General features: G+C 72.1%; 43 protein-coding genes and 2 pseudogenes (2 of these 45 cut by a window edge). 30 read left to right on the top strand and 15 right to left on the bottom strand.

The genetic code is table 11. The features are described 5' to 3' along the window. From ACIO6U_RS19880 to ACIO6U_RS19965, 18 genes and pseudogenes are all read left to right on the top strand, one after another. Positions 1–172 carry the 3' portion of a carbohydrate ABC transporter permease gene (locus ACIO6U_RS19880; RefSeq protein ID WP_401720734.1) on the top strand. 746 nt of this gene lie to the left of the window's left edge, so the window shows 172 of its 918 coding nt (coding positions 747–918); the start codon falls outside the window, past its left edge; the stop codon is at positions 170–172. Then, a complete protein-coding gene (locus ACIO6U_RS19885; protein WP_391164217.1) occupies positions 162–1,097 on the top strand; it encodes an ABC transporter permease subunit in 936 nt (311 codons plus the stop codon). The genes ACIO6U_RS19880 and ACIO6U_RS19885 overlap by 11 nt, the downstream gene beginning before the upstream one ends. A gap of 142 nt (positions 1,098–1,239) precedes the next feature. Next, on the top strand, positions 1,240–2,748 hold the full coding sequence (locus ACIO6U_RS19890; RefSeq protein ID WP_401720738.1) for an alpha-N-arabinofuranosidase: 1,509 nt from the start codon (positions 1,240–1,242) through the stop codon (positions 2,746–2,748). Positions 2,749–3,169: 421 nt separating this feature from the next. Further along, positions 3,170–7,261, top strand: a complete 4,092-nt coding sequence (locus tag ACIO6U_RS19895; RefSeq protein WP_401720740.1) for a discoidin domain-containing protein — start codon at positions 3,170–3,172, stop codon at positions 7,259–7,261. Between the two features lie 93 nt (positions 7,262–7,354). Beyond that, on the top strand, positions 7,355–8,164 hold the full coding sequence (locus tag ACIO6U_RS19900) for a phosphatase (protein WP_401720743.1): 810 nt from the start codon (positions 7,355–7,357) through the stop codon (positions 8,162–8,164). 215 nt (positions 8,165–8,379) lie between these two features. Continuing rightward, the gene (gene msrA, locus ACIO6U_RS19905; protein ID WP_355343668.1) at positions 8,380–8,892 is read left to right on the top strand and encodes a peptide-methionine (S)-S-oxide reductase MsrA; all 513 of its coding nucleotides are present in this window, start codon (positions 8,380–8,382) and stop codon (positions 8,890–8,892) included. Positions 8,893–9,086: 194 nt separating this feature from the next. Continuing rightward, a complete protein-coding gene (locus ACIO6U_RS19910; protein ID WP_401720746.1) occupies positions 9,087–10,376 on the top strand; it encodes an SGNH/GDSL hydrolase family protein in 1,290 nt (429 codons plus the stop codon). A 301-nt stretch (positions 10,377–10,677) separates the two neighbouring features. Further along, complete coding sequence (locus tag ACIO6U_RS19915; protein WP_401720749.1) at positions 10,678–13,071, top strand: polysaccharide lyase 8 family protein; 2,394 nt, start codon at positions 10,678–10,680, stop codon at positions 13,069–13,071. A 63-nt stretch (positions 13,072–13,134) separates the two neighbouring features. Continuing rightward, on the top strand, positions 13,135–14,676 hold the full coding sequence (locus ACIO6U_RS19920; RefSeq protein ID WP_401720752.1) for a glycoside hydrolase family 88 protein: 1,542 nt from the start codon (positions 13,135–13,137) through the stop codon (positions 14,674–14,676). A 143-nt stretch (positions 14,677–14,819) separates the two neighbouring features. Next, the gene (locus ACIO6U_RS19925) at positions 14,820–16,055 is read left to right on the top strand and encodes an epoxide hydrolase family protein (protein WP_401720755.1); all 1,236 of its coding nucleotides are present in this window, start codon (positions 14,820–14,822) and stop codon (positions 16,053–16,055) included. Between the two features lie 124 nt (positions 16,056–16,179). Next, on the top strand, positions 16,180–17,028 hold the full coding sequence (locus ACIO6U_RS19930) for an oxidoreductase (RefSeq protein WP_401720947.1): 849 nt from the start codon (positions 16,180–16,182) through the stop codon (positions 17,026–17,028). After that, positions 17,028–17,642: a TetR/AcrR family transcriptional regulator gene (locus ACIO6U_RS19935; RefSeq protein WP_401720757.1), complete on the top strand. Its 615-nt coding sequence runs from the start codon at positions 17,028–17,030 to the stop codon at positions 17,640–17,642. The genes ACIO6U_RS19930 and ACIO6U_RS19935 overlap by 1 nt, the downstream gene beginning before the upstream one ends. A 239-nt stretch (positions 17,643–17,881) precedes the next feature. Then, a pseudogene (locus ACIO6U_RS19940) lies at positions 17,882–18,061 on the top strand (aldo/keto reductase); the annotation flags it as partial. 323 nt (positions 18,062–18,384) lie between these two features. Then, positions 18,385–18,471, top strand: a pseudogene (locus ACIO6U_RS19945) (Gfo/Idh/MocA family oxidoreductase); the annotation flags it as partial. A 164-nt stretch (positions 18,472–18,635) separates the two neighbouring features. Next, on the top strand, positions 18,636–19,400 hold the full coding sequence (locus tag ACIO6U_RS19950) for a Gfo/Idh/MocA family oxidoreductase (RefSeq protein ID WP_401720760.1): 765 nt from the start codon (positions 18,636–18,638) through the stop codon (positions 19,398–19,400). Between the two features lie 25 nt (positions 19,401–19,425). Further along, on the top strand, positions 19,426–20,466 hold the full coding sequence (locus ACIO6U_RS19955) for a LacI family DNA-binding transcriptional regulator (RefSeq protein ID WP_401720763.1): 1,041 nt from the start codon (positions 19,426–19,428) through the stop codon (positions 20,464–20,466). Between the two features lie 137 nt (positions 20,467–20,603). Beyond that, positions 20,604–23,711, top strand: coding sequence for an alpha-mannosidase (locus ACIO6U_RS19960; RefSeq protein ID WP_401720765.1), 3,108 nt, complete (start codon positions 20,604–20,606; stop codon positions 23,709–23,711). 105 nt (positions 23,712–23,816) lie between these two features. After that, positions 23,817–24,578 carry a MerR family transcriptional regulator gene (locus ACIO6U_RS19965; RefSeq protein WP_401720768.1) on the top strand — a complete coding sequence of 254 codons (762 nt, stop codon included), beginning with the start codon at positions 23,817–23,819 and terminating at the stop codon, positions 24,576–24,578. 49 nt (positions 24,579–24,627) lie between these two features. Here ACIO6U_RS19965 and ACIO6U_RS19970 read toward each other — a convergent pair whose 3' ends face one another. Then, the gene (locus ACIO6U_RS19970; RefSeq protein WP_401720771.1) at positions 24,628–25,884 is read right to left on the bottom strand and encodes an RNA polymerase sigma factor; all 1,257 of its coding nucleotides are present in this window, start codon (positions 25,882–25,884) and stop codon (positions 24,628–24,630) included. Then, entirely contained in the window at positions 25,881–26,252 is a 372-nt protein-coding gene (locus ACIO6U_RS19975; RefSeq protein ID WP_355343632.1) for a YciI family protein, read from the bottom strand. The genes ACIO6U_RS19970 and ACIO6U_RS19975 overlap by 4 nt, the downstream gene beginning before the upstream one ends. 286 nt (positions 26,253–26,538) lie before the next feature. Between ACIO6U_RS19975 and ACIO6U_RS19980 the strand changes: the two genes are divergently transcribed. The 4 genes from ACIO6U_RS19980 (at position 26,539) to ACIO6U_RS19995 (ending at position 30,764) form a co-directional block, all read left to right on the top strand. Beyond that, positions 26,539–26,955 carry a hypothetical protein gene (locus ACIO6U_RS19980; protein WP_401720772.1) on the top strand — a complete coding sequence of 139 codons (417 nt, stop codon included), beginning with the start codon at positions 26,539–26,541 and terminating at the stop codon, positions 26,953–26,955. Between the two features lie 179 nt (positions 26,956–27,134). Then, entirely contained in the window at positions 27,135–28,298 is a 1,164-nt protein-coding gene (locus tag ACIO6U_RS19985) for a glycoside hydrolase family 88 protein (RefSeq protein ID WP_401720774.1), read from the top strand. A 221-nt stretch (positions 28,299–28,519) separates the two neighbouring features. Continuing rightward, positions 28,520–29,758, top strand: a complete 1,239-nt coding sequence (locus ACIO6U_RS19990; RefSeq protein WP_401720776.1) for an alginate lyase family protein — start codon at positions 28,520–28,522, stop codon at positions 29,756–29,758. A 208-nt stretch (positions 29,759–29,966) separates the two neighbouring features. Next, the gene (locus tag ACIO6U_RS19995; RefSeq protein WP_391051863.1) at positions 29,967–30,764 is read left to right on the top strand and encodes an alpha/beta fold hydrolase; all 798 of its coding nucleotides are present in this window, start codon (positions 29,967–29,969) and stop codon (positions 30,762–30,764) included. Here the strand turns inward: ACIO6U_RS19995 and ACIO6U_RS20000 are convergent. Then, positions 30,737–31,360 (bottom strand): thaumatin family protein, encoded by a 624-nt coding sequence (locus ACIO6U_RS20000; RefSeq protein ID WP_355343620.1) that lies wholly within the window; start codon positions 31,358–31,360, stop codon positions 30,737–30,739. The genes ACIO6U_RS19995 and ACIO6U_RS20000 overlap by 28 nt on opposite strands. On the opposite strand from ACIO6U_RS20000, the gene ACIO6U_RS20005 reads away from it, so the two are divergent. Beyond that, entirely contained in the window at positions 31,344–31,643 is a 300-nt protein-coding gene (locus ACIO6U_RS20005; protein WP_401720779.1) for a hypothetical protein, read from the top strand. The genes ACIO6U_RS20000 and ACIO6U_RS20005 overlap by 17 nt on opposite strands. 567 nt (positions 31,644–32,210) lie before the next feature. Here the strand turns inward: ACIO6U_RS20005 and ACIO6U_RS20010 are convergent. Beyond that, a complete protein-coding gene (locus ACIO6U_RS20010; RefSeq protein WP_355343684.1) occupies positions 32,211–33,191 on the bottom strand; it encodes a helix-turn-helix domain-containing protein in 981 nt (326 codons plus the stop codon). Between the two features lie 172 nt (positions 33,192–33,363). After that, on the bottom strand, positions 33,364–33,960 hold the full coding sequence (locus ACIO6U_RS20015) for an HD domain-containing protein (RefSeq protein ID WP_401720782.1): 597 nt from the start codon (positions 33,958–33,960) through the stop codon (positions 33,364–33,366). A gap of 125 nt (positions 33,961–34,085) precedes the next feature. On the opposite strand from ACIO6U_RS20015, the gene ACIO6U_RS20020 reads away from it, so the two are divergent. Next, positions 34,086–36,461, top strand: coding sequence for an FUSC family protein (locus ACIO6U_RS20020; protein ID WP_401720785.1), 2,376 nt, complete (start codon positions 34,086–34,088; stop codon positions 36,459–36,461). On the opposite strand, the gene ACIO6U_RS20025 is transcribed toward ACIO6U_RS20020, so the two are convergent. Further along, positions 36,442–37,665, bottom strand: coding sequence for a cytochrome P450 (locus tag ACIO6U_RS20025; protein WP_401720788.1), 1,224 nt, complete (start codon positions 37,663–37,665; stop codon positions 36,442–36,444). The two genes, ACIO6U_RS20020 and ACIO6U_RS20025, sit on opposite strands and share 20 nt — an antisense overlap. A 124-nt stretch (positions 37,666–37,789) precedes the next feature. Here ACIO6U_RS20025 and ACIO6U_RS20030 point away from each other — a divergent pair, with 124 nt between their 5' ends. After that, a complete protein-coding gene (locus ACIO6U_RS20030; RefSeq protein WP_401720791.1) occupies positions 37,790–38,329 on the top strand; it encodes a hypothetical protein in 540 nt (179 codons plus the stop codon). A 31-nt stretch (positions 38,330–38,360) separates the two neighbouring features. On the opposite strand, the gene ACIO6U_RS20035 is transcribed toward ACIO6U_RS20030, so the two are convergent. Next, positions 38,361–38,663, bottom strand: a complete 303-nt coding sequence (locus tag ACIO6U_RS20035) for a DUF1330 domain-containing protein (RefSeq protein ID WP_391164326.1) — start codon at positions 38,661–38,663, stop codon at positions 38,361–38,363. A 171-nt stretch (positions 38,664–38,834) separates the two neighbouring features. Further along, a complete protein-coding gene (locus ACIO6U_RS20040; RefSeq protein ID WP_401720794.1) occupies positions 38,835–42,095 on the bottom strand; it encodes a family 78 glycoside hydrolase catalytic domain in 3,261 nt (1,086 codons plus the stop codon). A gap of 451 nt (positions 42,096–42,546) precedes the next feature. Between ACIO6U_RS20040 and ACIO6U_RS20045 the strand changes: the two genes are divergently transcribed. Together ACIO6U_RS20045 and ACIO6U_RS20050 are read left to right on the top strand one after the other, a co-directional pair. Then, complete coding sequence (locus tag ACIO6U_RS20045) at positions 42,547–46,836, top strand: glycoside hydrolase family 3 C-terminal domain-containing protein (protein ID WP_401720796.1); 4,290 nt, start codon at positions 42,547–42,549, stop codon at positions 46,834–46,836. A gap of 159 nt (positions 46,837–46,995) precedes the next feature. Continuing rightward, positions 46,996–48,222 carry an FG-GAP-like repeat-containing protein gene (locus tag ACIO6U_RS20050; RefSeq protein ID WP_401720799.1) on the top strand — a complete coding sequence of 409 codons (1,227 nt, stop codon included), beginning with the start codon at positions 46,996–46,998 and terminating at the stop codon, positions 48,220–48,222. 123 nt (positions 48,223–48,345) lie between these two features. On the opposite strand, the gene ACIO6U_RS20055 is transcribed toward ACIO6U_RS20050, so the two are convergent. The 3 genes from ACIO6U_RS20055 to ACIO6U_RS20065 form a co-directional block, all read right to left on the bottom strand. Next, positions 48,346–49,299, bottom strand: coding sequence for a GNAT family N-acetyltransferase (locus ACIO6U_RS20055; RefSeq protein ID WP_391051837.1), 954 nt, complete (start codon positions 49,297–49,299; stop codon positions 48,346–48,348). A 126-nt stretch (positions 49,300–49,425) separates the two neighbouring features. Further along, positions 49,426–50,043 carry a hypothetical protein gene (locus tag ACIO6U_RS20060; protein ID WP_401720802.1) on the bottom strand — a complete coding sequence of 206 codons (618 nt, stop codon included), beginning with the start codon at positions 50,041–50,043 and terminating at the stop codon, positions 49,426–49,428. A gap of 232 nt (positions 50,044–50,275) precedes the next feature. Then, the gene (locus ACIO6U_RS20065; protein WP_401720805.1) at positions 50,276–50,716 is read right to left on the bottom strand and encodes a protein-tyrosine phosphatase family protein; all 441 of its coding nucleotides are present in this window, start codon (positions 50,714–50,716) and stop codon (positions 50,276–50,278) included. A 90-nt stretch (positions 50,717–50,806) separates the two neighbouring features. Between ACIO6U_RS20065 and ACIO6U_RS20070 the strand changes: the two genes are divergently transcribed. Beyond that, positions 50,807–51,205, top strand: coding sequence for a hypothetical protein (locus tag ACIO6U_RS20070; protein WP_401720808.1), 399 nt, complete (start codon positions 50,807–50,809; stop codon positions 51,203–51,205). Here the strand turns inward: ACIO6U_RS20070 and ACIO6U_RS20075 are convergent. Continuing rightward, positions 51,172–51,804 carry a PepSY domain-containing protein gene (locus tag ACIO6U_RS20075; RefSeq protein WP_401720811.1) on the bottom strand — a complete coding sequence of 211 codons (633 nt, stop codon included), beginning with the start codon at positions 51,802–51,804 and terminating at the stop codon, positions 51,172–51,174. The genes ACIO6U_RS20070 and ACIO6U_RS20075 overlap by 34 nt on opposite strands. A 135-nt stretch (positions 51,805–51,939) precedes the next feature. On the opposite strand from ACIO6U_RS20075, the gene ACIO6U_RS20080 reads away from it, so the two are divergent. Next, the gene (locus tag ACIO6U_RS20080) at positions 51,940–52,602 is read left to right on the top strand and encodes a response regulator transcription factor (RefSeq protein WP_401720814.1); all 663 of its coding nucleotides are present in this window, start codon (positions 51,940–51,942) and stop codon (positions 52,600–52,602) included. After that, entirely contained in the window at positions 52,599–54,203 is a 1,605-nt protein-coding gene (locus ACIO6U_RS20085; RefSeq protein WP_391164320.1) for an ATP-binding protein, read from the top strand. Before ACIO6U_RS20080 ends, ACIO6U_RS20085 begins: the two co-directional genes overlap by 4 nt. Before the next feature lie 16 nt (positions 54,204–54,219). Here ACIO6U_RS20085 and ACIO6U_RS20090 read toward each other — a convergent pair whose 3' ends face one another. From ACIO6U_RS20090 to ACIO6U_RS20100, 3 genes are all read right to left on the bottom strand, one after another. Continuing rightward, entirely contained in the window at positions 54,220–55,197 is a 978-nt protein-coding gene (locus ACIO6U_RS20090; RefSeq protein WP_401720817.1) for an aldo/keto reductase, read from the bottom strand. A gap of 238 nt (positions 55,198–55,435) precedes the next feature. Further along, positions 55,436–56,122 (bottom strand): response regulator, encoded by a 687-nt coding sequence (locus ACIO6U_RS20095; protein WP_391051816.1) that lies wholly within the window; start codon positions 56,120–56,122, stop codon positions 55,436–55,438. Then, positions 56,119–57,671 carry the 3' portion of an ATP-binding protein gene (locus ACIO6U_RS20100; RefSeq protein WP_401720820.1) on the bottom strand. 277 nt of this gene lie beyond the right edge of the window, so only the last 1,553 of its 1,830 coding nucleotides appear in the window; the start codon falls outside the window, past its right edge; it ends in the stop codon at positions 56,119–56,121. The genes ACIO6U_RS20095 and ACIO6U_RS20100 overlap by 4 nt, the downstream gene beginning before the upstream one ends.

The following is a 57,671-nucleotide window of genomic DNA, read 5'->3' on the forward strand; positions in this document are numbered from 1 at the left end:
CAGCGGCGGGCCGATCTTCCACACGGAATCCGTCGTGATGTACCTGTACCAGAAGGGTTTCGTGGAATTCCAGATGGGCTACGCCAGCGCCGTCGCCTGGATTCTCTTCGTGATCATCCTGGCGATCTCCGCACTCCAACTGCGTCTGTCGAGGTTCCGCGATGCCGACTGACACACTCCGGCCGCGCCCCGCCAAGGGCGGCGCGAGCCCGTACGGGAACGGCCCCCGGCCGACCGGGCCGGTACGCCTGTGGCCCGCGGCCAAGGTCGCCGTCCGGTACGGCGCCAGGTGCGGCACGGTCCTGTCCTGGGCGGCCGTCACCGTCGGCGCGGTCGCGATGATCATCCCGTTCGTCTGGATGCTCGGCGTCGCCTTCAGGACCAACGCCGACCTGTACGCCGACCCCGCCCGGCTGATCCCGCGGGACTGGACCCTGCACGGCGTCCGCGCGGTGCTCGGCCAACTCCCGTTCGGCAAGCTCGTGCTCAACACGTTCGTCTTCGCGGGCGGCACGACCGTGCTCCTGCTGCTGTTCGACTCGATGACCGCGTTCGCGCTGGCCAGGCTGCGCTTCCGGGGCAAGAACGTGGTGTTCCTGCTGATCCTGGCCACGCTGATGGTGCCTTTCCAGGTCACCCTCGTACCGGTCTTCCTGACCCTGTTCCACCTCGGCTGGCTCAATTCGTACCAGGGCCTGATCATTCCCCGCGCGACCAGCGCGCTGGGCATCTTCCTGCTCCGCCAGTTCTTCATGCAGTTGCCGCGCGAACTGGACGACGCGGCCAGGATCGACGGGGCCAACGACTTCACGGTCTACTGGCGGATCATCCTGCCCAACGCCAAACCGGCCCTCGCCTCGCTGTTCATCATCCAGTTCGCCGCGCTGTGGAACGACTTCCTGTGGCCGCTTGTCGTGACGAACAACGTCGACATGCAGACGCTGCCCGCGGCCCTGACGCTGTTCTCCAGTCAGTCGGGTGTGGACCACGCCGCGCTCATGGCGGGCGCCGCGATCTCCCTGAGTCCCCTGGCCATCGCCTTCCTCGTCCTCCAGCGCTTCTTCGTGCAGGGCGTCGCGACCACGGGAATCAAATAGCGCCGCCCGGCCGATTCCCCGCCGCCTTTCCGCGCCCGCGGCCGCCCCGCCATCCCCCCGCCACGCCGTACCGCTCCTTCCGCCCGCCCTATTTCCGCCATGCCCATTTCGCTGAGACATCACAGAGAAACCGGAGACCGGAGTGCTCACCTGCACCGCGACCATCGACCCCGCCTTCGTCATCGCCCCGGTTCCGCCGCGCCTGTTCGGCTCCTTCGTCGAACACATGGGCCGCTGCGTCTACGGAGGCATATACGAACCCGGCCACCCCGAGTCGGACGCCGACGGCCTGCGGCTCGACGTCATCAAGCTCACCCGTGAACTCGGCGTGAGCGCCGTCCGCTACCCCGGCGGCAACTTCGTGTCCGGCTACCGCTGGGAGGACGGCGTCGGCCCCCGCGACGAGCGCCAGGTCGCCCTCGACCTGGCCTGGCGCTCGCTCGAACCCAACACCTTCGGGCTCAACGAGTTCATGGCCTGGGCCAGACAGACCGACGTCGAACCGATCATGGCCGTCAACCTCGGCACCCGCGGCGTCGAGGACGCCTGCAATCTGCTCGAATACGCCAACTTCCCCGGCGGCACCCGCTACTCCGACCTGCGCATCGCCCACGGCGTCCGCGAACCGCACCGCATCAAGACCTGGTGCCTGGGCAACGAGATGGACGGCCCCTGGCAGGTCGGCCAGAAGACCGGCACCGAGTACGGCCGCCTGGCCGCCGAGACCGGGAAGGCCATGCGCCGGATCGACCCGTCCGTCGAGCTCGTCGCCTGCGGAAGCTCCAACGAACGGATGCCGACCTTCGGCTCCTGGGAGGCCGACGTCCTGGACGAGGCGTACGACGTGGTCGACTACATCTCGCTGCACGCGTACTTCGAGCAGCACGGCGACGACCGCGTGGGCTTCCTCGCCTCCGCGCAGGTCATGGACACCTTCATCGAGGGGGTCGTCGCCACCTGCGACCACATCGCCGCCAAGAAGCGCTCCCGCCGCAAGCTCCAGCTCTCCTTCGACGAGTGGAATCTCTGGTACGAGAGCCGGTTCGAGGGCCAGGACAACCTCGAATGGGCCCGGGCGCCCCGGCTGATCGAGGACGAGTACACCGTCGAGGACGCCGTCGTCCTCGGCAACCTCCTGATGAGCCTGCTCCGGCACAGCGACCGGGTGACCATCGCCTGCCTCGCGCAGCTCGTCAACGTCATCGCGCCCATCCGCACCGAACCCGACACCGGGGCCTGGCGGCAGACCATCTTCTACCCCTTCGCCCTCACCGCCCGGCACGCCCGCGGCGACGTCCTGCGCGTCGAGCCGGACTCACCCGTCCTGCACTCCACGACGCTCGGTGATGTCGCCGCCGTCGACGTCACCGCCACCCGCGACCCCGAGACCGGCGAGACGACGATCTTCGCCGTCAACCGGGACGACACCCAGGCGGCCACCTTGCGGCTGCGGATGGCCGGCGCCGAGCACGACGTGGTCGAACACGTCGTCCTCGGCGGCCAGGACCTGCTCGCCACGAATTCCAGGACGGCCCCCGGCCGCGTCGAACCGCGCTCCAGCACCCGGCACTTCGTGGACGCCAATGGTCTGTCCGCCGAGCTTCCGCCGGTCTCCTGGACGATGATCCGGACGGCGCCGATCACGAGCTGATCCACCGGACCCCCTGCCTCCTGCCCCGCGGCGCCCGTACCCCGGAGCCGTTTCGACCCGTAGGCCGGATATGCCGCACGCGGTCCGACCGGGCGGCGCCGCCCGGCCGGACCGCGCGCGGGGGAGGGGCGGCGGCTCACGCGAATCCGCACGAAGGCGTGCCGTTCGCGGGCGGCCGGTACGCACGGGCGGCGCCGCCCCTCCGGGGGCGGAAAGGCCAGCTGACGTCGCGTGTCGGCATCGCTCGACAACGGTCCCTCGCTCGCCGCTCACCCCCTTTTCCATCCGTGTCGGAGATTCGGACATCGCGGCAGGTCTTGACAGAAGCCGGTAGGGATTACAGCCTATGGCAACGTTGTCATCCGAGTTGAGAGCCGGGTCGATCGTTCCGTCGGCTCACGTGGGATTGGACTTTTTGGACATGTCGGATCAGCCGCACCTTTCCCGGCGAAGGATCGTCGCCACCGGCTCCACCCTCCTGGCGGGCTTCGGCCTGGGCACCGCCTTTCCCACGGCTGCCTCCGCTACCACCCCGGCCCCCGCCGCCGGGCCCGCGGCGCCGTCGGGGACCGCCGCCGCGCGGGCCGAACTCGCCGCCTACCGCCCGATCACCGTGTCGTCCACGGACTACGCCCCCACGCCCGGCGAATTCGCGGTCGACGGGATCGGCACCGTCGGCGTACGCGGCACCGGCTGGCGGGCCGCGGCGGGCGACCCGCAGTGGATCTGTGTCGACCTCCAGGCGGACTGCGAGGTCGACTCCGTGAAACTGACCTTCGAGGCCACGGTCAACGACCCGGTCTTCACCCCCTCCGACAGCGGCAATCCGCGCGACAGCACCACAGGGCAGGAGATCCTGTCGAGCTGCGCGGTGGACTTCGTCATCGAGACCTCGCGCGACCAGCACGCCTGGACCACCGTGTACCGGACCACCTCGGGCACCGGCGGCGTCGTGGACATCGCGCTGGACCGCAAGGTCACCGCGCGCTGGGTGCGGCTGACCGTGCGCAAGCGCTCCAACGCCAACCCGCTGGGCCTCAACGGCTTCGCGGTGTACGGCACTTCGCGCGCCCACCGCCCCGCCGCCACCGGCTGGACCGACTGGGGCACCCATCACCACCACGCCCCCGCGCTGAAGACCGCCGCCGACGGCACCGTGCCGCTGGAGTCCGGCTGGACGCTCACCATGGACGACTGGGCGGGCGGCGAGGGCGCCGACCTGTCCCGCCCGTCGGTGGACACCAGCCGCTGGCTGCCCGCGACCGTGCCCGGCACGGTCCTGGCCTCACTGGTCGAACAGGGCCATCTGCCCGACCCCGTGTCCGGCCTGAACAACCTGCACATCCCCGAGGCGCTGTCCCGCCACTCGTGGTGGTACCGGCGCGGCTTCGAGCTGCCCCGTAACCTGACGACCGGCTCGGGCCGCCACATCTGGCTGGAGTTCGACGGCGTCAACCACACCGCGGACATCTGGTTGAACGGCAAGCGGGTCGGCGGCCTGACCTACCCCTTCGCCCGCTCCGCCCACGACGTGACGGCGCTGCTCACCGCCCGCGGCGAACAGGCCCTCGCCGTGAAGATCACCCCGATGCCGTTCCCGGGCAGCCCCGGCGACAAGGGGGCGGCCGGACTGGCCTTCGTGGACGCGGGCGCCACCATGATGAACCGCAACTCGCCCACCTACCTGGCCTCTTCCGGCTGGGACTGGATGCCCGCCGTACGCGACCGCGTCTCCGGGATCTGGAACCACGTAAGGCTGCGCTCCACCGGCCACGCCGTCATCGGCGACCCCCGCGTCGACACCGTCCTGCCCGACCTGCCCGACACCCGCAGCGCGGAGGTGACGATCGTCGTCCCCGTGCGCAACGCCGACACCACCGAGCGGCGCGTCACCGTCACCGCCGCCTTCGACGACGTCAAGGTGACCCAGACGGTCACCGTGCCCGCAGGCGGCGGCAAGGACGTCACCTTCACCCCGTCCGTGTACGGCAAACTGCGGCTGCGCAACTCCAAGCTGTGGTGGCCCAACGGTTACGGCGAGGCCGCCCTGCACGACCTGACGCTGACCGCGACCGTCGACGGCCGCACCAGCGACCGGCGCACCACCCGGTTCGGCATCCGGCAGTTCGGCTACGAATTCGCCGTGCCGCTGCCCTTCACCGCCGGCGGCGACGCGTACACGCAGTCCGTCGACCTCGGGGCGCGGACCGCGCGGTACGTACGGGTGCGCTGCCTGACCCGCGCCACCGCCTGGGGTTCGTCGTTGTGGAGCCTGTCGGTGGTCAACAGCGCCGCGCCCGGCACCGACCTCGCGCTGCGCAAGACGGCCACGGCCTCGTCGGTCGACGAGGACGACCACCAGCCGGGCAACGTCACCGACGGCGACCAGGGCACCCGCTGGTCCTCGTCCTTCGAGGACGACCAGTGGGTCCAGGTCGACCTCGGCGCCCAAGTCGCCTTCGACCGCGTCGACCTGACGTGGGAACAGGCGTACGCGCGCACGTACGTCGTCCAGGTCTCGGCCGACGGCTCGGCCTGGACCGACGCGAAGTCCGTCGACAACTCCGCGGTCCCGCTGCCCTTCAACGGCGGCGACGCCAGCCTCCAGACCGAGGACTTCAGCGCGGTGACCGCCCGCTACGTCCGGATCAACGGCGGTGCCCGCGCGACCAGTTGGGGCAACTCGCTGTGGACGCTCTCCGTGGTCGACAGCGCCAGGCCCGGCACCGACCTCGCGCTCCACAAGACCGCGAGCGCCTCCTCCGAGGACTCCGGCAGCCCGGCGTCCCACGCCACCGACGGCGACCCCAACTCCCGCTGGTCGTCGGAGTATCTGGACAACCAGTGGATCCAGGTCGACCTCGGCTCGGCCCAGAGCTTCGACCGCGTCGTCATCGTGTGGGAAGCGGCCTACCCGAAGACGTACACGATCCAGGTGTCCGCCGACGCGAAGACCTGGACGGACGTGAAGTCCGTCGACAACACGCCCGAACCACTGAAGATCAGCGTCAACGGCGTCCGGGTCTTCTGCCGCGGCGGCAACTGGGGCTGGGACGAACTGCTGCGCCGGATGCCCGCCGCGCGGATGGACGCCGCCGTGCGGATGCACCGCGACATGAACTTCACGATGATCCGCAACTGGGTGGCCAGCAGCAACCGCGAGGAGTTCTTCGCCAGTTGCGACGAGCACGGCCTGCTGGTGTGGAACGACTTCCCCAACGCGTGGGGCATGGACCCGCCGGACCACCAGGCGTACAACGACCTGGCGCGCGACACCGTACGGCGCTACCGCGTCCACCCCAGCGTCGTCGTGTGGTGCGGGGCCAACGAGGGCAATCCGCCCGCCGCGATCGACACCGGCATGCGCGACGCCGTCACCTCCGAGGCGCCCGGCGTGATGTACCAGAACAACTCCGCGGGCGGCATCATCACCGGCGGCGGCCCCTACGGATGGGTGGAGCCCGCCCGTTACTACGCGCCGTCCACGTACGGCAGCGGCAGCTTCGGCTTCCACACCGAGATCGGCATGCCGGTGGTGTCCACGGCCGCCAGCATGCGCAATCTCGTCGGCGACGAGCCGGAGTGGCCGGTCGGCGCGGCCTGGTACTACCACGACTGGAGCACACGCGGGAATCAGGCGCCGCAGAACTACCAGGCCGCCATCGAGGCCCGCCTCGACACCGCCACCGGCCTCGACGACTTCGCGCGCAAGGCGCAGTTCGTCAACTACGAGAACACCCGCGCCATGTTCGAGGCGTGGAACGCCAACCTGTGGAAGGACGCCAGCGGCCTGATGCTGTGGATGTCCCACCCGGCGTGGCACAGCACGGTGTGGCAGACCTACGACTACGACTTCGACGTCAACGGCACCTATTACGGGGCCCGCAAGGCGTGCGAGGCGCTGCACGTCCAGGCCGACCCCGACAAGTGGCAGGTCATCGCCGTCAACCACACCCCGCACACGGTCACCGGCGCCCGGGTGACGGCCAACTACTACGACCTCGACGGCCGCCGGCTCGTCCCGGAACAGCGCAAGTTGGTGAACATCGCGCCGTCGTCGTCGGTCACCGCCTTCACCGCCGACCGGATGGACACCCTGCCGTCCTTTCACCTGCTCCGGCTCCGCCTGGAGGACCCGCTCGGCCGCGTGCTGTCCGAGAACACCTACTGGCGCTACCGCGACACCAAGGACATGCGGGCCCTGAACAAGGCCAAGCAGACCCGCCTGTCCACCGACCTCGGCCGCGTCTCCCACTCCGGCGCCCGCCGCAACCTCACCGCCACCGTCCGCAACCGCGGCTCCGCCGTCGCCGCCATGGTCCGGCTGTCGCTCCTCGACGACCACACCGGCGAGCGCGTCCTGCCCACCCTCTACAGCGACAACTACCTCTGGCTGCTGCCCGGCGAGTCCCGCACCCTCACCCTGACCTTCCCCGCCGCCGCCCTCCCCTCCTCCCGCCCCGCCCTGCGCGCCGAGTCCTACACCACCCCCACCACCCTCACCCGCCCCTGACCCCGGGACGCGAGGCGGGCGGCGGCGGGGGAATCCGCAGGTCAGTCCTACCCCCGCCGTCGGCGGACGGCGGGGGACACGGAGAATGGGGGCATGGATTCGGTGGATATACGTTTTTCGCGTGACGAGCTGATCGACCATCTGCGACGGACCCGCATCGCCGGGGACGTCGCCACCCCGCGGCAGGGGAATCTGCGCCACTACAGCGAGCTGGCGAAGGGGAACCGGCGCTTCTGGCTGGGGCTGGAGCTGGGGGAGCGGTGGACCGAGGAGACGGTGCTGGCCGTGATGGCCGAGCGCGTCGGCGTGGTGGCCGACCCCGGACACCTCCAGGGTCAGGACACCATCGACGCGCGGCTCACCGTGGAAGGACTCGACCGGATGGCGGCCGTCCTGCGGGAGGCGGCCCGGCAGCGGTGGCGGGTGCTGGTCGCCACCGGGCACCCCGGCGGGCTGCTCGATGTGCACCAGGCCATCGCGCGGGCGCTGCGCGCGGCCGGGGCCACTGTCGTCGCCATTCCCAAGGGCCTGTCCACCACCGAGGGCGACGACGACTCCTACGGCGACGTCCGTCAGTTCGGCGGCGTCGCCGTGCTGGAGGACGGTGCCACCCTGTGGCACACCCACGCGCCGCAGCCGATGTCGGCCATTCTCGACGCGCTGACCGCCGCGGGCGAGCCGCTGCCCGACCTGGTGGTGGCCGACCACGGCTGGGCGGGCCGCGCGGGCCAGCGCGGGATCAGGACCGTCGCCTTCGCCGACTGCAACGATCCGGCGCTCTTCCTCGGCGAGGCGGAGGGCACCATCGCGGTGACCGTCCCGCTCGACGACCACGTGGTGGACCCGCAGGCGTACGAGCCGATGACCGCCTATCTGCTGTCGGAGGCCGGGCTCACCGCCTGAGGCCCGCGCGAGCCCGTACGACGCGCCGGTACGACCGCGACCCGCCCCGTACGACCCCGCGGAACGCAGCCGCGTCGCCCCGGCGGGACCCACCGGCCGCCCACGGCCAGTAGGCTTCCCGTGGGTGCCCGAAGCACCGCAGAGACCGCCGCGGACGCCCCGGAACACGGGGCGTCCGCCGTGTGTTACCGCCAAGGAACACGAGGAGGACTGAGATGACCGCTCAGACACAGAAGGCCGTCCTCGCCGGCGGATGCTTCTGGGGCATGCAGGACCTGATCCGACGCCTGCCCGGCGTGACGGACACCCGGGTCGGATACGCGGGCGGCGACGTGCCGAACCCCACGTACCGCAACCACGGCACCCACGCCGAGTCGATCGAGATCACCTACGACCCGGAGCGGACCGACTACCGGGCGCTGCTGGAGTTCTTCTTCCAGATCCACGACCCGAGCACGAAGAACCGCCAGGGCAACGACATGGGCCTCAGCTACCGGTCGGCCATCTTCTACGAGGACGACGAGCAAAAGCGCGTCGCCGAGGACACGATCGCCGACGTCGACGCCTCCGGCCTGTGGCCCGGCAAGGTCGTCACCGAGGTGTCGCCCGCCGGTACCTTCTGGGAGGCCGAGCCCGAGCACCAGGACTACCTGGAGCGCTACCCCGACGGCTACACCTGCCACTACGTACGCCCCGGCTGGCGCCTGCCCGCCCGTACCAAGGACTGACGCCCGGCACGCCCAGCAAACTCAGCACGCCCGGCACGCCCGGCACCGCTGGTTACGGCATCCGGCCTTTCCCCGCCGGCCGTCCGACGCCCCATTGATAGCGTCGGACCGTGGCGCATACAGTGCGCGCGGCGACTGGTATCCGGGGAGGCCAGATGTCGGGTTCATCGTCGGGCGGGACGCCGAGGCGTGGCATGGGGCGCAGGGCTCTGTTGCTCGCGGGTGCCGCCTCCGCGGCGGCGTCCGGCGCCGGATCCCTGGCCTCCGCGGAGCCCGCACACGCGCGCCCCCGCGGCCCGGGGGCCGAGTGGGTCGGCAGTTGGGCCGGGTCGCCGAACGCCGCGCCGACGGCCGCCGTCGTCCACCTGGAGAACCAGACGGTCCGCCATGTGCTGCGTCTGAGCCTCGGCGGCTCCGCGCTCCGGTTACGGCTGACGAACGAATTCGGTGAGAGCGCCGCGTCCATCGGCGAGGTACGGGTCGCCCGCCGCGCGGGAACGCGGGGCACGGCGATCGTCCCGGCCACCGACCGCCGGGTGACGTTCGGCGGCAGCGGTTCCGTCCTGATCCCGGCCGGAGCTCCGGCCGTCAGCGATCCCGTCGACCTGGCCCTGCCCGGCGGCGCCGACCTGGTCGTGAGCCTCTACCTGCCCGAGCGTACGGCCGCCACCAGCCTGCACGCGTACGCCCTCCAGAAGAACGCCGTGGCCGCGGGCAACGTCACCGGCGCGACGCCGGTCACGCCGACCGCCGAGCCGCAGGCGGTGTACCTCGTCTCCGGTGTCAGCGTCCGGGCCGGACGGCAGGCGTCCGCGATCGTCGCGCTCGGGGACTCGATCACCGACGGCGGCAAGAGCACCGTCGGCGCCGATCTGCGCTGGCCTGACCAGCTCGCCGCGCGGCTGCGGTCGTCCCGCCCGGCCGCCGACCGCGCGGTGGTGAACGCGGGCATCTCCGGCAACCGCCTGCTGCACGACCCCAATCCGCCCGCGGGCAGCCCGGCCGAGGCATACGCGCTCAACTTCGGACCGAGCGCCCTGCGCCGCTTCGACCGCGACGTGCTCGCCCAGCCCGCGGCGGCGTACGTCATCACCCTGATCGGCGTGAACGACCTCGGCCATCCGGGCACCGTGGCGCCGTTGTCCGAGACGGTGACGGCCGAGCAACTGATCGCCGGGCACGAGCAGTTGGCGGCGCGCGCGCACGCCGCGGGCCTGATCGCCATCGGCGGCACGATCATGCCCTTCAAGGACGACACCTTCGGCTTCTGGAGCCAGGCCAACGGCGAGAAGCGGAACGCCGTCAACGATTGGATCCGCACCAGCGGTGTGTACGACGCCGTGATCGACTTCGCCCGCGTCACCGCCGACCCGGCCGACCCGGACAAGCTGGCCGCCGCGTACAGCAGCGGCGACGGCCTGCACCCCAACGACGCGGGCCACACCGCGATGGCCGCCGCCGTTCCGCTCGACCTGTTCCGCTGAGCCGTCCCCGTACGGCTCGGCGGCCACGGCGCGCGGCGGCAGGACGTGCCCGGCCTCGGCCCTGAGCGACCCGTGCCCGGCACTCCGGCACGGCCGCCCCGGCACGCCACCGAGCCGTCCTGGGCGGGTCGCTGACCGGCCGTCGGACGCGCGGCGGTCGGCGCCGAGCCCCGTACTAATACGTATTATCCCTTGACTTCCGGGAATCCGGAAGCCACGATCCCTCACGGCGCCGAGCGTCTCCCGATCGGCCGCGCCGCTCCCGTGGCCGATGTCCTCCCCCCAACCGTGAGGGTGCTCCATGTCCGTTGACCACTCGTCCCGCGGCCTCACCCGTCGCTCCGCCCTGCTGGCCGGTGCCGCGCTGGCCCCCGCGTGGTTCCTCGGCACCGCAGGCGCCGCGCCCAGCCGCGCCGCCGCGGCGACGGCCTCGGACTTCGCGACGGTCCGCACCCAGTGGGGCACCACGCTGATCGGCAGCTACGACGCCTCCGACCAGGTGATCTCCGCCTACGCGCAGGCGATGGCCGACACGGCGAACGGCCTGTGGTCGACGCTGAACACCGCCAACTCCCGCACCTACCTGTGGGCGGACCTGAACAGCTCCACCGTCTCGGCCGTCCAGCGCGACGTGATCGGACGGCTGCGCCAACTCGCCCTCGCCTACGCCTCGCCGGGCTCGTCGCTGGCGGGCAACGCGACGCTCCTGGCGGACCTCACATCCGCGCTCGACTGGTTCCTCGCCCACAAGTACGGCGTCACCGCGCGGTACGACAACTGGTGGGACTTCGAGATCGGCATACCGCTGGCCCTCAACGACACCTGCGTCGCCCTGTACGACCACCTCTCGGCGAGCCAGATCTCCACCGCGATGGCCGCGATCACCCGCTACGCGCCCGACCCGACCAAGGTCAACGGCGGGACGGCCACCGGCGCCAACCTCAACTGGAACTGCGCCATCGCGACCGTGCGCGGCGCGCTGAGCCAGGACGCGACCGTCATCGACAGCGCCATGGCGGCGATCGCACACCTCTTCCCGTACAGCACCAGCGGCGACGGCTTCTACCCCGACGGCGGCTTCATCCAGCACGCGGTCTACGCCTACAACGGCTCCTACGGGGTGTCGCTGCTCCAGTACCTGACCTACCTGCTGGTCACCGTGCAGGGCACCCCGTGGGCGGCGACAACGGACCAGGTGCAGCGCGTCTTCACCTGGACGCAGGCGAACTACCGGCCGTGGATCTACCGCGGGGCGTTCATGGACATGGTGCGCGGACGCGCGCTCTCCCGCTTCTACGAGACCGACCACCGTATCGGCCGCCTCACCACCGCCACCCTGCTCCAACTCGCCCGCGTCTTCCCGGCCGACCAGGCGCTCACCGTCCGGTCGCAGGCCAAGGGCTGGATCGGCGCGGACACCTACCAGGACTTCTTCGCCTTCGACGCGGCCCCGCTCGAACAGGTGCGGATCTCGTCCATCGCGCTCGGCCGCGCCGTCGTCGCCGACAGCGCCATCCCGGCGGCGGCGGAGTCCACCATCTCCGTCGTGTCGACCTCGATGGCGCGGATCGTGCACCGGCGGCCCACGTTCGCCTTCGGCATCGCGATGGACAGCACGCGGATCAAGCCGTACGAATCCGCGAACAACGAGAACCTCCAGGGCTGGTACACCGGCGAGGGCGCCACGTACCTGTATCTGCCCACGCAGCCCGGTCACTGGGTGAACGGGTACTGGCCGGCCGCGGACAAGTACCGGCTGCCCGGGGTCACGCTCGACACCAAGACCCTCGCGCCCGGCGCGAACCGCGGCTCGACCAACACCTGGGCGGGCGGCGCGCTGCTGGACGGGAACGTGGCCGCCGGTATGGGGCTGTCGTTCGCCGTCCAGACCCTCAAGGGCCACAAGTCGTGGTTCTGCGTCGACGACGTCGTCATCTGCCTGGGCGCGGGGATCACCAGCGACGACGGCCATACGATCGAGTCGGTCATCGAGAACCGCAACACCGGCCCCAACGGGCAGGCGAACATCCACGTCGATGGCAACGTTGTCCTGTCCACGCCGAGCAACACGCCGACGGTGGTACAGCCGCGGTCGATCTTCGTGGACAACCTCGGCGGCTATGTCTTCCCGGTCGGCGGCCACGTCACCCTCCTGCGCCAGGACCGCACCGGCCAGTGGACCGACATGGACCACCGCGGCGTCTACGACGACACCGCCGCGTACACCCGCAGGTTCGTCACCATGTGGGTCGACCACGGCGTGAGCCCGACCGCGGGCAGCTACCGCTACATCCAACTGCCCGCCGCCACCTCGGCCCAGACCTCGGCGTTCGCCGCGTCGAACGACGTGACCGTCGCCTCGAACACCGCCGCCGTGCAGGCCGTCAGCCGCTCCGGCTCCGGCGTGGCCATGGCCAACGTCTGGCAGGCCGGAGCGCCCAAGGCCGCCGGAATCCAGGTCGACAGGACCGCATCGGTCGTCACGCACCGGACGAACGGAACGCTCAGCGTGGCCGTGAGCGACCCGACCCAGCAGCTCACCGGGTCGGTCGTCGTCACCGTCGACGGTGCCGTCTCGGCCGCCACCTCCGTCGACCCCGGGGTGACGGTCCTCGCCACGACGCCCGACCTCCGCCTCTCGGTAGCGGTCGCGGGAGCGGCCGGAAGGACCTTCGTCGCACGCTTCACCGTCTGACAGCCGTCGGCCCGGCACCCCGTCGGCCCGTCGGCCCGCGAGATAAGGAAGTCGCACATGCGCATGAGGGCTTTAGCAGTGGTGATCGGCATGCTCGTCGCGAGCTACGGCGTGACGTCGGGCTCGGCGCACGCCGCGTCATCGCTCTACGAGGCGGAGAACGCCACCGTCTTCCACGGGACGGTGGACCGCGACCACCTGGGATACACCGGGACCGGCTTCGTCAACACCGCCAACGAGGCGGGCGCGTACGTCGAGTTCAGCGTGAGCGCACCGGCCGCGGGCGGCTTCGCGCTGGCCCTGCGCCACGCGAACGGGACGGGGGAGGGACGCGCGGGCACCGTCAGCGTCAACGGCACGGTGATCTCCGCACCGGCCTTCGCCGCGACCGCGGACTGGAACACCTGGGCCGTCACCCGGATACCGGTGACGCTGCGGGCGGGAACCAACGCGATCCGCGTGACCGGCGCCACGGCGGGCGGCCTGCCCAACCTCGACTCGCTGACCGTCTCCGACCCAGGAGGCACGGACTGGGCCGACGCACTGGTCGACTCCACCATGCGGCGCTACACCCCCGCGACCGTCGGCGGCTGGAGCTACCCGGTCGCGCTCTACCTGATGGGGCAGTACCAGGTCGCCCGGCACACGGCGGACCCCGCGCGCCGGGCGGCCCTGATCGCGTACATCAAGGCGTGGGCCGACCGCTTCGTGGACGCCTCGGGGCACATCGGCATCACCTTCAACAGCCTGGACAGCATGATGCCGGGTCAGGTGATGATCGCCCTGTACCGCGAGACCGGTGAGGCCAAGTACGGCCTGGCCGCCAAGCAGATCCACGACCGGCTGCTGCCCGGCGCCGGGTACCCGACCACGAGCGACGGCGGCTTCTGGCACGCCAACAGCGCCGACCGGGCCAACCAGCTCTGGTCCGACGGCACCTTCATGGCCGACCCCTTCATGGCGCAGTACGGCAGGTACATCGGCGACAGCGCGCAGTCCTACGACATCGCGGCCAAGCAGCTCGTGGTCTACGCCGGCCATCTGCAACAGGCGAACGGGCTGCTGAAGCACGCCTATGACGCGTCCAAGGCGGCGACCTGGTCCGACCCGACCAGCGGCCTGTCCTCCGAATACTGGTGCCGCGCCGTCGGCTGGTACGGCGTCGCCGCCACCGAGATCCTCGACCTGATCCCGGCCGACCACCCGCTGCGCGCCCAGTTGACCGCGACCGTACGCGATCTGGTGCGCGGCATCGCCGCCTACCAGGACCCGGCCAGCGGGCGGTGGTTCCAGGTCGTGGACAAGGGGAGCAGCGCGGGGAACTGGACCGAGACGTCGTGCTCGGCGATGTTCACCCTGACCGCCGACGCCGCGATCAAGCGCGGATACGTCCCGGCCGCCACGTACCAGGCCACGGTGGACGCCGGAAAGCGCGGCGCATTGGACCGGATCTCCCTGCACAGCGACGGTCTGACGTATCTGACCTCGATCTCGGTCGGCACCAATGTCGGGGACTACGCGTATTACACCGCCCGGTCCCGGGCCACGAACGACTTCCACGGGCTGGGCGCCTTCCTCTACTTCTTCGAGCAGGTCAACGGCTGAAGCCGGCTCCTGCGAGCAGATCCGCGGCGGGGGAGTGGCGGTGGAGTGGCGGTGGAGCGCCGTTCCCGGTTCTGGAACGCTACGACCGTCGGCCCGACAGGCCGACGGCACCGCTCTCCTCGACCCGGTGAAGGAACGACGCCATGACCACCGCCCACCCCATCGCGCTGGAGCCCACCGCGATCCATGTGGCCGACCGCGTCCTCGACGACCTGCGCACCCGTCTCGAACTGACCCGTCCGCCGCTGGACGAGGGGAACGAGGACTGGTCGTACGGCGTCCCGGCCAGCTATCTGCGGGAGTTGGTCGCCTACTGGAAGGACGGCTATGACTGGCGGGCGGCCGAGCGCGCCATCAACGCCTACGAGCACTACCAGGTGGAGGTCGCCGGTGTCCCCGTGCACTTCCTGCGCAAGCCGGGGCGCGGCCCCCGCCCGATCCCGCTGATCCTCACCCACGGCTGGCCGTGGACGTTCTGGCACTGGTCGAAGGTGATCGACCCGCTCGCCGACCCGGCCGCCTTCGGCGGCGACCCCGCCGACGCCTTCGACGTGATCGTGCCGTCCCTGCCCGGCTTCGGTTTCCCCGGCCCGCTCACCGGCTTCCCCGACGTCAACTTCTGGAAGGTCTCCGACCTCTGGCACACCCTGATGACCCGGACCCTGGGATACGAGAAGTACGCCGCCGGGGGCTGCGACATCGGCGGGATCGTCACCAGCCAACTCGGCCACAAGTACGCCGACGAGCTGTACGGCATCCACATCGGCTCGGGGCTGCCCCTCGACTTCTTCACCGGCCCCCGCGCCTGGGACTTCGCCCGGAACCGGCCCCTCACCGACGACCAGCCCGCCGACATCCGCGCCCGCATCATCGAACAGGACCGCCGCTCGGCGACCCACCTGGTGGCGCACATGCTCGACGGCGCCACCCTGGCCCACGGGCTGAGCGACTCACCCGCGGGACTGCTCGCCTGGCTGCTCGAACGCTGGAACGCCTGGAGCGACAACGGCGGCGACCTCGAATCCGTCTTCACCAAGGACGACCTGCTCACCCACGCCACGATCTACTGGGTCAACAACTCCATCGCCACGTCGATGCGGTACTACGCCAACGCCAACCGCTACCCCTGGACCCCCGCCCACGACCGCCCCCCGGCCGTCGAGGCCCCGGTCGGCCTCACCTTCGTGACGTACGAGAACCCGCCCGGCGTTCACTCCGCCGCCGACCGCGTCCAGGCGTTCAAGACCGGGCCGCAGTCCCGCTGGTTCCACCACGTCAACGTGAACGCCCACGACCACGGCGGTCACTTCATCCCCTGGGAGAACCCCGACGCCTGGGTCACCGACCTCCGCGGCACCTTCCGCACGCGCAGGCCCTGAGCGCAGGAAGGTCGCTCCTTCCCCGGACGGCAGAATCGACATGGCGGTGATAAAAATCGACACGGTGTAGACTTTTCGACATGGGAGGACGTCGACTCCCCGCGTGACCGCCGAGGAGGAGCACATGGAGACGCGGAACTGGCTCATCACGGGCGTCAGCACGGGCCTGGGGCGCGCTTTCGCCCGGGCCGCGCTGACAGCCGGGCACACCGTCGTCGGCACCGTCCGCTCGGAGAAGGACCTGCGGGCCTTCGAGGAGCTGGAATCCGGGCGCGCGCACGGCCGCGTCCTGGACGTGACCGACGGCGACGCCGTCACGGCCGTGGTCGCCGAGGTCGAGCGGAGCGTTGGCCCGCTGGACGTCGTCGTCGCGAACGCCGGCTACGGCCTGGAGGGCACCTTCGAGGAGACGCCGCTGGCCGAGGTGCGGTGGCAGTTCGAGGTCAACGTGTTCGGAGCCGTGGCCACCTTGCGGGCCGCGCTGCCCCCCATGCGGCGCCGTCGCCGCGGACACCTGATGGCCGTCACCTCCATGGGCGGCCTCATGGCCGTGCCTGGCATGTCCGCCTACTGCGGCAGCAAATTCGCCCTGGAAGGCATCCTCGAAGCGCTGGGCAAGGAGGTCGCACAGTTCGGGATCCATGTGACGGCGATCGAGCCCGGCTCCTTCCGCACCGACTGGGCCGGACGGTCCATGACGCGCGCCGAGCAGTCCATCGACGACTACGACGAGCTGTTCACCCCCATCCGCGAGGCGCGGCGGATGGCCAGCGGGAACCAACTGGGCAACCCGGCCAAGGCCGGAGAGGCGGTCGTGCACATCGCGTCGGTCGACCGGCCGCCCGCCCACCTCGTCCTGGGCTCGGACGCGCTGCGCCTGGTCGCCGCCGCGCGCACGGCCGTCGACGAGGACATCCGAGCATGGGAGACGCTGTCGCGTACGACCGACTTCGCCGAGGGCGCTCAGCTCTGATGCCAGGCCACGAACCCGCCCGAGGCCGCCGGACCGCCGAACGCAAGGGCGATGTCCGGGAGCGCGCCATCCTCGACACCTGCGAGGCACTGCTGGCGACCAAGGGCCACGAGGCCATGACGGTCGCCGACATCGCCCAGGGCGCGGGCATCACCCGCGCCGCGCTGTACTTCTACTTCGGCTCCAAGCAGGAAGTGGTCACCGCGCTCGTGGCCAGAACGGTCGAGCACCTGTGGGAGCGGTCCAGGACCACCGCCCAGGCCGACGAACCGCGCCAGGCCGTCGCGGCGGCCATGCGGCGCACGGTCGAGCTGTGGAACGCGCACGGCCTGGTCATGCGCACCGCGATCGACCTGTCCTTGACCGTGCCGGAGATCGGCGAGCTGTGGAACCACACGGCCGACCTCTTCATCACGGCCATCACCGCCGTCCTGGAACGCGCCGGAATCGCACCGGGCACCGCGCCCCACCAGTCCTCCGCCCTGGCCCGCGCCCTGTGCTGGATGATCGAGCGGACCTTTTACCACGCCTCGCGGGAGTCCCCGGAAAAGCTGCGCGAGGCGTCCGCGACCTGCGAACACATCTGGCTGACCACCGCCGGCCTGACCGTGTGAGCCGTCCGCGGCGACTCCCGACGACCGAACGGTGTGTGCGCACCGGACACTTCGACGTCCTGCTCACCCCCCAACCGCTGGACCCTGGTCAACCGTTCCGCCGGTCCGCTCATCGACCTGGCGGTGTCGATGAACGCCGGGGTCGTCAACGCCGCCGTGTCCGGCGGCCAGATCCTGCCGACCGGCGTCGGCGGCTCGCGGCGGTGCCCCTACCGTGAGGGGCCGAACTGCTCGCCGCCATCGGCGCGATCGAAGAGGCGTGCCGTGACCGCGGTGTGCCGCTCGCAGCGACGGCGGTGCGTTTCTCCACGCGCGACCCGCGGATCGCCAGCACCGTCATCGGCACCTCGCGGCCCGAACGGATCGAGCAGACCCTCGCGCTCGACGCGACCGAGGTGCCCGACGCGCTCTGGGACGACGTGGACGCCATCGCCGCGCGCGTCGATCCCGCACACCTGCCCGCCTGGGGCCGACGCGCCGTCATCTCGAAGCCCTCGAAGTCCTCGGAGTCCGATGAGGAGCCCCATGTCCGACCCCCTGCGCGTCCTGCTGTTCGGCTACGGCCTGGCGGGCCGCGTGTTCCACGGCCCGCTGCTCGCCACGAATCCGCACTACACGGTCCGGGCGATCGTCACCTCCGATCCGGCCCGCGCCGCCGCCGCGGCCCGACCACCCGGACGCCCGCGTGGTGGCCGACGCCGACACGGCGTTCGCGGCGGCCGACGGCTACGACCTCGCGGTCGTGGCCACGCCCCACCAGACGCACCTCGAACTTGCCGGGCGCGCTCTGAAGGCGGGTCTGCACGTGGTCGTGGACAAGCCGCTCGCGCTCACCGCCCGTGACGCGCAGGAGCTGGCCGACGCCGCCGACGCCGCGAACCGCGCCCGGTCGGTCTTCCAGAACCGGCGCCGGGACGGCGGCTTCCTCACCCTCCGCGACGTCCTCGCCTCCGGCGACCTCGGCGAGGTCTTCGTCTTCGGGTCGCCCTTCGAATGGTGGAAGCCCGACGTCACCGATGGCCGCAAGGACCGTACGACGGTCACGGACGCGGCGGATTCCTCTTCGACCTCGCGCCGCACCTGGTGGACCAGGCGCTCCTGTTCTTCGGCCCGGTCGAGACCGTGCACGCCGACGTGGAAGCCCGCCGGCCGAACGCCGTCAACGACGACGACGTCCTGGTGTCCCTCCGGCACACCAACGGCGTACGCACCCGGCTGTGGATGAGCTCCCTGGCGGCCCACGACCGCCCGCGCTTCCTGCTGCGCGGCGCCCGGGGTTCGCACCGCACCTTCGGCCTCGACCCGCAGGAGGCCCAACTGGAGGCCGGACTGCGCCCCGGCGACGCCGACTTCGGGGTCGAGCCCGCCGAACCGCGCGGTGAGATCGCCGACGGCGCCGCCCCCCGCCCGGTCCCCACCCGCCCCGGCTCGTACGAGACCTGCTACTCCGAGCTGGCAACAGCCCTGCGCACCGGCACCCCACCGCCCGTCGACCCGCGCGACAGCGTCGCCGTACTCCGCGTCATCGAGGCCGCCCGGCACGCGGCATCCGCCGACGCGGGACCGGCCCTGCGCCGCTTCGGCGCCACCGCGCTCGTGGTGGGCGGTTCGATGACCGGCTCCTGGGACCTGATCGGTCCGGCACTGGCGGGGGGCTGGCCGCCGGCCTGCCGAAGCCGGCCGGCCGCAGCCGGGCTGATCGGCGCGGCGCGATACGCGGCCGAGGTTCCGGAAGACAACGATGCCTCTATTCTCTAGTCAACGAGCCGAGAGGGAGACCACCGTGGCCGGCGCGCCGCTCACCACCGCACCACCGACCACGAAACAGGTCGCCACCCTCGCCGAGGGCAGCGCGATGACCGTGTCCCGCGTCCTGCGCGGCGACACCGGGGTGTCGGCGGACAGACGCGCACGCGTCGAGGCCGCGGTACGGCAGCTCGGCTACCGGCCCAACGCTCTGGCTCGCAACTTCCGGCACGGACAGGGCACCGGCACCATCGGCCTGATCGTCACGAACCTCGCCAACCCCTTCTGCGCCCGGCTCGCGCTCGGCATCGAGGCGGCGGTCGCCGAGGAGGGACTGCGGGTGGTGATCACCAACACGGCCGGTGACGCGGGCCGCGAGCGCGACGCCGGTCGGGACTTCTCCGCGCGCCGGGTCGACGGTGTGATCCTCGTCCCGGCGGGGGCCGACCAGGCGTATCTGGCCGAGGAGTTGCCCACCTCCCTGCCCGTGGTCAGCGTCGCCCGGCCCCCGACCAAATTCGAGGCGGACTGCGTCCTGGTCGACGACTTCGGCGGCGCGTACGCGGCGACCAGCCGACTGCTGGCGGCAGGACACCGCAGGATCGGCTTCCTCGGCAACCCGGCGTCGGTGTACACCGGTTCCGAGCGCTACCGCGGCTACAGCGCGGCCCTCCACAAGGCGGGCATCGACCCCGACGACGCCCTGGTCAAGCGCGGCCGGGAGGATCTCGCCTCCGCCGAGGCGGCTGCCGCCGAACTGCTCGCGCTGCCCGAGCCGCCCACCGCGGTGTTCTGCACCGACAACCGCAACACCCTGGGCGCCTACCAGGCGTTGCGGCACCACGGCGCCAGCGCGACGCTCGCGGGGTTCGACGACTTCGACCTCGCCGACGTGCTCAGCGTGCCGGTGCTGGTGGTGGACTACGACCCCGACGAGATCGGGCGCCGCGCCGCCCAGTTGCTCGGCGAGCGCCTGGCCCGCCAGGGCGCGGGAGCGCTGCCGCCGCGCCGGGTCGTGGTGCGCACCACGATCATCGCCCACGGGGAGGACCGCGGCCCGGCGCGGGACGTGTCCTAGCCGCGCGCCGCGGACAACGCGCCCCGGAAGCAGGCGCGTTGCCCGTCCGGAGCCTCGCGGTCCCCGAGCCCCGCCTCCACCGCGCCACGCCCGTCAGCCATTCGACCCGGCCGCCCACCACACCCCGGAGCCCGTACATGCACGACGACCGCAGCCTCATCGAGTCCCGCCTGGAACGCGTCCTCAACGAGCGCGTCCGCCCCGCGGTCTACGGGGAGCGGGTGCCGCTGACCGTCGGCATCTGGGACGCGCCCGACGAGCCGGTCCCGGTGGCCGAAGGCATCGCCGCGGCCCGCAGGCCGATCGCGCCCGGCGAGCCGTGGGGTCCGCCGTGGGGAACGAGCTGGCTCACCGTCAGCGGTACCGTGCCCGAGGAGTGGGCGGGCCGCACCGTCGAGGCCCTGCTGGACCTCGGCTTCGAGCGGGACACCCCCGGCTTCCAGTGCGAGGGCCTGGTCTACCGGCCGGACGGCACCCCGGTGAAGGGCCTCAACCCGCGCAATCAGTGGGTGCGCGTCGGCGACCCCGTCACCGGCGGTGAGCGGATCCTGCTGCACGTCGAGGCCGCCTCCAACCCGATCGTGCTGGACAACCCGCCCTTCCGCCCGACCGCTTTGGGCGACAAGGCGACGGCGGGCCGCGCGCCGCAGTACGTCCTGGGCCGGATGGACCTGGCCGTGCTGGACCGCACGGTCTGGGAGCTCGTGCAGGACCTCGAAGTGCTGGGCGAGCTGATGCCGGAGCTGCCCGCCGACTCGGCCCGCCGCTGGGACATCCTGCGCGCGGTGGAACGGGCGCTCGACGCGATCGACCTCCAGGACGTGGGCGGCACCGCCGAGGCGGCCCGAGCCCTGCTGGCCGACGTGCTGGCCGCGCCCGCGCACGCGTCGGCCCACCGGATCAGCGCGGTGGGCCACGCGCACATCGACTCCGCGTGGCTGTGGCCGCTGCGCGAGACCGTCCGCAAGGTGGCCCGGACCACCGCGAACATGACGGCCCTGATCGAGGACGAGCCCGACTTCGTCTACACCATGTCCCAGGCGCAGCAGTACGCCTGGATCAAGGAACACCGCCCCGAGGTCTACGCCCGGGTCCGACAGGCCGTCGCCGACGGGCGGTTCGTGCCCACCGGCGGAATGTGGGTCGAGTCGGACACGAACATGCCCGGCTCCGAGGCGATGGCCCGTCAGTTCGTGCACGGCAAGAGGTTCTTCCTGGACGAGTTCGGCATCGAGAGCGACGAGGTGTGGCTGCCGGACACCTTCGGCTTCGCGGCCGGGCTGCCGCAGATCATCCGGGCGTCCGGGTCGAGTTCGCTGCTGACCCAGAAGATCTCCTGGAGCCGCACCAACTCCTTCCCGCACCACACCTTCGCCTGGGAAGGCATCGACGGCAGCCGGGTCTTCACGCACTTCCCGCCGATGGACACCTACAACGCGGGCCTGGAAGGCCGCGAAGTCGCCCACGCCGCACGCAACTTCAGGGAGAAGGGCATGGCCGGGCGGTCGCTGGCGCCGACCGGGCTGGGCGACGGCGGCGGTGGCACGACCCGCGAGATGATCGCCAAGGCCGCCCGGCTGCGCGACCTGGAGGGTTCGGCCCGGGTGGAGTGGGAGTCCCCGGCGGAGTTCTTCGCCAAGGCCCGCGCCGAGTACCCCGAACCGCCCGTCTGGGTCGGGGAGTTGTACCTCGAACTGCACCGCGGCACGCTGACCAGCCAGGCCGGCACCAAGCAGGGCAACCGCCGCAGCGAGCACCTGCTGCGCGAGGCGGAGCTGTGGTCCGCGACCGCCGCCGTACGGGCCGGACTGCCCTACCCGTACGAGGAGTTGGACCGGATCTGGAAGACGGTGCTGCTGCACCAGTTCCACGACATCCTGCCCGGCTCGTCCATCGCGTGGGTGCACCGCGAGGCCGAGGCGACGTACGCCGCCCTCGCGGTGGAGCTGCGGTCGATCATCGACGCCGCCCAACTCGCCCTGGCCGGTGCGCCGTCGCGGGAGGGGGGCGAGGAGGGGGAGGGGGACCAGGAGGGAGAGGGGGCCCTGGTCTTCAACGCGGCCCCGCACGCCCGCGGCGGTGTCCCGGCAGGGGGCGCCGCGCCCGTCGCCGACCCCGGCGTCGACGGGACGGTCACCGCTTCGGCCCGCCCCGGCGGCGGCCACGTACTGGACAACGGCCTGCTGCGGGTCGAGATCGACGACCGCGGCCTGGTGGTGTCGGTCCACGACCTCGCCGCGGACCGCGAGACCCTCGCCGAGGGACGCCCGGCCAACCTGCTCCAACTCCACCCCGACTTCCCCACCATGTGGGACGCCTGGGACGTGGACGCCTACTACCGCAACACCGTCACCGACCTGACCGCCGCCGACCGCGTCGAGGTGACCGCCGCGACGGCCCACGCCGTCACCGTCCGGGTCGAGCGCTCGTTCGGCCACTCGCGCGCCGTGCAGGACCTCACCCTCACCGCCGGGCACAAGCGCCTGGACGTTTCCACCGAGGTCGACTGGCGCGAGACGGAGAAGTTCCTGAAGGTGGCCTTCCCACTGGACGTCCACGCCGACCGCTACGCGGCCGAGACCCAGTTCGGCCACGTCTACCGGCCCACCCACACCAACACCAGTTGGGACGCCGCCCGTTTCGAGGCGTGCAATCACCGATTCCTGCACCTCGCGGAGCCCGACTGGGGCGTGGCCCTGGTCACCGACTCCACCTACGGCCACGACGTCACCCGCTCCACAAGCGGCAGCGCCCCCGGCGCCGCCGTCACCGTGCGCCTGTCCCTGCTGCGCGCGCCCCGCTTCCCCGACCCGCGGACGGACCAGGGCGTGCACCGCTTCCGCTACGCCCTGCTTCCCGGCGCGTCCATCGGCGACGCCGTCCGCGAGGGGTACGCCATCCACCTGCCCGAGCGCCGCGTGCCGGGCGCCGCCGCGGTCGAACCGCTGGCGACGGTCGGCCACGAGGGCGTCGTCGTCAGCGCCGTGAAGCTCGCCGACGACGAGAGCGGCGACATCGTCGTACGTCTCTACGAAGCCAACGGCGCCCGGACCCGCACCACCCTCACCCCCGGCTTCGCCCTCCACACCGCCACCCCCTGCGACCTGCTGGAACGCCCCCTGACCGACCAGCCGCCCGCCGAGATCCGGGACGGCGCCGTGGACCTGCGCCTGCGACCGTTCGAGATCGTCACGCTGCGCCTGACCCCCTCGACGGACACCGCGCCGCCCCTGGCCGAGCACTGAGCCCGGCGTCGGCACCGCCCGCTGTCGGCTTGCGCTTTACGCCGCGTCAACTTCTACGGTCGTCCATGTGGCCGGAACGACCGGCCGGCGAGGGGAGGCAGGGCGATGGCCTGGTCGATCGCGGACGTGGCCCGGCTGTCCGGAGTGACGTCCCGGACGCTGCGGTACTACGACGAGATCGGTCTGCTGCCCCCTGCGGGGACCGGCCGTAACGGGCACCGCTCCTACGAGCAGCGGGATCTGCTGCGGCTGCAACAGATCCTGCTGATGCGGGAGTTGGGCCTGGGCCTGCGGGACATCGCGGCGGTCCTCGACAGGCAGGCGGACCGGGTGGCCGTGCTCCGGGAGCACCACCGGCGTCTGCTGGCGGAGCGGAACCGGCTCGACACCCTGGTCCGCACGGTCGGCCGCACCATCGCGGAGTTGGAGGAAGGAAAGGACGGGGACGACATGGCGGAGATCAACAGGCCGGAGAATCTGTTCGAGGGCTTCGACGCCTCGCGCTACGAGGACGAGGCGCGCGAGCGGTGGCCGCGCGAGTACGAGCGGTCCCGGCGGATCGCCGGCCCGCTCACGGCCGAGGACCAGGAGCGGACGCAGCGCGAGATCACGGCGCGGATGGTCCGCATGGCCGATTTCATGGTGGCCGGCACGCCAGTGGCCGACCCGGCGGTGCAGGCCGAGACGGATGCCCACTACCAATGGCTGTGCGGGTTCTGGACCCCCAGCGCGACCGCGTACAAGGGACTGGGGCAGATGTTCACCGACGACCCGCGCTTCCGTTCGGCGTACGACAAGATCGCGGCCGGGCTGGCGGAGTACCAGCGCGACGCGATGGCGGTCTACGCCGACGCCCGGCTGAGCTGACCCACCGCTGACGCCCGTCGGGCACGCGGTCGTCGCCGCTGTCACCCGCTCAGCGCGCGCCGGGCTTCAGACGGCTCGCGCGGGACTCCAGGAAGCGGCGCTCGGTGAGGCTGGCCGTGCCGCGCGCGGCCAGAAGATAGTGCTCGCGGGCGGCCGGGAGGTCGCCGGAGCGCTCCAGGAGATGGGCGCGGACGACATGGAGCCGGTGGTGGCCCTCGACGCGGGCGTCGTCGTCCAAGGTGGCCAGCAGGTCGAGCCCGGCCCGCGGCCCCTGGATCTCGGCGAGGGCGACGGCGCGGTTGAGGGTGACCATCGGGTTGGGCGCGATCCGCTCCAGGATCTTGTACAGGGTGTGCACCTGGTGCCAGTCGGTGTCCTCGGTGCGCTCCGCGGCGGCGTGCGTCGCGGCGATGGCGGCCTGGAGCTGATACGGCCCGAGCGCCGAGCGGGCCATGGCCGTACTGATCAAAGCGGTGCCCTCGGCGATCAGGTCGGCGTCCCAGAGCGTACGGTCCTGCTCGTCCAGCGGGATCAGGTCGCCGCCGGGCCCGGTCCTGGCGGCGCGGCGCGCGTCGGTGAGGAGCATGAGGGCGAGCAGACCGGCGACCTCGCCGTCGTCGGGCAGCAGCCGATCGACCACACGGGTCAGCCGGATCGCCTCGCGGGCGAGGTCGGCGCGGTGCAGCGCGGCCCCGGAAGTCGCGGTGTAGCCCTCGTTGAAGATCAGGTACAGCACGTGCAGGACGACCCGCAGCCGTTCCTCGCGCTCGCGTACCTCGGGCAGGGTGAAGCGGCTGCCCGCCGCCTTGATCCGCTGCTTGGCCCGGCTGATCCGTACGGCCATGGTGGCCTCGGGCACCAGGAACGCGTGGGCGATCTCCGCCGTGGTCAGACCGCCGACCGCGCGCAGGGTCAGGGCGGTCTGCGAGCCGGGCGTCAGCGCCGGGTGGCAGCACAGGAACAGCAGTATCAGGGTGTCGTCACCCTCCGGCGCGCCGTCCTCGCCGGGCCCCGGGCTGACGCCCGCCTCCCGCTCGGGGGACTGGGCCGCCGCGGCCGTCTCCCGCGCCTTGCGGGCGTGGTCGCTGCGGATCTGGTCGATCAGCCGGCGGGAGGCAGCGGTGATCAGCCAGCCGCGCGGATGGTCCGGCACACCGTCGGCCGGCCACTTCACGGCCGCGGCGAGCACCGCCTCCTGCACGGCGTCCTCGCACTCCTCGAACTGGCCGTGCCTGCGGACCAGCACACCGAGGACCTGCGGCGTCAGCTCGCGCAGCAGGTCCTCGGTCACGGTGTCGGTGCTCACATCTCCAATTGTCCACCGGAGAACATCACCTGGCGCACCTCGATGCCCAGCCCCTCCACCTTCGCGTCGGGGATCATCGTGGCGAGCTCCAGAGCGCGCTCGCGGTTCTCGCAGTCGACCAGGTAGAAGCCGCCGAGGTATTCCTTGGTCTCCAGGTACGGCCCGTCGGTGACGACCCGCTGCCCGTCGCGGACCCGCACGACGGCGCTCTGCGAGATGTCGGCCAGGCCCTGGGTGAGGATCATCTCGCCCGACTCGGTGACCGTGTTGATGAAGGCGTCGTGGCCGCCCATGACCTCGTTGCGCTCCTCCTCGGTCAGCGCGTTCCACACCGCCGGGTTCATGTGCATGATCAGCAGAAACTTCATCGCTACTCCTCTGTCCCGCGTGGACGCCGTCCGCGGATGCCCTGCTCGGACGTCCCGCGCGTATGTCGTACGTGTGTGCCGTACGCCGAACCCCTTCCGGGTCCGTGCACCACACAGTCGGAGCCGCGGACGGCTTCTTGACATCGGCGGCGCATCGAATTCCGGCCCGTTTCGATCCGTGCCGATACGTTTCGATCCGTACCGATCCGCTCCAATACGGCCCGGTCCGGCTCGCTCCGAAAATTCTTCCAGCCGGACCTCAAGAAGCCCGTCGCCGCTCCGACCGGTGCGGGAAAGAGACCCGACACGGCGGAGGAGCGGACATGCCGGACAACGGGGATACGGGCGCGCCGGGCGGACCGGCGGGCGGCACGAGTGGCTGGGCCTGACCCTGCTCGCCCTGCCGACGCCGCTGGTGGCGACGGACATGACCTCGCTGTTCCTCGCGCTGCCCCGAGTGACCGCCGACCTCGGCGCGAGCGGTGTCCAGCAGCGGATGTCGGGCGCGCCGCCCGACGCGGTCCCCGCCGCCGTCGGCCGTACGCTCGCCGGTGCCACCGCCGCCAGTGACCGGCTCCCGCCCGGTCCGGCCGCCGAGCCGGTGCGCACGGCCAGGTCGCCCTTCACTGCCGGGGTGAACCTCACCGGAGTCAGCGCGACCGGGGTTGACGTACGGCGGGCGCGGTCATCTAAGCTCCATTGAGTTCACAAGGACACTCATCGTTCATGTCCTTGAATTCGCCGGTGAGTGGGCGTCCCGTACGCGCCACCCGCGCGTCACCCGCATCAAGAGCCGAGAGCCGAGAGCCGAGCCGTACCGACGCCACCACCGGCCGTCCATGCCCGCAGCGCACCTAGCACGCACGGCACTTGGAGACTCCGATGGACCGACGCCACTTCCTGATCGGCGGTGCGGCACTCGCCGCGACCGCCACCGCGACCGCGATCCCCGCCACCGCGCACGCCACCGCCCGCGCCGCGGCCTCTGCCGCCGCCCCGCCCTCCCCGGTGCTGCCCTCCAGGGCGGCCGTCGTCACCGCACTGCGCCGCGTCGCCGACCACTGGATCGGCGCCCACGCCGACCCCGGCAACAACCAGTGGGCCAACGCCACTTTCTTCAGCGGCCTGACCGCCCTGTACCGGCTGACGTCCGACACCCGCTATCTGGCCTACGCGCGCTCCTGGGCCGAGCGGAACAACTACGGCCTCAACGGCGGTACGACCACCCGCAACGCGGACAACCAGTGCGCGGGCCAGGTGTATCTGGATCTGTACGAGATCGAACCCGACCCGGCGAAGCTGACCGCGATCGAGACCTGCCTGCACCGCATGGTCTACACCGACCAGGCCGGCAAGGACGACGACTGGTGGTGGGACGACGCGCTGCACATGGCGATGTCGCCCTTCGCCCGCCTGGGCGTGCTGCGCGGTGACGCGAACTACCACCGCAAGCTGCACGACCTGTACCGGCATACCAAGTCGGCCGAGGGCGGCCCCGGTCTCCACGACCCGGCCACCGGGCTGTGGTACCGCGACAAGAACTTCCTGCCCGGCGGCATCCTCTCGCCCTCGGGCAAGCCCGTGCTGTGGTCGCGCGGCAACGGCTGGGTCGCCGCCGCGCACACCAAGACCCTCAAGGCGCTGCCCGCCGATCAGGCCGACACCGCCGAATACCGCGCCACGCTCAAGGAGTTGGTACGGGCGGTCGCCGCGGTGCAGCGCACCGACGGCTTCTGGAACGTCAACCTCGCCGACCCCGCGCACTTCCCCGGCCCCGAAACGAGTGGAACCGTTTTCTTCGCCTACGGCACCGCGTACGCGGTACGCGCGGGACTCGTCGACCGGGCCACGTATCTGCCGGTCGCCGCGCGCGCCTGGAACGGCCTGCTGGCCACGGCGGTTCACCCCGACGGCACCCTCGGCTACATCCAGAAGGTCGGCGACCGGCCGGACTCCAGCCAGCCCGTGACGTACGACAGCACGGCCGACTTCGGCGTCGGCGGATTCCTGCTCGCCGGGACCGAACTCGCGGCGCTCGCCACCTGATCGCGAGCCGGGTTCGGCCAACTCCCGCACCGCGCAGGGGCTTGACGGGGGTATTAGTCCGTACCTATGGTCTGCGGTCAGTCAAGTGTTCAGAAATGCAAGCTCAGTTCACACTCAGGAACGCCACGGTGCACGCCGGGGAACACGCGCTCACCAACGCGCTCACCCGGGAACGCGCCCGCTCACGAACAGCCCCCCACTCAAGATCGGATGGTCACCGCATGGCAGGCACCCCCACGCCCTCGCCCGCGCGCCACCGCCGCCGCGTACGGCGCCCCGTTCTGCTGGTCACCGCCGCCTGTGCGGCCGCGGCCCTTGTAACCGGTTTCTCCGCCTGGCCCGGAGGCGCCCAGCGCGCCAGCGCCGCACCGGCCGCCTTCGTCCACCCCGGAGTGACCGTCTCCGCCGCCCAACTCGACTTCGCCCGCGCCAAGGTGCAGGCCAACGCCGAGCCGTGGAAGAGCGCGTACAACCAGATGATGGCCAGCTCGTACGCCTCGCTGACCCGTACGCCCAAGCCGCGCGCGAACGTCGAGTGCGGCTCCTACTCCAACCCCAACAACGGCTGCACTGACGAGCGCGAGGACGCGATAGCGGCCTACACCGACGCGCTGGCCTGGTACTTCACCCGTGACGCGCGCTACGCGCAGGAGTCCATCAAGCTGATGGACGCGTGGTCGGCGACGATCACCCAGCACACCAACAGCAACGCCCCGTTGCAGACCGGCTGGGCGGGCTCGTCGTGGTCCAAGGCCGCCGACATCATCAAGTCGACCTACACCGGCGGCTGGCCGAACGCCGGGCGCTTCGGCACCATGCTCCGCAACGTCTACCTGCCCGAGATCATCAACGGCTCGAACAGCAACGGCAACTGGGAGCTGTCGATGATGGAGGCCGCCGTCGGCATCTCCGTCTTCCTCGACGACAAGACCGACTACGACAAGGCGATGGCCAAGTTCCGCACCCGCGCCGCGGCCTATGTCTACATCGCCGCGGACGGGGCGCTCCCCAAGACGGTGCCGAGCCAGAACCTCGACACCAAGGCCAAGATCGTCAGCTACTGGCAGGGGCAGTCCACCTTCGTCGACGGGCTGACCCAGGAGACCTGCCGCGACTTCACGCACACCGGATACGGCATCTCCGCGATCTCGCACATCGCCGAGACCAGCCGCATCCAGGGCGACGACCTGTACGGCACGGACATCGGCGAGCGGCTGCGGCAGGCGCTCGGCTTCCAGTCCAAGTACGAACTGGGCACGGCGCCGCCGAGCTGGCTGTGCAACGGCAGTGTCAACCGCGGCCTCGGCCCGATTACCGAGACCGGCTACAACGCGCTGCACACCCGGCGCGGGGTCGCGATGACCAACACGCAGACCCTCACGCAGAACAACCGCCCCGCCGGTTCCAACAACCTCTTCGTGGCCTGGGAGACCCTCACGAACGCCGAGAACCCCAACTGACCCACGCGGACGGCGAATCACGCGAGGGCCGCGCTCCCCACCGGGCTGCGCGGCCCTCGTCGCGCGCTCTGCGCGGAGCTCCGCGGCCACGGCGTCCGGCAAGCGCCTGACGGACTCCGGATGTTCGGTCCCGTCAGCGGCGGCCGACAGTGTCGCCGAGAGCGAAAACCGGAGGGAATCACGCGGCGCGGTGCGTACCGTCTGCCGGATGACTCTCTCTTACGACACGGCGGGCGACGGCCCCGCACTGGTATTCCTGCACGCCGGGGTCTGCGACCGGCGGATGTGGGACCCGCAATGGCAGCCGCTGGCCGACGCCGGTTACCGCGTCATCCGCTGCGACCTGCGCGGCTTCGGCCGGACCCCCGCGCCGGACGCGCCGTACAACAACGCCGACGACGTGATCGGACTCCTCGACACGCTCGGCATCGGTCAGGCGGCGCTCGTCGGCGCCTCCTACGGCGGCAGGACCTCGCTGGAGATCGCCGCGCGCCACCCCGAGCGGGTCGGCGCGATGGTGCTGCTGTGCCCGGGAATGGCCGGGCACGAAGCCTCCGCCGAACTCGACGCGCTGGACGAACGCGAGGAGGCGCTGCTGGAGGCGGGCGACCTCGCGGGCGCCGTCGAGCTGATGGTCGAGACCTGGATCGGCCCCGAGGGCGACGAGGCCGCCCGGCGGGCCGTACGCGTCCAGCAGCGGAACGCCTACGAAGTACAGCTCGCCGCCGAGGAGTTCGACCAGCTCCGCCCGCCGTACGACCTCGCGGCGGTACGGGCGCCGTCCCTCGTCGTCTCCGGCGCCCACGACCTGGCGGACTTCCGGCAGATCGCCGCCCGGCTGCCCGGACTGCTCGCCGACGCCGGCCACCTCGAACTGCCCTGGGCCGGACACCTGCCCAGCATGGAACGGCCCGCCGCCGTCACCCACCTGCTGAAGGACTTCCTGGGGGAGCGGTGGAGCGAGACCCCGCGCGCGCCTCAGGTGACGCCGAAGGTCACCCGGTAGTCGCACCGCCCCTTGCACGACATCGTCGCCGCGTCGTCGAAGGCGTACGAATAGGCGTACGGCGCGGCCTTCTTGAACACCTGCGTGTAGTCCACCGGCCACTTCGACGGCACGCAGTTCTCCCGCCCGGCCCAGGCGCCTTGGCAGCAGTAGGTGTCCCCGCCGAAGGCCGCGCACGGCGGCTTGCAGCCGACGACCCGGCCGCCCGACATGGCCCGCATGGCGCTGGGGCAGTCCACCGGCTTGGTGCACGCGCCCTTGTAGCAGCCCGTCGCACTCACCGGATCGGCGGTCACGGTGTGCGAGATGTTGATGTACATCGGCAGATTCGCGCCGTCGACCATGCTCACGTCGTAGAAGTCGAGCCCGGCGTACGCGTCGAAGGTGAACTCACCCAGCGTGGTGGGCGGGTTGGCGCCCGAGCACTGCGACGTGCAGTCCCCGGTCAGGCACGCGCCCTGACCGCCGGACGTGCAGCCGGTACGGCCCCAGATCCGGCCGCCCCATTTGTTGCCCACGGTGAGGGACGTGCTCTGCCCCGGCCGCAGCTCCCGGCCGTTCGGATACGCGGCGGTGCCGGTGACGATCGCCCACACCGTCTCCTGCGTGCGGTTGACGACGGTGATCGTCCGCCCGCCGCCCGAACCGGCCCCGGCCGCCGCTGACTTCGGCGCGGACGGCTTCGGCGACGACGGCTTGGGACTCGGCCGCTGCGACGGGCGCGCGGTCGCCGACGGCGAGGCGGACGCGCGGGTCGCGGTCGCGGACGCCGTCGGCGACCCGGACACGGTCGGGGCCGCCGGAGCCGGAGCCGCGGCCTGGCGGGTCACCGCCTCCGTACTCGCGGACCCGTCACCGCCCGGCGAGGACGGCCAGTAGTAGACCACCCCGCTCGCGACCACGGCGGCCACGACCAGCCCCCACCAGCCCCGTACGGATCTCGTCCGCCGCCTGCGTCCCATCGTGCCGCCTCCAGCCGTGCCACGTGCATCGGTACACGTCGGAGACCCCGTGGGACGCGGCCGGATAACACAAACCGTCCGGCGACGGCATGGCGAAGGGCGGGAACACCCCCGTGGCTCCCGCCCCTGTCATTCGGACCGCAACCGCCGTCGCGCCCCGGCCGTCCGGCCGAGGCGCGGAGGAAGGGCCGGCGCCTGCCGTCCGGGATTCCGCTAGGTCTCGTCGTCGTGGAACGGGAGCCAGTTGGCGCGGCGGCGGGCCGCCTTCGGCGTGTCGATCTGCATGATCGGTTCCTGTCTGTCGGCGAACCGTCCGTGGACCGCCCTCATGGGCGACGGACGGGCCGCCCCGTGGCCGGGGTCCGCGGGTGGCGGGTCCGACCTGGGGCATGCACGGGCAAGCCTGCCGGTCACGGCGCCGGCCTGTCGTTAGCAGCCGGTCGCCTGACGACTTGGCAATGCGTCCACAACGGGCGGAGCCACCCTAGGAACCCGCGCCCGGACGTACGGACCGCTGGCGGTGGTCGGTGGGCGCCGCCCCGTGGACGGCGCGGTAGGCGCGGCTGAAGTCGGCCGCCCGCGGAAAGCCCCAGCGGGCCGCGATGAGATGGATCGGCGTCTCCAGCAGCGCCGGATCGGCCAGGTCGCGACGCGCGCCCTCCAGCCGCAGGCGGCGTATGTACGAGGCGACCGTCTCGTCCTCCGCCTGGAAGAGCCGGTGCAGGTAACTGCGCGAAATGTGGTGCACCGCGGCGATATGACGGGGCGTCAGCTCCGAGTCGTGGAGATTCTGCCGGATGAAGGACTTCACCCGCAAGGTGAGCGCCCGGGTCCGCGTCTCCGGTGTCAGCGCCGCCTCGGCGTCCAGGGCGTTCGCGAGGAGCGCCGCCACCAGGTCGACCAGCACGGCGCCCAGCCGAGGACCGTCGGAGGGCGCGTACGGCACGGTGTCCGCGGCGAGCTGGGTGAGGAACTGCGCGAGCAGCGCGCCCACGCCCTCGCGTCCGGTGATGTGCCGCCCGATCACCTTGTCCAGCCGGTGCTGCGGAAGCGGCAGCAGCACCTTGGGGATCTCGACGCCCACCGAGGAGATCGACCCGTGCCCGGTCCAGATCTCGTACGGCCGCGAGGAGTCGTTGGTGTGGATGTCGAACGCGCCGTAGGAGTTCTCCTCCCGGCCCCACGACACCCCGGCCTCACCGCTCAGCAGGAGCGAGAGGTGGTAGACCTCGGGGTCGGACTGCCGGATCAGCTTCGGGGTGCGCAGGAAGACCAGCTGCTCGAAGGTCGCGGGCCAGATCGACACCGCGCCCAGCCCGATCAGCCGCTGATGCGCCTTGAAGTCGGCCGCGCACTCGCTCTCCAGCCGCATCGGGGCGTGCGTACGGTTCATGCACTCGCGCCAGGCGTCGAATCGGTCCTCGACCGCCAGGTCCTCGCTGCGGAAGACCGTCTCCGCCAGCATCGCCACACCCACTTCCGCACCGCGACATCGCGCCGCCGACGTCGTGCCCGCCCCGGCCGTCCCGGAAAGCGGAACGTACGGCGCCGCGTCGGCGACCCCGGTGAGTTTGCCATGCGCCCCGGCGAGCCCCGCACGGCACCCGGCCGGGCCGCCGCCCCGGCACACCCTCCGGTCAGGTCCTTCGCGCGTCACCACGCCGGACGCGGTGCCCGTACTCGGCGATCAGCGGGTCGAGGTCCGGCTCACCGAATTCGGCGATCAGCGCGCGGAACGCGACCACCTTGTCCGGGCCGAACCGCGCCACCTTCCCGGCGTACGCGGCGGCGTCCAGGAACTTCGGCGGGCTCGACTTCGAATGGAACTTGTCCGCGTACATCACCAGCCGCTCCTCGACGGACCCGGCGACGTACTCACCGGGCGGGATGGGCAGCCGCTGCCGCTCGATGTCGGCGCGCGTCAGCCCGACGCCGGTGTGGTGGGAGGCGAAACGGCACAGCTCCTCCGGCAGGCCCTCCGCGCGCAGCAGCTCGTGGCCGAGCACACCGTGCCGGACGTACGCGTCGTCGCCCAGCCGGTAGACACCGATGTCGTGCAGGAGCGCACCGGTCTCGACGAGCCCGGTGTCCACCGGCTCGGGCGAACGCGCGGCCAGGTCGAGGGCGATCCGCGCCACGATCTCGCAGTGGGTGCGGACGAGGGACAGGGACTCACGGGTCGGAGCGTACTTCTCGTGCAGCGCGCGCACGCTCTCGGCGGTGGGAAGAATCACTTCCGCAGCGTATGACCCGACACCCCGCGCCGGGGGCCCGCGGGCGGCCGTACGGAGTGCGATGCTCTGCTGATGACCACAGAACCGGACGCGGCGCGGCGAGCACGACGACACGTGGCACCGCCGTGCTGAACGTCCTGAACTGGCTCCGCACCCGCGACGCGGACCTGTCCGCGCTGCGCCGCGCCGGACGCGCCGCGATCGTCATGCCCGCCCTGTTCGCCCTGTGCGACAAGGTCGTCGGCAACCCGGCCATGGCCACCTTCGCCTCGTTCGGCGCGCTGTCCGGCCTGCTCTTCGTCGACTTCAGCGGCGCCATGGGCCAACGGCTCGCCGCGCAGACCGGTCTGGTGGCGGCGGGCGCGGTCCTGGTCACCGTCGGGACGCTCGCGTCGCGGACGGCGTGGCTGGCCGTCCTGGTCACCCTCGTCGTCGGCTTCCTCGTGCTGTTCGCCGGGGTCGTGAGCTCGGTGCTGGCCAGCGCCTCGACCGCGCTGCTGGTCGCCTTCGTGCTGCCGGTGACGCTGCCCGCCCCGGTGAGCGCGCTGCCCGACCGGCTCGCGGGCTGGCTGCTGGCCGGTGCGGCGTCGGTGATCGCCGTCGGCCTGCTGTGGCCCGCGCCCCGGCGCGAACCGCTGCGGCTGGCCACCGCCACGGCGTGCGCGCTGCTGGCCCGGCGGCTGCGCTCCGAGGTCGACTGCGTCCGCGGCGGCTTCGGACCGGTCGGCGCGGCCGAGTACCGGGCGCTGTCCGACGAGGCGGGCGCCGCCGTCGCCGCGCTGCGCACCTCGTTCTTCGGGACGCCGTACCGCCCCACGGGACTGTCCACGTCGGCGCGCACGCTGGTCCGGCTGGTCGACCAGGTGGTGTGGCTCGACGCGATCCTGGAGCGCATGCCGCTCGACGAGGAGCCCGGGCCGACGGACGCGGTCGTCTGCGACGTGAAGGTGGCCGCCGCGACCCTGCTCGAACACGGCGCGGCCAGCCTGGAGTCGGTCGCCGACAGCTCCGCGGAGCTGGAGCGCGACCTGCGGCGGCTGGAGGCCGCCCGCGAGGCGATGGAGACGGCCGTCACCGGCGATCTGCCGCTGCACCGGCCCCGGACGGCGAAGTCAGGCTCCGCCGACGCGCCGGGCCCGTCCGGCGCGCCCGACTCCCCTGCCGCCGACGACGCCGTGGCCGGAATCCTCGGCGCCCTCGAACCGAGCTTCCGCGCCCAGGAGATGAGCTTCGCGATCTCCGCCATGGCCACCAACATCGGCCTCACCGTCGCCGCCCTGCGCCGCGGCTGGTGGGACCACGTCCTGGGCCGCGGGCCCTCGGGCGTGCCGTCCTTCCTGTCGTCCGCGCAGGAACGCGCCGGGGCCCACGTCGAGCGCCACTCCGTCTGGCTGCACAACAGCGTCCGCGGCGCCATCGCGCTCGCCCTGGCCGTCCTGCTCGCCGAGTCGACCGGAGTCCAGCACTCGTTCTGGGTCGTCCTCGGCACCCTCGCGGTGCTGCGTTCCAACGCCCTGAGCACCGGCCAGAACGCGCTGCGCGGCCTGCTCGGCACGGGCGTCGGCTTCGTCATCGGCGGCGGCATCGTCTACGGCGTCGGCACCCACACCACCGCCCTGTGGCTGCTGCTGCCCTTCGCCGTGGCCTTCGCGGGACTCGCGCCCGCCGCCATCTCCTTCGCAGCCGGACAGGCCGGGTTCACCACCGTCCTGCTCATCCTCTACAACATCATCGAGCCCGCGGGCTGGCAGATCGGGCTCGTCCGCGTCGAGGACGTCGCCCTCGGCTGCGGGGTCTCCCTGGTGGCCGGGGCGCTGTTCTGGCCACGCGGGGCAGGACGCGCCCTCGGCCAGGCACTGGCCGACGCCTACGAGGAAGGCGCCCACTATCTGCGCGGCGCCATCCAGTACGGCGTCGCCCGCTGCGACGCCGCCGCCCCCGCGCCCGCCACCCCGCAGGACGAGCGGCGCCGGGCCGCCGCCGCCTCGCGCCGCCTCGACGACGCCTTCCGCGGCTTCCTCGCCGAGCGCGGCACCAAGCACATCCCGCTGGCCGACGTGACGACCCTCATCACCGGCGTCGCCGCACTGCGGCTCACCTCCGACGCGATCCTCGACCTGTGGGAGCGCGAGACCGTCACCTCGCAGGAGGACAGGACGGCGGCCCGCGGCGAGATCCTCTACGCGGGCACCTTGCTGGTCGACTGGTACGAGGCCGCCGCGCGGGCCCTCGCGGGCTCCGGCGCCGTCCCCGACCGTGCCGCCCGCGACGAGGGCGCGGACGGGCGGCTGCTCGCCGCCGTACGCCGCGACCTCACCGCCGACGACGGGCGCGGCACCTCCACCGCCGTCAAGATGATCTGGACCTTCGACCACATCGACGCGGCCCGCCGCCTCCAGGCGGGCATCCTGCGCCCGGCGCGGGCAGCCGCGACCCTGCGACAGGGCCGCGGCCCGTTCGGCCCGCGTCCGGCGCTGCGGGTCAGGTCGTCGCGGGCGTGAGGCTCAGGTCGAGCCGCTGCGGACCGCGGACGAACACCCCGCTGTCCGGGGCCGGCGTCCCGTCGGCGAAGCCCATCTCGGTGAAGGCGTCCAGGAGTTGGTTGGCGCCGACCTCCACCTCGGCCTTCGCCAGCAGCGCGCCCACGCAGAAGTGCCGCCCGAGCGCGAACGCCAGGTGGTCGGCGGCGGCGCTGAAGGCGTTCGCGGTGGTCAGGTCCGTGCGGTGGATGTCGAAGGTGTCGGGCCTGTCGTAATGCCGCTCGTCCCGGTTGGCCGCGCCGATCAGACAGGTGACCGTCGCGCCCGCCGGGATGGTGACGCCGTGGAGCGTGACGTCCTGGGCCGGCTGCCGCATGATCATCTGGAGCGGGGGAGTGAACCGCAGGGACTCCGCGAAGGCCGCCGCCACCAAGTCGCGGTCGGCCCGCACGGCCTCCAACTGCTCGGGGTTGGCCAGCAGATTGCGGAACATCCCGGAGATCGCCTTGTCGGTGGTCTCGCCGCCCGCGGACAGCAGCAGGCTCACGAACGAGGTGATGTCCTGGTCGGTCATCACCGTGCCGTCGATCTCCGCCGTGCACAGCGACGACAGCAGGTCCTCGCCCGGCTCGGCCCGCCGCCGGTGGACGACCGGCACCAGATACGCGGCCAGCTCCCGGCTCGCGCGCATCCCGGCCTCGGCTACCTCGGGGTCCTGCGCGAGATTGGCGAAGAAGCCGACCACGGCGGCGTACCAGGCGTGGAAGCGGTCGTGGTCGTCGCGGTCGAGCCCGAGCATGTCGACGATCACATTGACCGGGAAGCGGGTCGCGAACTGATCGACCAGGTCCGCCTGTTCGGCGTCACGGAAGGCGTCGATCAGATCGCGCGCGTTGCGCTCGATCACCGGCAGGAACCGCTCCCGTAACTCCCGGCCGCGGAAGGCCGGCGCCACCAGCGCCCGGTGGACGGAGTGCTCCCGCCCGCTCATCTGCACGATGGTCCGGCCGCCGTGCACCGGTTCGAGCTGCCAGGCGTAGTTGTCGGTGGTGAACACCGGGTCGCGGAAGGCCCGTTCGACGTCCTCGTACCGCGACAGCAGCCAACTGCCGGTGCCCTCGTGGAAGACGACGGGGTAGTGCTCCCGCAGGACGCGGTAGGCCGGATACGGGTCGGCGGCGAACTGCGGCGAGAGGATGTCGGGCGGTTGCGGTATGACGGTCACGATACGTCCTCTGCTTCCCTGCTCACGGGCGCGTACGGCATGCGGGCGGTCACGACGCTAGGGCACGGCGGGCAGCCGCACCTAGGCGCTTTCGCGCCCTGTGCGGACCTCTACACTCCTGGCCATGCTGCCTCTGGACGACCCCCGCTGGACCACGCTCGACCACCGCGACCGGTCGAACGGCAAGAGCGGTTCCGACGCCCCCTGCGTGCCCGACGAACTGCGCCACCTGCTCGACCACCCCGCCGACCGCGAACGCTTCGACGACCTGTGGCCGTACCTCTGCTCCGAGGGCACCGCCTGGCCCGCCGCGTACGCCGCCGTGCCGCACATCGTCGCCATCGCGCGCGGCCTTCCGGCGGCCGAGAGGGATGACTACCTGTACGTGATCGGGCTCGTCGCCATGTGCTCGGGCGAGTACGGGCAGGTCTGGGACGGCCTGCCCGACGACCTCGCGCAGGCTTACCGGCAGGCGCTCCCCGAGGCGCTGGCCCTGCTCGGGGAGACGCTGGTGGCGGGCGAGCACGACCAGGTCACCACGGGTTATCTGCTCGCGGCCACGGCCGCGCTCAAGGGACACGGCGAATACGCCGAAATCCTCAACGACCTCGATGTGTACGCCGAATGCCAGTCCTGCGGCGAGCCGATGCTCGAACTGCCCTGATCCGCGCCGACCGTATACGGCGCCGAACCGGTCAGACCGATTCGCCGAAGCCGGGAAGAATGGCGAGGCGCCGCACGGTCGCCTTCTTGGCGATCTCGATGCCGGGGGCGTAGGTGTCCGAGTTGTACCAGGCCCGCGCCTGCTCCACGCTGCTGAACGACAGCAGCGTCAGGCCCTTGGCGCCGTCCCACGTGCCCTCGACCGCCTCGGGCCTGGCGTTGATCATCAGGTACTCGCCGCCGAATTCGGCCACCGCCTTCTGGGCGATCTCCCGGTAGTCCGCCATGGCGGCCATGTCGGTCACTTGAATTTCCAGCAGGACGTACGCGGTCATCTGCGGTCTCCCCGAATTCGGCTGCGAAATACGTCACATGACGTGGAACGCTGTGGATCACATGTGATCCGGCGCTCAGCATGCCGAATTCGGGACGGCCGCGCAATGGTCCCAAAGTCCCCGTGCCGAGCGGGAATTGGCGTGACTGTCACGCTCCGGCCCGCGATTGGCTCACCGGCCCGCCGCGGTGAACCGCCAGTGGCCGGAACCGATCGCGTAGACCGCCTCCTCGCCGTCGCTGTGCAGCAGCCGAGCGCCGTGCGTGGCCTCGACCCGCGGATGCCGTGCGTCGGGCAGCGGCAGATGGACGGTCGCGGTCGAGCCGACCGGCACCGTGACGTCGAGCGTGGTCCGGCCGTTCGCGACGGTCCAGGAACTGGCGACCGTGCCGCGCGGGGTGGCGATCGAGGCCGCGGCGTGCCGCATCCCCGCAGGGATACGCGGCGCGACCGTCACCGTACGGTAGGCCGGCCCGGTCGGCTCGATGCCCGCCAACCGCGTGTAGAGCGAGGCGTTGACACCGGCGAACATCGCGTGGTCGTGGGTCTCCATGTTGGAGTAGTACGTCCACTGCTCCCACGAACTCGTCGCGCCCTGGCCGATCTCGTACCCGAAGCCGGGGTAGGTGTGCTGGTCCAGCACCGTCATCGCCACATCGATCCGGTCGATCGCGGCGAGCGCGTCCATCAGGTAGCGGGTGCCGAAGATGCCGGTGTCGAGGTGTCCGCCGTCCTTCTCGGTGATGGTGGCGACCAGTTGCCGTCCGACGGCCGCCACATGGGCCGCGGGCACCATGCCGAAGGCCAGCGGCAGCACGCTCGTGGTCTGCCGCCCGTCCCCGTAGGTGTCGCCCGCCGCGTTGAGGAACGCGGCGTTGAACGCGTCCTTGATGTCCCGCGCCAGCGTCCCGTAGCGGGCGGCGTCCGCGCTGTGGCCCAGCGCCGTCGCCGACTTGGCGACATCCACCGCCTGGAGGTAGGACAGCGCGGTGTTCACCACCGACACCTCGCTGGTGCAGGCGCCCGCGTTCGGCCCGCCGCGACCGCCGTTGGCGTTGGCGCCGCGGTCCGGCGGACACCAGTCGCCGAAGCCCCGGTCGCTCGGCCAGATGTGCCCCGGCACATCGGCGGCGTTCTTGTCGACGAACGCCTTCATCGCCGGATACGTGGCCGCCAGCGTCGCCAGGTCGCCGTACTGCTCGTACAGCGTCCACGCCAGCGTGATCTGGTTGCCGCCCATGTCGGGCTGCTGCGCGTTGCCCGCGTCGTTCGGCAGGGCCGTGCCGGGCGGCATGTCTTGGAGGTACTTGGCGTAGTAGCGGTCCATGCCGAACTCACGGGTGGACGCGTCGTGATACGCCTGCACGTCCATGCCGGGAGGAGTCCGCTCGTCGCGGACCGGATTGTCGGTCGGGACGCTCATCGAGTTGTTGAGGACGCTCCACCGGTTGTTCCGCCAGATCTGGTTCAGCAGCGCGTCGGAGGAGGAGAAGGTGCCCGTGGAGGCCACGTCGGCGTGCACCACGCGCGCGTCCAGGCTGCTCAGGGCCGGTCTGCCGGGGAAGCCGGTGACCTCGACATAGCGGAAGCCGTGGTAGGTGAAGCGCGGCTCGTACGTCTCCGCCGTACGGGCGCCCGCCAGAGTGTAGGAATCGGTGGACGCCGCCGACCTGTTGGTGGCCGTGTCCAGCGTCCCGTCCGCGCCGACCTCCTCCGCCGTCCGCATCCTCACGGTCGTCCCGGCGGGACCCGTCACCCGCAGCCGCTCCCAGCCCGCGATGTTCTGCCCGAAGTCGTAGACGTAGACGCCGGGCTGAGGCTGCGTCAGCTCCACCGCGCGGAGCGTGTCCGTCACCCTGACCGGCGGCATGGTGTCCGCGACGAGCTTGTCGGAGGGCGCCGCCACCGTCCGCACCGGCTGCCAGCCGGAGTCGTCGAACCCGGCGCGGTCCCACCCCGGCTTGTCCAGGCGGGCGTTGTAGCTCTCACCCGCGTAGAGGTCATTGGCGGTGACGGCGCCGGTCGACCACTTCCAGGAGTCGTCGCTGACGACGCTCTGCCGGGTGCCGTCGGAGTAGCGGACATCGAGCAGCACGACGGCCTGCTTGGGCCCGGTCCAGCGGAAGCCGTACGGGCTGAACCGCGGCCCGTATCCGTTGCCCAGCCAGAGGCCCACCGAGTTGGCGCCCTGCTTGAGGGAGCCGGTGATGTCGTACGTGGCGTACAGATCGCGCTGGTCGTACGGCGTGCTCGCCGGTGCGAGCACCCGGTCGCCGACCTTCGCGCCGTTCAGGTGCATCTCGTAGAAGCCGAGCCCGTAGACGTACGCCCGCGCCCTGGTGACCTTCTTCCGGCCGTCGAGGGTGAAGCCCTTGCGGAGCAGGGGCGCCGCGGGGTTCGGGTCGAGCAGAGTCGGGTCGCCCTTGGGTTCGAGCTGCCCGTCGGTGACCGCCGAGTCGGGGAAGGACGGGTCGGGCGAGGCGGAGAAGTCGTCGGAGAACAGCGTGGCCCCGTCCAGGCCGCGCACCACGAGGTTGTCGTACAGGGCGTCCTCGGCGACGTTGCCGGTGGTCGAGGTGCGGAAGCCCAGGGTGCCGGCGGTGAAGGTGGTGTCGGTCCGGGTGTCCACCCGCGTGCCGTCGACCGAGGTGGTGATCGTGGCGCCGTCCGCCCTGACGGTCAGGTGGTGGGGCGCTCCGGCGTTCGCCGTGGTGACCACCGGGCTGAGGTCGACCTCACCGAGGGTGGCGAAGGAGCCGTCCTTCTGGACGTGCGGGCGCAGCAGCACCTTGCCGGGCGTCGAGGCCGCGTTGATCTGCCACATGTAGTAGTCGCGGCTGTCCTTGACGCGGAACAGGACGCTCGCCGCGCCCGCCTTGATGGTGAAGTCCGTGTCCAGGGTGAAGTCCGACCAGGAGGCGGCGCCGCCGGTGTCCGGAGTGATCCACCGCGCGCCCTTCCAGTCCGCCGAGTTCAGCAGGCCCATCTCCCAGCGCCCGACCGGACTCCAGGCCGACGCCCGGCCGTAGGCGTCCCAGACCTGCACCTTCCAGTAGTAGGTGCGCGAGGACTCCAGCGCGGGACCGCCGTAGGGCACGCCGGTCGAGTCGTCCGTCGCCACCCGGCCGCTGTCCCAGACGTCCGCCTTCGGGGAGTTCAGCCGGGCCGGGTCGCTCGCCACCAGCACCCGATAGGCGCTCTGCCGCTGGCCGTTGGCCGCGGCGCGCAGTTTCCAGCCGAGCGCGGGACGCGGATCGTCGATGCCCAGCGGATCCGTCGTGGCGTCAGCGGTCAGCTCACCCACGGAGATTCCGCCGGACGCGGCCTGCGCGGCCGGGGGGTGACCGAAGGGCGCGCCGCCCAGGGACAGCGACGTCACCAGGACCGCGACGGCGATCCCGTACGACAGTTTTTCCCGCGCAAAACCGGACATCGGACTCCTTGCGGTGAGTGAAACGATTCACTCCATTGGGGCGTGAGAAACGTATGAGAACGCCCGGCGGGGCGTCAATACTTCTGACGCGGCCCGGTTGCGTGCAGCCGCCATCCGGGGGTGTGCGCCCGATCCATCGGATCGGACATCGTTGTCGACATTGAAAGACGTTTCAATATCCTGGTCTTGGGATTTCGGGTAATTCCGGGCGCATGCCTATTGACCGGCCGCTGAGATGGACTTAGGTTCTCCACGGCTCCTGTTGAATCGTTATATGGTCTGCCCCGCTTCGGATACGGCGCGTCCCCCGTGGCCCGCGCCCGGCGACCGGCCCCGCACCGCCCCTGTGAGGCGGGCCCGTTCGGCGCGACGACGGAATGAATCGATTGACCGGGCAGGCGGCGCCGCACCACGGCCGCGCACCGCGCGACGTACTCCAGAGGGGACACCGATGACCGCACACCCCGCAGCGCAGCCCGACGGCGGACGGCCCGCACGGGCCCGACCGGCCAGGCTCGTAAGGGCGTTGACCGCCGCCCTGCTGCTCACCTCGGCCACCGGACTGCTGCCCGCCGTCACCGGACAGGCCGCGGCCGACAGTGGCACGGCCGCCTGCCCCTGGCTGCACTCCAAGGCCGCCCCGGAACAGCGGGCCGCGCAGGTGCTCGCGCGGATGACCACCGACGAGAAGCTGTCGATGACCCACGGCAGCCAACTCCCCGGCTACGCGGGCGTGGTGGCCCCCCTGTCCCGGCTCTGCGTACCCGCGCTGAACCTCAACGACGGGGGAGCGGGCGTGGTGATGGGCGGCACGACAGCCATGCCCGCTCCGGTCGCCGCCGCCGCCACCTGGGACCCGGCCGTGGAGACCGCGTACGGACAGGTCGTCGGCGCCGAGGCGAAGACCAAGGGCGTCAGCGTCAACCTCGGACCCGATGTGAACCTGGAGCGCGACCCGCGCGGCGGACGCGTCTTCGAGATGGCCGGTGAAGATCCCTACCTGTCCGGCGCGATGGCCACCAAGTACGTCCAAGGCGTCCAGTCCCAGGGCGTGATGGCCGACCTCAAGCACCTCGCGGCCAACGACACCGAGCAGAACCGCAACAACGGAAACGCCATCGTCGACGAACGCACCCTCAACGAGATCTACTACCCGGCGTTCAAGCAGGCCGTCCAGCAGGGCGACGCCGCCTCCATCATGGCCGCCACCAGCCTGGTCAACGGCGTCCACTCCAACGAGGACGCGTATCTGCTGAACCGGACCGCCAAGCAGGACTGGGGCTTCGACGGATTCGTCGTCACCGACTGGGACGGCGCCCGCAGCACCGTCCGGGCCGCCAACGCCGGTCTCGACCTCACCATGCCCGCCCCCGGCAACTTCGGACAGCCGCTCGCCGACGCCGTCCGCTCCGGGCAGGTCGGCATGGCCGTGCTCAACGACAAGGTCGCCCGGCTGCTCACCGAGGAATTCGCCTACGGCCTCTTCGACACCGCACCGGGCTCGCCCTCCGCGACCGCGACCACCCCCGCGCACGTCGCCACCGCGCGCGACATCGCGGCGCAGGGCACCGTCCTGATGAAGAACGCGGGCCGGCTGCTCCCGCTCGACCCCGCCAGGACGCCCACGGTCGCCGTGATCGGCGCCGCCGCCAAGGACGCGCCGATCACCGGAGGCGGCGGCAGCTCGCACGTACCCGTGGACGCCTCGTCCGTCGTCACCGTCGCCGACGGCATCGCCCAACGGCTCGGGACGAAGGGCCGCGTCGACTACCTCGGCTCCTGGGCCGCCCGGGCGTCCTCCTCCGCCGGCCCCTCCGACCAACCGCACAACATGGTCGACGGCAACGCGGGCACCCGCTGGTCCAGCGGCACCCCGATGGCCGACGGCCAGTGGGTCAGCGTCGACATGGGCGCCTCGCACAGCGTCGACCGGGTCACCCTGGACGCGGGCAACAGCACCGACTACGCCCGCGGTTACCGCGTCCTGCTCTCCGCTGACGGCGCCACATGGGGCGACCCGGTCGCCGAGGGCGCCGGCACCGGACAGGTCGTCACCGCGACCTTCGCCGCCCGGCAGGCCCGCTACATCAGGATCGAACAGACCGGCACCGCCGACAGTTGGTGGTCGATCGCCGAACTGACCGCCTTCGGCGCGGACGGCACCGGCGCCCAGGTCGCCATCGGCAGAACCGGAGTCGACGTCCCCGGCGTGACCGACAAGCTGCCGACCGTACCGGCCGCGACCTTCACCACCGCCGACGGCCGACCCGGCCTGACCACGCAGTACTTCAACAACCTCGACCTGTCCGGCACCCCCGCGCTCACCCGCGTCGAGCCGACCGTCGACGACCACTACACGGCCGCGCCCGGCCCCGGTGTCAACCCGGCCGGATTCTCCGTGCGGTGGAAGGGCTACCTGACGGCACCCGTCACCGGCACGTACACCTTCTCGATGGCCAACACCGGCGGCATCCGGATGACCCTCGACGGGCAGCCGGTCTTCCAGGACTGGGCGCAGTACGGCCCCGGCGTGTCCGCCATCCGCCTCAAGGGCGGCGTGCGGACCCCGATCACGGTCGAGAACTACCAGCCGGTCAACGGCCCCACGGGACCGGTCGCCGGGACGCCGACCAGCCCGCCGGGCAACGGCTCGGTCACCCTGGGCTGGCAGGTGCCCGACACCGCGGCCATCGCCGCCGCGGCGGCCGCCGCGCGACAGGACAGCGTCGCCGTGGTCGTCGTCAACGACGACGAGAGCGAGGACGGCGACCGGCAGAATCTCACCCTGCCCGGCGCGCAGGACGACCTCGTCGCCGCCGTCGCCGCGGCCAACCCGCACACGATCGTCGTCCTCAACACCGGCGCGCCCGTGCTCATGCCGTGGCTCGACAAGGTCGACGGCGTCCTCGAGTCCTGGTACGGCGGCCAGCAGAACGGCGCCGCACTGGCCTCCGTCCTGTTCGGCGACGTCAACCCCTCGGGCAAGCTGCCCCAGACCTGGCCCGCGAGCACGGCGCAACTGCCGACCGCCGACCCGTCCCGCTACCCGGGCACCGTCGATGTGGCCACCAACACCACCGACTACCACTACAGCGAGGGACTCGAGGTCGGCTACCGCTGGTACGACGCCCACCACCTCACCCCGCTCTTCCCGTTCGGCTACGGTCTGACCTACTCGTCCTTCTCCTTCAGCGGGCTCACCGTCTCACCGGGCGTCACCGGCACGACCGGGCCGGTGAAGGTCTCCGCGACGGTGAAGAACACCGGCACCCGTACCGCCTCCGAGGTCGCCCAGCTCTACGTCGGCGACCCGGCGGGCGCGGGCGAACCCCCCAAGCAGCTCAAGGGATTCCAGCGCGTCACCCTCCGGGCCGGACAGTCGCAGCGCGTCACCTTCACCCTCGCGCCCGACGACCTGCGCACCTGGGACTCCAAAGCGCACGCCTGGACGACGATTCCGGGCACGTACCGGATCTACGTCGGTAACTCCTCGCGCGATCTGCCGCTGACCGGCGCCCACACCCTCACCACGACCACCGGCGCCCGTACCGTCACCGCGCAGGTCCCCGCCGCGCTCGACCCCGTCCACGGCAACGTGGTCACCACCACCCTCACCGCGGGCGGCACGCGCACGCTCCAGCACGTCCGGCTCGGCCTCGACGTACCCGCCGGATGGACCGTACGGGCCCTGACGCCCGCCACCTTCAACCGTGTCGACCCCCGCACCCGCCCGCGCACCTCATGGCTGGTGACCCCGCCCGCCGATGCGCAGAACCGCCTGTGGCGGCTCACCGCGACGGCCACGGCGACCGGCGGATTCAGTGTCTCCGGCGGCCAACAGGTCACCACCGCGCCGCTGGTGGCCGCGCGACTGACCTCCGCCACCGAGCTGGCACGCACCGGCACCGCGTTCCCCGCGACCCTCACCCTGCGCAACGCGACCGACCAGACCGTCACCGTCGCCGCCGACATCAAGGCGCCGACCGGCGTCACCGTCACACCGTCCCGGGCCGCGGTGACCCTGCGCCCCCGCGCCACCGCCACCACCAAGCTGACCGTCACCGTCGGCGCGAACGCCACCTCCGCGGCGCTCGACCTCACCGGCACCGTCACCGTGGCCCGCCACGACCACCCGCTCGACGGCGGATCGCTCGCACTGCCCCTGCTGTACGGATCACTCGCCGCCGCCTACGACAACACCGGGGTCGGCGACGAGACCGCCCCCGGCGGGGCCGACTTCGACGGCGCGGGATTCAGCTACTCCGCCCAGGCCCTCGCCGACGTCGGCGTCAAGCCGGGCCAGCTCGTCGCACACGGCCCGGCCACCTTCACCTGGCCGGACCCGGCACCGGGCGGCGCGGACAACGTGGTCGCGGCCGGACAGCACATCGCGGTGGACACGAGCGGATCCGCCCTGTGGTTCCTCGGCGCCGCGAACAACGGCAGCGGATCGGGCACCGGCACCCTCACGTACACCGACGGCAGCACCGCCCCGTTCACCCTCGCCCTCACCAACTGGACCCCGAGCACCCCGCTCCCCGAGGACGAACCCGTCGCCACCGCACCCCGCTGGAACCGTCCGCCGAACAGCGGCTATCCGGCCGACACCGCCGTCAGCCTGTACGCCACCAGGATCCCGCTGGCCGCGGGCAGGACGCTGGCGTACGTCACCCTGCCGACCACGGTCACCGGCGATCAGGCGGGCACCCGGCTGCACGTCTTCGGCCTGACCGTCACCTAGGACCGACAGGACCCGCCGGACCATGAGCGCCGTTCCCCGTCCACCCCTCCCGGGCGGGGAACGGTACCGCCGAGTGCCGTACACGCCGGGCCGGGCACGACTAAGGTGTGCCCGGCCCGCACCCGCCCGGCGGGCCGGATGTTCCTTGGGGGGACCGTCATGCGTATCTCACTGCGCGCCTCACTGCGCGCCACCTTATTGACCACCGCCGTCGCGCTCGGACTTGTGGCCGGGGGAGTCGCTCCCGCGCAAGCCGCGACCGGCTACGACCGGTGCCCGCAGGGCGCCCTGTGCCTGTTCGACCAGCCCGGCGGCCAGGGGACCATGACGTCCTACACGGCCGCGCAGCCGACCCTCGGCGCGTGGGACGACAAGGCGTCCTCGGTCTACAACCGCACCGGCTACCACGCCCTGTGCATGTACAGCCTGGCCGACTACCAGTACCTCGACGCCGTCCACGACGTCGAGGCCGACACCACCGGCACCGGCGACGACCGCTGGGAGCTGTCGCGGTTCACCAGCCCGGGCGCCACCCTCGACCACAACCTCAGCTCCTTCCGCTGGGCGCACACCCTGCGGGAGTGCCAGGGAGGCCCCGAGTACCTGCCGTGGTTCGCGCCGTACGGAGTCTTCAAACGCCCCGCCCAGCCGTTCGGCGATCTCAATGGCGACGGCCGCCAGGACCTGCTGCTGCGGACGTACTCCGGAAAGCTGTGGCGGCTGCCCGGCGACGGCACCGCGGGTCTTGAGGGGTCCGGCTGGAACTCCATGTCGGCGTTGACCCGGCACGGCGACCTCAACGGCGACGGCACGGAGGACCTGCTGGCCCGCGACACCACCGGCCGGCTGTGGATGTATCCGGGCACCGGCCGCGGCACCTTCGGCGCCCGGCTCCTGGTGGGCCCCGGCTGGAACACGATGACCGCCGTGACCGCCGCCGGAGACCTCGACGGCGACGGCAAGGGCGATCTGCTGGCCCGCGACACCACCGGCCAGTTGTGGATGTACCCCGGCCGGGGCGACGGCACCTTCGGCACCCGCCTGCTCGTCGGCCCCGGCTGGAACGTGATGGGCGCCTTCGCCGCCCCCGGTGACCTGACCGGCGACGGCCGCCCCGACCTCGTCGTGACCGAACTGTCCACGGGCAAGCTGTGGCTCTATCCGGGCGACGGACACGGCCGCCTCGGCGCCCGCGTCCTGGCGGGCACCGGCGGCTGGACGCCCTTCACCACGCTCCTCGGCATCGGCGACCTGACCGGTGATCTGCTGCCCGATCTCGTGGCCGCCACCACCGGGCAGATGCGCGTGTACTCGGCGGGGACGTCGGAGGGCGTCTTCGACACCGGGGCGCGCGTGAGCCTGTCCGAGGGCGACGCGCTGTTCTGAGCCCGCCGGGAGTCACCGGACGGGTGCGTCCGGCGGACGGCCCGCCAGGGAGTCGAGGAGGCTGCGCGCGGCGGTCGGTGCGCCGATCGCCGCGCTGGTCCGGTGACTCCCGGCGCGGACCGCTCAGCCGGAGGCGCGGACCCTGATCAGCGGCGCGTCCCGCGAGAACTCCCGGAATCCGACGCCGTAGTACAGGGCGCGCGCCGCCGGATAGCCCGGCGCGCCCAGGCAGGCGACGGTCGCGTGCGTGGCCCCGGCGGCCCGCGCGCGACGCATGCCGTGCAGGAGCATCGCCCTGGCCAGCCCCAGACGCCGGTAGTCCGGATGGGTGCCGACCGGCTCGAACTCGACGGTCGCGTTCGCCTCGTCGAACCACATGATGGTCGAGGACGCCATCGTCGCGTCCGGCGCCTCCACCAGAAGGTGCAGATCCGCGCGGTAGCCCGTCGCCCGCCGGACACCCTCATAGCTCTCGGCCGTGTACGTCGAGGGCGCCCACGCGTCCACATGGGCCCGGACCGCGGCCTGCGGTCCCGCCTCCTCGGCGGTGCGGAACCGGAATCCGTCCGGCAGCAGCGGCTCCTCGACGTCGGTCAGCTCCCGCTCGTTGAGCTGCGTCCAGGACCCCTTCTCGCCGAGCGAGGCCGGATCGGGCTCGTAGCCGTGCGCCGCCCACCGCGCCAGGCCGAACGTGTCGGCGCCGCTCGGCACCACCGTCCGCTCGACGTCCGGCGTCGTGGCGTGGAACCAGTCGATCACCTCGTCGACCAGTCCCGCGTGGTCGGGGTGGACCTGATACGCCAGATAGGCGCCGGTCGCATCCCGCACAGAACCGTCGCTGCGCCGCAGCCGGTGCGGAAGCTGGGCCCAGCCCCACGCGACCGGCTCCCCGCCGGAGAACCACAGCCGCCGCGGCCAGTTCGCGCCGCCGGCGGCGTGCCCCTTGCCCCAGTTCCACGCCAGCTCGCCGTACGACGCGTCGGTGTTCACCAGGTCAGGGCGCACAGCGGTGACGCGCTGCGCCATGTCCTGCATGAGCTGTACGTCCGCGGCGGTCAGCAGCTCGAAGTCGGTCATGGTCCGCCACAGTGTCAGGACTCGGCGGAGCCGTCGAACGGTTTTCCGGGCCCACCGGTCGCGGCGGCCGAGAACACGGGCGGGCGTGTCGTCACCGATCTCGGGTGCGGCAGAGCCGGATCGGGCTCAGCCCTCACCGGGGCGCGGGGCGTCCGACTCGGCGGGGAAGCAGTCCAGCCGGGCGGCGGCCAGTTCCTGGAGTGTGCCGCCCGCCGTCAGCCAGCCGAGCAGGCACGACGGCAGTAACCAGGGCCGCAGCGACGTCGTCACCGGTACGAAGGTGATCTGCCGGTCCGTGGTGTCGAGCACCGCCCAACCGCCGTCCCTGACCAAGGGAACGGCCGCTATCCGGCAGGTGTCGTGCGCCGCGGTGACGGCCAGCAGCCAGCGGCTCGCGTCGCCTGCCGAGCGCGACCTGCTCCCGTAGAGCACATCGGCGAGCTGCCGCCACTTCGGCGCCTCGTGGGTGTCCGCGTCGACCACGAAGTGCTCGTCCAGGACGCGGTGTTCACCCGGCAGGGCCGCGCCGGGCGCGGCCGACAGGACGGCCTGCCGCCCCGGCGTCCGTACGGCCAGCGAGAGCGCGGGCGCCGGTCGGTCGGCCACCGAGGCCGTGGGCATGTCCCTTTGCGTGACGGCGAGTTCGACGCCGAGGTCCATACCGAGTTCGACACTGACCAGACATCGGCCGCTCGGCGGCTGAGGTCCGTCCGCCCATGCCGCCGACCCGCTGTCCATCGCCATCCGGGCCGTCCTCCCCCCGCTCACCCGCTGGACCCGTCGGAACCGCTGGGTCCGCCGAGCCCCCGAGCCCTGAGCGCCTCCGGTACGGCTCTCACGAAGAGGCCGGGGACCGGGCCGTTCTGTGACTCGACAGGACATCAAACCGGCATTTCGCCCGCGTTACGATCAGCGAACAAGCGATGACGGATTCCCGTACCGGTCTGGCGCGTTGGGGATCGCCGCAGGCGCGCGCTCAGCGCTCCGCGCGGTCGAAGCGGCGGATGAAGCGGCGCTGCCACGGCGTCTCCACGGCGCGGTGGTGATAGTGCCGGCGGATGAAGGCGACGGCCTCGTCCGCCGGGACCCCGTCCAGAACGGCCATGCAGGCGAGGGCCGTTCCGGTGCGCCCGATGCCGCCGCCGCACGCGACCTCCACCCGCTCGTCCGCCGCCCGGGCCAGCGCCTCCTCGAAGGCCGCCCGCGCCTGTCGTCGATCGACGGGCAGCCGGAAATCCGGCCAGCGCACCCACCGCGCCTCCCACCGCGTCAACGGCGGCTCGCCGCCCAGCAGATAGACGCCGAAGGACGGCGTCGGGCCCGCCGGAAGCGGTCGGCGCAGACCGCGCCCGCGCACCAGCGCACCGGACGGAAACCGTACGATCCCGTCGCCCGACGGGTCCCAGCTCTCGGTCATCCCGGCACCCTACCGAGACCCGCCGGTCGCGACCCGTGCGCGGATCCCGCCGCCACACCGGGCGCGGCGAGCGCGCGCGGACAGGCGATCATGGCCGGTCTGTCCAGCCGCTCGGTCGACGCCCTGCTGATAGCGGGCGACCGCGACCTCATCGACCACCTCCCGCTGCTGGCGGAGGCGCGCTTTCCCGTCGTGCTCTGCGCCTGGGAGAACGCGGCCCCCGAGCTGTTCCCCGTCGTCACCATCGACGACGAGGACGCCGGTCACCTCGCGGGACGGCACCCGCGCGGCCTCGGCCACGAGCGGGTCGCCGTCGTCGCCAGCCCCGCGTACACCGTCCAGGTCGCGGGCTTCCGCCGCGCCTTCGCCGCCGACGGCCTCGCCGTACCCGACACCGCCGTCCTCCTCGCCCCGGAACCGACCCCCGAGGGCGGCTTCGCCGCCGCGCCCACGGCTCAGGAGTCGTCGCCGCCTCGGCCCCGGTGCTGACCGCCGTCGTCCGCGCCGTGCCCGCTCCCATGACCGTCGCCCGACCGGTCACCTCCGTGGTCGTCACCTCCGTGGTCGTCACCTCCGTGGTCGTCGGCTCCGGGGGAGCGGGTCGGGCTCGGGGTGCCCGCGCCGTGGTCGTCGGCTCCGGGGGAGCGGGTCGGGCGGGGAGTCGCCGCGCCCCGGCCGCCGCCACGGTGACCGTCCAGGCTGACGGTGCCGGAGGTCGCGTTCACCCTCAACTCGCGTAGCACGCCGTCCTTTCCGAGCACCCTGACCTCCCAGAAATCCGCGCCGGAACGCTCGACGGAGACGACCGTCCCCGGATACAGCGTGAGCGCGGCGGTCACGGCCTCGGCCGCCGTGAGGCCGGTGCTGCTGGGAGTCGGGGCGCCGGTGCGCGGGACGCCCGTCGGGGCACCGGTCGACGGCGTACGGCGGTCGCCGCCGTGGTCGTCGCCCGCGTCGTGCGGGGACGTGGCGCTCGGGACTGCCGTCGCACGGCCGCCGTGGTCGTCACCCGCGGCGAAGGCGGTGTAGCCGCCACCGGCGAGCAGGGCCGCCGCGGCGACGGCGGCGAGGGTGATGTCGCGCTTCATGAGGAGCCTCCCCGGCCGGGCTGTACCCGGCCTGTGTCGTTGCTGTGTCCGTGCCAACACGATGGCCGGAGCAAGCTGAAGGCAGCCTGAAGCGACCTGAAGATCGCTTCAGGTTCGATTTGGGAGGGTGGGCCCATGCGCTTGCTGATCGTGGAGGACGAGAAGAGACTCGCCGTCTCCCTGGCCAAGGGACTGACGGCCGAGGGCTTCGCCGTGGACGTCGTCCACGACGGGCTCTCGGGACTGCACCTGGCCGGAGACCGCGCCTACGACCTCGTCGTCCTCGACATCATGCTGCCCGGCATGAACGGCTACCGCGTGTGCGCCGCGCTGCGCGCCGCGGGCAACGACGTACCGATCCTGATGCTCACGGCCAAGGACGGCGAGTACGACGAGGCCGAGGGCCTGGACACCGGCGCGGACGACTATCTGACCAAGCCGTTCTCCTACGTCGTGCTCGTCGCACGGGTGAAGGCACTGCTGCGCCGCCGGGCCTCTCCCGGTGCCTCGCCGGTCCTGCGGGTCGGCGGCCTCGCCGTCGACACCTCCGCCCGGCGGGTATTCCGCGGCGAGGACGAAGTGGCGCTCACCGCCAAGGAGTTCGCGGTCCTCGAACAACTCGCCGTCCGGGCGGGCCAGGTGGTCGGCAAGCCGGAGATCCTGGAGCACGTCTGGGACTTCGCCTACGACGGCGACCCCAACATCATCGAGGTCTACATCAGCGCGCTGCGCCGCAAGCTGGGCGCAACCACCATCCAGACGGTACGCGGCGCGGGTTACCGCCTGGTCACGCCATGAGGCGCCGCCCGCTCGGCTCCGTGCAGGCCAAGACGGTGCTGGGCGCGACCGCCGTCGTGACCGTGGCGATGGTGGCCGCCGGGATCGCGGTCCTCCTCTCGCTCGGCGCCAACCTCACCGAGCAGGCCCAGAGCCAGGCCAACGACACCGCACGCCGCGTCGCCGTGACCGTCGCGACCCGCAAGGCGGACGCCGCGCTCTACTCAGGGCTCGCCCTCCCCGACGACGCGCCCGTCCAAGTGACCACCACCGACGGGCGGTTGCTCGCCGCGAGCAGGACCCTGGAGAAGATCAGCGGCACGGGCGTGCCGGACGTCAGGCCGCGTGGGTCTGCGCCCGAGCCGACACCCACCGTCAGTCCGACCTCGGCACCGACGCCGCCACCGACCGTGTCGCCGAGCGGGACCGCCGACGACCACGGCGGCGCAGGCGGCGGCCGTGGCCGGGGCAAGGGCGGGCGCGACGGCGACGCGCAGGAGACGACCCCCAGCGGCCGGGGGAGCGACGACCACGCCACGCCCACCGGCACCGCCGACCCCGTCGTCGGCGAGATCAGCGGCACCGTCCAAGAGGGCTCGGGACACGCCACGTTGGACGGCCGCGGCGCCGCCTACCGCTTCGCGACGGTCAAGGCCACCGACCTCGCGGGGCAGACGGTCCTGGTCCACGCGGGCGCCTCGCTCGCGGCGCGCGAGAGCGCCGTGCGCACCACCACCGTGGTCATGCTGGCGGGACTGCCCGTCCTGCTGGCGGTCGTCGGCGGCGTGACCTGGCTGGTCACCCGCCGCGCACTGGCCCCGGTCGCGGGCATCCGCCGCGAGATGGCCGCCATCACGGCCTCGGAAGACCTCTCCCGGCGCGTGCCGGAGCCCGCGGCGCACGACGAGGTGGCCCGGCTGGCCCGGACCACCAACGAAACGCTCACCGCCCTCGAAGCGTCCGTCGAACGGCAGCGCCGCTTCGTCGCCGACGCCTCGCACGAACTGCGCAGCCCGATCGCCTCCCTGCGCACGCAGCTCGAAGTGGGCTCCGCGCACCCGCAGTTGCTCGACGTCCCCGGCGCCGTCAAGGACACCGTGCGACTCCAGCAGCTCGCGGCCGACCTGCTGCTGCTCGCCCGCCTCGACGCGGGGGAGACCCCGACGCAACGGCCGGTCGATCTGGCCGCGTTGGTGCGCGAGGAGGCCGAGGGACGAGCCGCCGACCGTACGCCGGTCGCCGTCGACATCGGTCAGGACGCCGCCTTGAGAGCGGAAGTCAACGGGTCACGGGGCCAGTTGGCCCGGCTCGTGCGCAATCTGCTCGACAACGCCCAACGGCACGCGCGCACCGAGGTCACCGTGTCCGTACGCCGCGGGGACGGCCGGATCGTGCTCGCGGTCGCCGACGACGGCGCAGGCGTACCGGAGGCCGAGCGCGAGCGGATATTCGAGCGGTTCGTACGGCTCGACGAGGCCCGCAGCCGGGACGACGGCGGGGCCGGACTCGGCCTGGCCATCGCCCGCGACGTGGCGCACCGGCACGGCGGCACGCTCACCGTCGGCGCAGCGCCGAGCGGCGGCGCCCGCTTCGAACTCCGGCTGCCGGCCGCCGATGTGTGACCCCGTCAGTTCCAAGTTAGTTCCACGGCATGCGCGAGCGGTGATCCCAGTACGCGGCCGGTGTCTGCGCCAACTCGGTGACGAGGAGGCCGAGTTGCGCGTCGTCGAGGCGGACGTCGGTCGCGCGCAGATTCGAGGCCAGTTGGTACTCGGTCGCCGCTCCCGACAGCACCACGTCGACCCACGGCTGACGCAGCGCGGCGGCCAGCGCCAGAGCGTCGTAGGAGGCTCCCGTCGCCTCGGCGACCGGAGCCAGCACCGCGTCCAGTCGCGGGTCGCGTTCGGCGAGACGCCCGTTGGCGAGACCTTCCTTGATGATGACGGTACGACCCGCCTCGTGCGCCTCCGCCAAGGCGGGGCCCGCCGACGGCTCCAGGACATTCCAGGTGGACTGGACGCTGCCGAACACCGGACGCCCGTCGACGCCGACATCGAGAGCGGCGCGGATCGCGTCACCCTGCCGGGGCCCGCTGGTCGAGATGCCCACGGCCACCCCCTGATCGGCGAGCGCCACCAGCCGCCGGTGCAGGACGGGATCGGTGAGAGCCGGGCTGTCCGGTGTCACCGAATGCACCTGGTAGAGGTCGAGCCGGTCGCCGAACAGCCCGCGCGTCTCGGCGAGTTGACGGTCGTAGACCCCGACGCTGTGGTCCTTGACCTCATGGGTCTCCGCGTCGACCCGCCAGTCCGCCGTATAGGTGTAACCCCACTTGCTGCCGACCATGACCCCTGGCCGGTCACCGCCCGCGTCCAGCCACTCGGCCAGGAACTCCTCGGCCCGGCCGTACGAGCGCGCCGCGTCGAAGTAGCGCACGCCGTGCGCGTACGCGAAGTCCAGCACCTCGTGCGTCCGCCGACGCATCGCCGCCACGTCCCGGCCCGGCGGCAGATCCCGCTCCCGGCCGAGATTGATGTATCCGGGCCGCCCGAGAGCGGCCAGGCCGAGGCCGATCCGGTGGGGTACGTCGGCGAGCGACGGCGGCTGCGTGACCATGCGACGGCTCCTGACCGTGGGGCGACTGCGACTGCGACTGCGACTGCGACGACGAGGACGGCTGCGGCCGTACGGCGCGGGCGTACACCCGCGACATCCCGCCCACCCGCATGATCACCGTACGTCGCCCGCCGCCGCGCCCGTCACCCGCCGCACCGACCGGGCCCGCATCGGCCGTGCCCGCCCCGACCCGTACCGTCCTTGACCGGCCCGGACCGTACCGCCCCGGCGTACCGCCCTACGGCTTCGCCCCGTCCGACCAGCGGTAACACAGCTCCGGGCGGCCGACCTGCCCGTACTGCGGGCTGCGGACCGCGAGCCCGGTGTCGACCAGGTGCTCCAGATAGCGGCGGGCCGTGATGCGCGAGACCCCCGCCGCCTGGGCCGCCGAAGCCGCCGACAAGCCGCCGTCCGCCGCCGCCCGCAAGGCCGAGGTCACCGCTTCGAGGGTCGGACCGCTCAGCCCCTTCGGCAGCACGGTGGCCTGCGGACTGCGCAGCGCCCCCAGCACCCGGTCCACCTCGTCCTGCCCGGACGCCTCACCGCCCGCCGCGTCACTGCGGTAGCGCGCCCAGCGCTCCAGCCGGTCCCGCAGCGAGGGGAAGGTGAACGGCTTGAGCAGGTACTGCACGACCCCGAGCGAGACGGCCTGCCGTACGACCGCGAGATCCCGCGCCGAGGTCACCGCCACCACATCGGCGCTCTGCCCCGCGCTGCGCATCCGTCGTACCAGGTCGAGACCGTGGCCGTCGGGCAGATGGAGGTCGAGCAGCACCAGGTCCACCGGCTGCCGGTCCAGCAGGCGCAGGGCGGCGCCGCCGGTGTGGACGACGGCCGCCACCGCGAAGCCGGGCAGCCGCTCGACGTACATCCGGTGCGCGTCGGCCGCCACGGGATCGTCCTCGACGACCAGGACCCTGATCACGCGCGTGCCTCCTGCCCCAGCGGCAGCCGTACGGTGAACTCCGCGCCGCCGCCCTCGGCGCGGTCGAGGCCGACCGTGCCGCCCGCGCGGCGCGCGGCCTGCTCGACCAGGGCGAGGCCGAGACCGTGGCCCTCGCTCTTGGTGGTCCAGCCGCGCCGGAACACCTCGCGGATGGTGGCGGGGTCGACGCCGCGCCCGGAGTCGGTGACCTTCAGCAGCAGCTCGTCCTCCTCGACCTTGGCCCGTACGGTGACCGAAGGCCGGCCGCCGCCGCGGGCGGCGCCCTCGACGGCCGCGTCGATCGCGTTGTCTATCAGGTTTCCCAGCACGGTGACCAGGTCGCGGGCGGTGAGCGCGGGCGGCAGGACCCCGTCGTCGATCCGGCTGTCCTCGGTGACGGTCAACTCAACCCCGCGCTCGTGGCTCTCGGCGGCCTTGCCGAGCAGCAGCGCCGCGAGCACCGGTTCGCCGACCGCCGCCACCACCCGGTCGGTGAGCGCCTGGGCGAGTTCCAGCTCCGAGGTGGCGAAGTCCACCGCCTCCTGCGCGCGGCCCAGTTCGATCAGCGACACGACGGTGTGCAGCCGGTTGGACGACTCGTGGGCCTGGGAGCGCAGCGCCTCGGCGAAGCCGCGCACCGAGTCCAACTCCCCGGTCAGCGCCTGGAGATCGGTGTGGTCGCGCAGGGTGACCACGGTGCCGCGGCGCTCGCCGCCGCGTACCGGCGAGGTGTTCACGACCACGACCCGCTCGGACGTCAGGTGCACCTCGTCGACCCGCGGCTCGGCGGCCAGCAACGCGCCGGTCAGCGACACGGGCAGGCCGAGCGTGTCCACGTACCGGCCGACGACCTCCTGCTCGCCGAGGCTCAGCAGCTCGCGCGCCGCGTCGTTGCACAGCGCGACCCTGCGGTCGGCGTCGAGCAGGATCAGGCCCTCGCGCAGCGCGTGCAGCGTCGCCTGGTGATAGTCGTACATCCGGCTCAGCTCCGTCGCGGCCATCCCGTGGGTGTGCGTGCGCAGCCGTCGGTTGGCCGCATACGTGCCGAGGCCGCCGACGACGAGCGCGGCCAGCGCCACCGCGACCAGGGCGGTGAGCTGCTTGCGGACCTGCTGGCTGATGGTGTCGACCTTGATGCCGACGCTCACCAGCGCGACGATCCGGTCGCCGGAGCGGACCGGCGTCACGACGCGTACCGAGGCGCCGAGCGAACCGGTGTACGTCTCGGTGAACGTCTGCCCGCGCAGGGCGGGGCCGATGTGGCCGAGGAAGTGCTTTCCGATCAGCGACCTGTCGGGATGGGTCCAGCGGATGCCGTGGGTGTCCATGATCGTCACGAAGTCCACGCCCGCGTCCGCGGTGACGCGGTCGGCGTACGGCTGGAGGGCCGCGGTGGGATCGGCGGAGCGCGCCGCCCGCACCACGGTGTCGGAGTCCGCGACGGCGGTGGCCGCGGCGGAGACCCGGTCACGGGCCGCGTCCTCGGCCCGGCTGCCCGCGTTGAAGTACGCCAGCACGGCGCAGCCGCCGACCACCAGGGCCACGATCA

Origin of the sequence: Streptomyces sp. NPDC087422 (assembly GCF_044744145.1) — a bacterium.
GTDB lineage: Bacteria > Actinomycetota > Actinomycetes > Streptomycetales > Streptomycetaceae > Actinacidiphila.

Bases quoted from the DNA above. Each gene is read 5' to 3' on its own strand.
- ACIO6U_RS20060 (WP_401720802.1), bottom strand. From the start codon at position 50,043: ATGGCGATGGACAGCGGGTCGGCGGCATGGGCGGACGGACCTCAGCCG.
- ACIO6U_RS19895 (WP_401720740.1), top strand. From the start codon at position 3,170: ATGTCGGATCAGCCGCACCTTTCCCGGCGAAGGATCGTCGCCACCGGC.
- ACIO6U_RS19925 (WP_401720755.1), top strand. From the start codon at position 14,820: ATGACCACCGCCCACCCCATCGCGCTGGAGCCCACCGCGATCCATGTG.
- ACIO6U_RS20065 (WP_401720805.1), bottom strand. From the start codon at position 50,716: ATGACCGAGAGCTGGGACCCGTCGGGCGACGGGATCGTACGGTTTCCG.
- ACIO6U_RS20085 (WP_391164320.1), top strand. From the start codon at position 52,599: ATGAGGCGCCGCCCGCTCGGCTCCGTGCAGGCCAAGACGGTGCTGGGC.
- ACIO6U_RS20030 (WP_401720791.1), top strand. From the start codon at position 37,790: ATGCTGCCTCTGGACGACCCCCGCTGGACCACGCTCGACCACCGCGAC.
- ACIO6U_RS19995 (WP_391051863.1), top strand. From the start codon at position 29,967: ATGACTCTCTCTTACGACACGGCGGGCGACGGCCCCGCACTGGTATTC.
- ACIO6U_RS19965 (WP_401720768.1), top strand. From the start codon at position 23,817: ATGGCCTGGTCGATCGCGGACGTGGCCCGGCTGTCCGGAGTGACGTCC.
- ACIO6U_RS19920 (WP_401720752.1), top strand. From the start codon at position 13,135: ATGAGGGCTTTAGCAGTGGTGATCGGCATGCTCGTCGCGAGCTACGGC.
- ACIO6U_RS19910 (WP_401720746.1), top strand. From the start codon at position 9,087: ATGGGGCGCAGGGCTCTGTTGCTCGCGGGTGCCGCCTCCGCGGCGGCG.
- ACIO6U_RS20040 (WP_401720794.1), bottom strand. From the start codon at position 42,095: ATGTCCGGTTTTGCGCGGGAAAAACTGTCGTACGGGATCGCCGTCGCG.
- ACIO6U_RS20075 (WP_401720811.1), bottom strand. From the start codon at position 51,804: ATGAAGCGCGACATCACCCTCGCCGCCGTCGCCGCGGCGGCCCTGCTC.
- ACIO6U_RS19985 (WP_401720774.1), top strand. From the start codon at position 27,135: ATGGACCGACGCCACTTCCTGATCGGCGGTGCGGCACTCGCCGCGACC.
- ACIO6U_RS19885 (WP_391164217.1), top strand. From the start codon at position 162: ATGCCGACTGACACACTCCGGCCGCGCCCCGCCAAGGGCGGCGCGAGC.
- ACIO6U_RS20080 (WP_401720814.1), top strand. From the start codon at position 51,940: ATGCGCTTGCTGATCGTGGAGGACGAGAAGAGACTCGCCGTCTCCCTG.
- ACIO6U_RS19900 (WP_401720743.1), top strand. From the start codon at position 7,355: ATGGATTCGGTGGATATACGTTTTTCGCGTGACGAGCTGATCGACCAT.
- ACIO6U_RS19990 (WP_401720776.1), top strand. From the start codon at position 28,520: ATGGCAGGCACCCCCACGCCCTCGCCCGCGCGCCACCGCCGCCGCGTA.
- ACIO6U_RS19975 (WP_355343632.1), bottom strand. From the start codon at position 26,252: ATGAAGTTTCTGCTGATCATGCACATGAACCCGGCGGTGTGGAACGCG.
- ACIO6U_RS20090 (WP_401720817.1), bottom strand. From the start codon at position 55,197: ATGGTCACGCAGCCGCCGTCGCTCGCCGACGTACCCCACCGGATCGGC.
- ACIO6U_RS20010 (WP_355343684.1), bottom strand. From the start codon at position 33,191: ATGCTGGCGGAGACGGTCTTCCGCAGCGAGGACCTGGCGGTCGAGGAC.
- ACIO6U_RS19930 (WP_401720947.1), top strand. From the start codon at position 16,180: ATGGAGACGCGGAACTGGCTCATCACGGGCGTCAGCACGGGCCTGGGG.
- ACIO6U_RS19935 (WP_401720757.1), top strand. From the start codon at position 17,028: ATGCCAGGCCACGAACCCGCCCGAGGCCGCCGGACCGCCGAACGCAAG.
- ACIO6U_RS19960 (WP_401720765.1), top strand. From the start codon at position 20,604: ATGCACGACGACCGCAGCCTCATCGAGTCCCGCCTGGAACGCGTCCTC.
- msrA (WP_355343668.1), top strand. From the start codon at position 8,380: ATGACCGCTCAGACACAGAAGGCCGTCCTCGCCGGCGGATGCTTCTGG.
- ACIO6U_RS19915 (WP_401720749.1), top strand. From the start codon at position 10,678: ATGTCCGTTGACCACTCGTCCCGCGGCCTCACCCGTCGCTCCGCCCTG.
- ACIO6U_RS20035 (WP_391164326.1), bottom strand. From the start codon at position 38,663: ATGACCGCGTACGTCCTGCTGGAAATTCAAGTGACCGACATGGCCGCC.
- ACIO6U_RS20050 (WP_401720799.1), top strand. From the start codon at position 46,996: ATGCGTATCTCACTGCGCGCCTCACTGCGCGCCACCTTATTGACCACC.
- ACIO6U_RS20045 (WP_401720796.1), top strand. From the start codon at position 42,547: ATGACCGCACACCCCGCAGCGCAGCCCGACGGCGGACGGCCCGCACGG.
- ACIO6U_RS20070 (WP_401720808.1), top strand. From the start codon at position 50,807: ATGGCCGGTCTGTCCAGCCGCTCGGTCGACGCCCTGCTGATAGCGGGC.
- ACIO6U_RS20055 (WP_391051837.1), bottom strand. From the start codon at position 49,299: ATGACCGACTTCGAGCTGCTGACCGCCGCGGACGTACAGCTCATGCAG.
- ACIO6U_RS19950 (WP_401720760.1), top strand. From the start codon at position 18,636: ATGGTGGAAGCCCGACGTCACCGATGGCCGCAAGGACCGTACGACGGT.